The 57,671-nt window shown below is 73.3% G+C and carries 36 protein-coding genes and 1 pseudogene (1 of these 37 only partly in view); 20 read left to right on the top strand and 17 right to left on the bottom strand.

Features of this window, described 5'->3' with window-relative positions:
- Nucleotides 1-1,035, bottom strand: partial view of an ATP-binding protein gene (locus tag AB0H12_RS21945; protein WP_499624721.1) — the start only. Its footprint begins 2,055 nt before the window's first position; 1,035 of the gene's 3,090 nt are visible here — the first part of the coding sequence; it begins with the start codon at nucleotides 1,033-1,035; its stop codon lies beyond the left edge, outside the window.
- A 54-nt stretch (nucleotides 1,036-1,089) separates the two neighbouring features.
- On the opposite strand from AB0H12_RS21945, the gene AB0H12_RS21940 reads away from it, so the two are divergent.
- From AB0H12_RS21940 to AB0H12_RS21925, 4 genes are all read left to right on the top strand, one after another.
- Nucleotides 1,090-2,769, top strand: a complete 1,680-nt coding sequence (locus AB0H12_RS21940; protein ID WP_499624720.1) for an FAD-dependent oxidoreductase — start codon at nucleotides 1,090-1,092, stop codon at nucleotides 2,767-2,769.
- Nucleotides 2,769-4,214 (top strand): ATP-binding protein, encoded by a 1,446-nt coding sequence (locus AB0H12_RS21935; protein WP_499624962.1) that lies wholly within the window; start codon nucleotides 2,769-2,771, stop codon nucleotides 4,212-4,214. The genes AB0H12_RS21940 and AB0H12_RS21935 overlap by 1 nt, the downstream gene beginning before the upstream one ends.
- A gap of 251 nt (nucleotides 4,215-4,465) precedes the next feature.
- Complete coding sequence (gene rph / locus AB0H12_RS21930; protein ID WP_499624719.1) at nucleotides 4,466-7,066, top strand: rifamycin-inactivating phosphotransferase; 2,601 nt, start codon at nucleotides 4,466-4,468, stop codon at nucleotides 7,064-7,066.
- Between the two features lie 181 nt (nucleotides 7,067-7,247).
- On the top strand, nucleotides 7,248-7,646 hold the full coding sequence (locus AB0H12_RS21925) for a hypothetical protein (protein WP_499624718.1): 399 nt from the start codon (nucleotides 7,248-7,250) through the stop codon (nucleotides 7,644-7,646).
- Between the two features lie 124 nt (nucleotides 7,647-7,770).
- On the opposite strand, the gene AB0H12_RS21920 is transcribed toward AB0H12_RS21925, so the two are convergent.
- Both AB0H12_RS21920 and AB0H12_RS21915 read right to left on the bottom strand, forming a co-directional pair.
- On the bottom strand, nucleotides 7,771-9,282 hold the full coding sequence (locus tag AB0H12_RS21920; protein WP_499624717.1) for an RICIN domain-containing protein: 1,512 nt from the start codon (nucleotides 9,280-9,282) through the stop codon (nucleotides 7,771-7,773).
- A 99-nt stretch (nucleotides 9,283-9,381) separates the two neighbouring features.
- On the bottom strand, nucleotides 9,382-10,692 hold the full coding sequence (locus AB0H12_RS21915) for an RICIN domain-containing protein (RefSeq protein ID WP_499624716.1): 1,311 nt from the start codon (nucleotides 10,690-10,692) through the stop codon (nucleotides 9,382-9,384).
- A 490-nt stretch (nucleotides 10,693-11,182) separates the two neighbouring features.
- Here AB0H12_RS21915 and AB0H12_RS21910 point away from each other — a divergent pair, with 490 nt between their 5' ends.
- The 3 genes and pseudogenes from AB0H12_RS21910 (at nucleotide 11,183) to AB0H12_RS21900 (ending at nucleotide 14,754) form a co-directional block, all read left to right on the top strand.
- Nucleotides 11,183-12,199 carry an outer membrane protein assembly factor BamB family protein gene (locus AB0H12_RS21910; RefSeq protein WP_499624715.1) on the top strand — a complete coding sequence of 339 codons (1,017 nt, stop codon included), beginning with the start codon at nucleotides 11,183-11,185 and terminating at the stop codon, nucleotides 12,197-12,199.
- 196 nt (nucleotides 12,200-12,395) lie between these two features.
- A pseudogene (locus AB0H12_RS21905) lies at nucleotides 12,396-13,960 on the top strand (molybdopterin-dependent oxidoreductase).
- Between the two features lie 140 nt (nucleotides 13,961-14,100).
- On the top strand, nucleotides 14,101-14,754 hold the full coding sequence (locus tag AB0H12_RS21900) for a fasciclin domain-containing protein (protein ID WP_499624714.1): 654 nt from the start codon (nucleotides 14,101-14,103) through the stop codon (nucleotides 14,752-14,754).
- Between the two features lie 122 nt (nucleotides 14,755-14,876).
- Here the strand turns inward: AB0H12_RS21900 and AB0H12_RS21895 are convergent, their stop codons facing one another.
- Together AB0H12_RS21895 and AB0H12_RS21890 are read right to left on the bottom strand one after the other, a co-directional pair.
- A complete protein-coding gene (locus AB0H12_RS21895; RefSeq protein WP_499624713.1) occupies nucleotides 14,877-15,449 on the bottom strand; it encodes an LOG family protein in 573 nt (190 codons plus the stop codon).
- Nucleotides 15,450-15,466: 17 nt separating this feature from the next.
- Nucleotides 15,467-16,762, bottom strand: coding sequence for a Zn-dependent hydrolase (locus AB0H12_RS21890; protein ID WP_499624712.1), 1,296 nt, complete (start codon nucleotides 16,760-16,762; stop codon nucleotides 15,467-15,469).
- A gap of 208 nt (nucleotides 16,763-16,970) precedes the next feature.
- On the opposite strand from AB0H12_RS21890, the gene AB0H12_RS21885 reads away from it, so the two are divergent.
- The 5 genes from AB0H12_RS21885 to AB0H12_RS21865 are packed head-to-tail and all read left to right on the top strand — an operon-like array spanning nucleotide 16,971 to nucleotide 22,043.
- A complete protein-coding gene (locus AB0H12_RS21885) occupies nucleotides 16,971-17,168 on the top strand; it encodes an MbtH family protein (RefSeq protein ID WP_499624711.1) in 198 nt (65 codons plus the stop codon).
- A gap of 3 nt (nucleotides 17,169-17,171) precedes the next feature.
- Entirely contained in the window at nucleotides 17,172-18,209 is a 1,038-nt protein-coding gene (locus tag AB0H12_RS21880; protein ID WP_499624710.1) for a cysteine synthase family protein, read from the top strand.
- Nucleotides 18,209-19,762: an argininosuccinate lyase gene (locus AB0H12_RS21875; protein WP_499624709.1), complete on the top strand. Its 1,554-nt coding sequence runs from the start codon at nucleotides 18,209-18,211 to the stop codon at nucleotides 19,760-19,762. The genes AB0H12_RS21880 and AB0H12_RS21875 overlap by 1 nt, the downstream gene beginning before the upstream one ends.
- Complete coding sequence (locus AB0H12_RS21870; protein WP_499624708.1) at nucleotides 19,759-20,961, top strand: ATP-grasp domain-containing protein; 1,203 nt, start codon at nucleotides 19,759-19,761, stop codon at nucleotides 20,959-20,961. The genes AB0H12_RS21875 and AB0H12_RS21870 overlap by 4 nt, the downstream gene beginning before the upstream one ends.
- 14 nt (nucleotides 20,962-20,975) lie before the next feature.
- Nucleotides 20,976-22,043, top strand: a complete 1,068-nt coding sequence (locus AB0H12_RS21865) for a GntG family PLP-dependent aldolase (protein ID WP_499624707.1) — start codon at nucleotides 20,976-20,978, stop codon at nucleotides 22,041-22,043.
- 111 nt (nucleotides 22,044-22,154) lie between these two features.
- On the opposite strand, the gene AB0H12_RS21860 is transcribed toward AB0H12_RS21865, so the two are convergent.
- From AB0H12_RS21860 to AB0H12_RS21835, 6 genes are all read right to left on the bottom strand, one after another.
- On the bottom strand, nucleotides 22,155-23,378 hold the full coding sequence (locus AB0H12_RS21860; protein ID WP_499624706.1) for an MFS transporter: 1,224 nt from the start codon (nucleotides 23,376-23,378) through the stop codon (nucleotides 22,155-22,157).
- Complete coding sequence (locus tag AB0H12_RS21855; RefSeq protein ID WP_499624705.1) at nucleotides 23,371-32,277, bottom strand: non-ribosomal peptide synthetase; 8,907 nt, start codon at nucleotides 32,275-32,277, stop codon at nucleotides 23,371-23,373. The genes AB0H12_RS21860 and AB0H12_RS21855 overlap by 8 nt, the downstream gene beginning before the upstream one ends.
- 26 nt (nucleotides 32,278-32,303) lie before the next feature.
- The gene (locus AB0H12_RS21850) at nucleotides 32,304-35,537 is read right to left on the bottom strand and encodes an amino acid adenylation domain-containing protein (RefSeq protein WP_499624704.1); all 3,234 of its coding nucleotides are present in this window, start codon (nucleotides 35,535-35,537) and stop codon (nucleotides 32,304-32,306) included.
- Nucleotides 35,537-37,918, bottom strand: a complete 2,382-nt coding sequence (locus AB0H12_RS21845) for a lantibiotic dehydratase (protein ID WP_499624703.1) — start codon at nucleotides 37,916-37,918, stop codon at nucleotides 35,537-35,539. Before AB0H12_RS21845 ends, AB0H12_RS21850 begins: the two co-directional genes overlap by 1 nt.
- A complete protein-coding gene (locus AB0H12_RS21840) occupies nucleotides 37,915-40,167 on the bottom strand; it encodes a lantibiotic dehydratase (protein WP_499624702.1) in 2,253 nt (750 codons plus the stop codon). Before AB0H12_RS21840 ends, AB0H12_RS21845 begins: the two co-directional genes overlap by 4 nt.
- A gap of 81 nt (nucleotides 40,168-40,248) precedes the next feature.
- Nucleotides 40,249-40,479, bottom strand: coding sequence for a phosphopantetheine-binding protein (locus AB0H12_RS21835; RefSeq protein ID WP_230572445.1), 231 nt, complete (start codon nucleotides 40,477-40,479; stop codon nucleotides 40,249-40,251).
- Nucleotides 40,480-40,667: 188 nt separating this feature from the next.
- Here AB0H12_RS21835 and AB0H12_RS21830 point away from each other — a divergent pair, with 188 nt between their 5' ends.
- From AB0H12_RS21830 to AB0H12_RS21815, 4 genes are all read left to right on the top strand, one after another.
- On the top strand, nucleotides 40,668-42,785 hold the full coding sequence (locus AB0H12_RS21830) for an AfsR/SARP family transcriptional regulator (protein ID WP_499624701.1): 2,118 nt from the start codon (nucleotides 40,668-40,670) through the stop codon (nucleotides 42,783-42,785).
- A gap of 86 nt (nucleotides 42,786-42,871) precedes the next feature.
- Entirely contained in the window at nucleotides 42,872-43,483 is a 612-nt protein-coding gene (locus AB0H12_RS21825) for an LOG family protein (protein WP_499624700.1), read from the top strand.
- 64 nt (nucleotides 43,484-43,547) lie between these two features.
- Entirely contained in the window at nucleotides 43,548-44,513 is a 966-nt protein-coding gene (locus AB0H12_RS21820; RefSeq protein ID WP_499624699.1) for a GHMP family kinase ATP-binding protein, read from the top strand.
- Between the two features lie 152 nt (nucleotides 44,514-44,665).
- Nucleotides 44,666-44,884: a hypothetical protein gene (locus tag AB0H12_RS21815; protein WP_499624698.1), complete on the top strand. Its 219-nt coding sequence runs from the start codon at nucleotides 44,666-44,668 to the stop codon at nucleotides 44,882-44,884.
- A gap of 6 nt (nucleotides 44,885-44,890) precedes the next feature.
- Here the strand turns inward: AB0H12_RS21815 and AB0H12_RS21810 are convergent, their stop codons facing one another.
- The 5 genes from AB0H12_RS21810 to AB0H12_RS21790 all read right to left on the bottom strand — a co-directional run bounded on the left by AB0H12_RS21810 (nucleotide 44,891) and on the right by AB0H12_RS21790 (nucleotide 51,085).
- Complete coding sequence (locus AB0H12_RS21810; protein ID WP_499624697.1) at nucleotides 44,891-47,860, bottom strand: AfsR/SARP family transcriptional regulator; 2,970 nt, start codon at nucleotides 47,858-47,860, stop codon at nucleotides 44,891-44,893.
- Nucleotides 47,861-48,019: 159 nt separating this feature from the next.
- Entirely contained in the window at nucleotides 48,020-48,373 is a 354-nt protein-coding gene (locus AB0H12_RS21805) for a nuclear transport factor 2 family protein (RefSeq protein WP_499624696.1), read from the bottom strand.
- A 115-nt stretch (nucleotides 48,374-48,488) separates the two neighbouring features.
- Nucleotides 48,489-48,812 carry a hypothetical protein gene (locus tag AB0H12_RS21800; protein WP_499624695.1) on the bottom strand — a complete coding sequence of 108 codons (324 nt, stop codon included), beginning with the start codon at nucleotides 48,810-48,812 and terminating at the stop codon, nucleotides 48,489-48,491.
- A 143-nt stretch (nucleotides 48,813-48,955) separates the two neighbouring features.
- Nucleotides 48,956-49,807: a trypsin-like serine protease gene (locus AB0H12_RS21795; RefSeq protein WP_499624694.1), complete on the bottom strand. Its 852-nt coding sequence runs from the start codon at nucleotides 49,805-49,807 to the stop codon at nucleotides 48,956-48,958.
- A 159-nt stretch (nucleotides 49,808-49,966) separates the two neighbouring features.
- Nucleotides 49,967-51,085, bottom strand: coding sequence for a hypothetical protein (locus AB0H12_RS21790; protein WP_499624693.1), 1,119 nt, complete (start codon nucleotides 51,083-51,085; stop codon nucleotides 49,967-49,969).
- 243 nt (nucleotides 51,086-51,328) lie between these two features.
- Between AB0H12_RS21790 and AB0H12_RS21785 the strand changes: the two genes are divergently transcribed.
- Nucleotides 51,329-53,266: a glycoside hydrolase family 31 protein gene (locus AB0H12_RS21785; protein WP_499624692.1), complete on the top strand. Its 1,938-nt coding sequence runs from the start codon at nucleotides 51,329-51,331 to the stop codon at nucleotides 53,264-53,266.
- Between the two features lie 165 nt (nucleotides 53,267-53,431).
- On the opposite strand, the gene AB0H12_RS21780 is transcribed toward AB0H12_RS21785, so the two are convergent.
- Complete coding sequence (locus tag AB0H12_RS21780; protein WP_499624691.1) at nucleotides 53,432-54,463, bottom strand: LacI family DNA-binding transcriptional regulator; 1,032 nt, start codon at nucleotides 54,461-54,463, stop codon at nucleotides 53,432-53,434.
- Nucleotides 54,464-54,688: 225 nt separating this feature from the next.
- Between AB0H12_RS21780 and AB0H12_RS21775 the strand changes: the two genes are divergently transcribed.
- Genes AB0H12_RS21775 through AB0H12_RS21765 form a run of 3 tightly spaced genes read left to right on the top strand, consistent with a single transcriptional unit; the run spans nucleotide 54,689 to nucleotide 57,552 of the window.
- Nucleotides 54,689-55,741 carry a sugar ABC transporter substrate-binding protein gene (locus AB0H12_RS21775; RefSeq protein WP_499624690.1) on the top strand — a complete coding sequence of 351 codons (1,053 nt, stop codon included), beginning with the start codon at nucleotides 54,689-54,691 and terminating at the stop codon, nucleotides 55,739-55,741.
- 3 nt (nucleotides 55,742-55,744) lie between these two features.
- Nucleotides 55,745-56,782, top strand: coding sequence for an ABC transporter permease (locus AB0H12_RS21770; protein ID WP_499624689.1), 1,038 nt, complete (start codon nucleotides 55,745-55,747; stop codon nucleotides 56,780-56,782).
- A complete protein-coding gene (locus tag AB0H12_RS21765) occupies nucleotides 56,779-57,552 on the top strand; it encodes an ATP-binding cassette domain-containing protein (protein ID WP_499624688.1) in 774 nt (257 codons plus the stop codon). The genes AB0H12_RS21770 and AB0H12_RS21765 overlap by 4 nt, the downstream gene beginning before the upstream one ends.
- Nucleotides 57,553-57,671: the final 119 nt, after the last annotated feature.

Genomic DNA, 57,671 nt, shown 5'->3' with positions numbered 1-57,671 from the left:
GGTCTTGCCGATGCCCGCCTCGCCGACGATCGCCGCGAACCGGCCGCCGGTCCGGCTCGACGCGGTGAGGAGGTCGGTGAGGAGGGCGAGTTCGGCCCTGCGACCGACCAGCCGGTCCGGCGACCTGGGACCGGTGGTGTCGGCAGGTGGCGCACGGTGGTGGTCGGGCGTGTCGGTGGGTGGCGTGGTGTGGCGGTGCTCGGGCGGTGTGGTGCGGCGGAGGCCGGGTCTGCCGGTGGGCGCGGTCTGCGGGGAGGTGCCCGCGTCGACCGGTGGCACGGAGTGGGCCAGGACCCGGCGGTGCAGGTCGCGCAGGGCCTCACCCGGTTCGACGCCGTGCTCGTCGACCAGGAGCCGGCGGCCCTCGTCGTACACGGCCAGCGCGTCGGTCTGCCTGCCCGCCCGGTAGAGCGCGAGCATCAGCTGCGCGCGGGCGTTCTCCCGGTTCGGGTGGGCGGCCACGAACTGGCGCAGGTCCGGCAGCACGGCCTGGTGCCGACCGGCGGCGACGGCGGCGGTGAAGAGGCCTTCGCCGGCCGCGGTCCGCGCCTCCGTGAGCCGTGCCGCGTCCGGTCGCACGGCGGTGAGGTCGGCGGCGGCCACCTCGCCCCGCCAGAGGGCGAGCGCGTCGGCGAAGTGGCGCCCGGCCGCCTCCCACTCGCCGTCGGCGAGCGCCCGCGAGCCCTGCCCGGCGAGCGCGGTGAAGCGGACGGCGTCCACGGCGTCCGGTGGCACGCGCAGCTCGTAGCCACCGGCGTGACCGCGCAACAGCTCGGCGGGCGCACGCCGTCCCCGCTCCGGTTCGAGCGCACGGCGCAGCACCGCCACGTAGGACCGCAGGGTGACCTGCGCGCCGGCCGGTGGCTGCCCGTCCCACAGCGCGTCGACCAGCCACTCGGCGCTGACGAACCGGTTGGCGCGCAACACCAGCAGCGTCAGCAGGTCACGCTGCCTCGGCCCGCCGAGCGCCGGCGGCTCGCCGTCGCGTTCCACCGTCAACGGCCCCAGGACCCCGAACCGCACGGTGCCGGACACCCGCAGAGGGTAACCGCGATGGGCGGCCGGTCCGGTGGGAACGACAATGTGGACATGACGACACCTCAGGTCGCGAGGCCCTCGATCCTCACCGTGGACGACGACCCGGGCGTGTCCCGGTCCGTGGCGCGCGACCTGCGCCGCAAGTACGGCGAGAGCTACCGGATCGTGCGGGCCGAGTCCGGTGCGCAGGCGCTCGACGCGGTGCGCGAGATCAAGTTGCGCGGCGAGGAGGTGGCGGTGCTGCTGGCCGACTACCGGATGCCCGGCATGAGCGGCATCGAGTTCCTGGAGGCCGCGATGGACCTCTTCCCCGCGGCACGGCGGGTGCTGCTGACCGCGTACGCCGACACCGACGCGGCGATCCGCGCCATCAACGTCGTCGACCTCGACCACTACCTGCTCAAGCCGTGGGACCCGCCGGAGGAGAAGCTGTACCCCGTGCTGGACGAGCTGCTGCGCGCCTGGTCGGCCGCCGATCGCGGGCCGGCCCGGCAGGTCCGGGTCGTCGGGCACCGCTGGTCGTCGCGGTCCTACGAGGTGCGCGACTTCCTGGCCCGCAACGCCGTCCCGTTCCGCTGGCACGCGGTCGACGACGGCGACCCCGAGACCGGGCGGCTGCTCACCGCGTGCGGTGAGGACGGCGCGCGGCTGCCGGTGGTCGTCACCGCGGACGGCGAGACCCTGGTCGAGCCGTCGGACGCGGAGCTGGCCGCCCGGGTCGGCCTGACCACGCGGCCGTCCACCGACTTCTACGACCTGATCGTGGTCGGCGGCGGTCCTGCCGGGCTGGGCGCGGCGGTCTACGGCGGCTCGGAAGGGCTGCGCACGGTGCTGGTCGAGCGGCGCGCCACCGGCGGTCAGGCGGGCACCAGCAGCCGGATCGAGAACTACCTCGGCTTCCCCGACGGCGTGTCCGGCGAGCAGCTCACCGACCGCGCCCGCCGGCAGGCGCTGAAGTTCGACGTCGAGGTGCTGACCGCGTGCGACGTGGTCGGCCTGGAGGCACGCGGCGCGGCACGCGTGGTGCGGCTGGGCGACGGCACCGAGCTGGCCGCGCACACCGTCATCCTCGCCACCGGCGTGTCCTACCGGATGCTGGACGCGCCCGGGCTCGGCGCCCTGACCGGCCGGGGCGTGTTCTACGGCGCGGCCACCACCGAGGGGCCGAGCTGCGCGGGCCAGGACGTCTACCTCGTCGGCGGCGCCAACTCGGCGGGCCAGGCGTCGCTCTACTTCGCCGCGCACGCCCGCCGCGTGGTGCTGGTCGTGCGCGGCGACTCGTTGGCCCGGTCGATGTCGCACTACCTCGTCGAACAGCTCGCCCGGGTCGCCAACGTCGAGGTGCGCACGTGCACCGAGGTCGTCGGCGGCACGGGGGAGGAGCACCTGGAGACGCTGACGTTGCGGCACAACAAGACCGGCGAGACGACGACCGTGCCCGCGTCCTGGTTGTTCGCGTTCATCGGCGCCGCCCCGCACACCGACTGGCTCACCGGCACGCTGGCCCGTGACGAGCGCGGGTTCGTGCTCGCCGGACCGGACCTGGTCACCGACGGCCGCCCACCCGAGGGCTGGGGCCTCGACCGGCCGCCCTACCACCTGGAGACCAGCCTGCCGGGCGTGTTCGTCGCCGGCGACGTGCGCGCGGACTCGGTGAAGCGGGTCGCGTCGGCGGTCGGCGACGGCGCGATGGCCGTGTCGCTGGTCCACCGCTACCTGGAGAGGTCGTGATGGAGAACCTGACGGTCGACGACCTGCGCGGGCTGTTCCTGTTCGAGCACCTGTCGGAGGAGCAGCTGGCGTGGCTCGTCGCGCACGGCCAGGTGGAGACGCACGCGGCGGGCTCCCAGGTGCTGCGCGAGGGACAGGCGGCGACGTGCTTCTTCGTGCTGCTGGACGGCACGGTCGCGCTCAGCCGCGTCATCGGCGGCCAGCGCGTGGAGACCAACCGGACCGACCACCGCGGCGCGTACTTCGGGGCGACCCAGGCGTACCTCGGCTCCGACGTCGAAGCCAAGACGGTCTACCAGATGACCGCCGACGCGGTGACCGACGTGCGGCTCTACCAGCTGCCCGCGCACGACTTCGGCGCGATGTTCCGCTCGTGGTTCCCGATGGCCATGCACCTGCTGGAAGGCCTCTTCTTCGGCATGCGCAACACCGAGCGGATCGTCAGCCAGCGGGAACGGCTGCTCGCGCTGGGTTCGCTGTCGGCCGGGCTGACGCACGAGCTGAACAACCCGGCCGCCGCGGCGGTGCGGGCCACCGGGGCGTTGCGCGAACGGGTCGCCGGGATGCGGCACAAGCTGGCGCTGCTGGCGAACGGCTCGCTCGACCCGGCCACCCTGCCGGTGCTGGTGAAGCTGCAGGAGAGCGCGGTCGAGCAGGTGGCGAAGGCGCCGAAGCTCGGTCCGATGGAGACCGCCGACCTGGAGGACGAGGTCGCGGACTGGCTGGACGCGCACGGTGTGCCGGGCGGATGGGACCTGGCTCCGGTGCTGGTCGCGGGCGGGCTGGACGTCGAGTGGCTCGACCGGGCGGCGGCGCTGTGCCCGCAGACCGCCACCGAGGCGGCCGTGCGCTGGCTGGCCTACACGGTGGAGACCGAGACGTTGATGAACGAGATCGAGGACGCCACCACCAGGGTGTCCACGCTGCTCGGCGCGGCCAAGCAGTACTCGCAGGTCGACCGGGCGCCGTTCCAGGTCGTCGACGTGCACGAGCTGCTCGACTCCACGCTCGTGATGCTCAGCGGCAAGTTCGGCGACGGCGTGCGCGTGGTCAAGGACTACGACCGCTCCCTGCCGCCGCTGCCCGCGTACCCGGCCGAGCTCAACCAGGTGTGGACGAACCTGGTCGACAACGCGGTGGCCGCCATGGCCGGCGACGGCACGCTGACCGTGCGCACGTACCGCGCCGGCGAGGACGTGGTGGTGGAGGTCGGCGACACCGGCGCGGGCATCCCGGACGAGGTGAAGAGGCGCATCTTCGAGCCGTTCTTCACCACCAAGGCCGTGGGTGAGGGCACCGGGCTCGGTCTGGACATCTCGTGGCGGATCGTGGTCGACCGCCACCACGGCGACATCCGGGTGGAGTCCGCGCCCGGCGACACCCGCTTCCGCGTCCACCTGCCGTTGACCGCGCCGTCGGCGGGGAACGCGGAGGTCGGCGCCTGAGGTTCCGGCCGTCGGGGCCGCTGTCCGGCCACCGGGCGGCGGCAAGGGGGTTGCCCACTCCTCGCCATTGTCAACATATAGCCGATCGGGGGTCTTGCGGCAAGGCCCCGGTCGTGCCGCAGAATCTCCGGCCGAAGCCAGAACCTGCGGAAATGGTGTGCCGGTAGAACGCTGTGACCACCGGCGGACGAACCCACAGGGTCGGCACTGCGAACCGGCGAGGCCCGATGGGGCGAACGGAAGGTGGACGGATGGGCGACTACGTGCTCGATCTCCGGGAGGTCGACCAGACGCAGGTCGCCGTCGTCGGCGGCAAGGGCGCGCACCTGGGAGAGCTCTCGCGGATCGACGGCGTCCGCGTGCCGCCCGGTTTCTGCGTGACGACGGACGCCTACCGGCGGACCGTGCGGGACGCGCCGTCACTCGGCGAGCTGCTGGACGGGCTGTCGCGCCTGAACCCGGACGACCGGGAGGCGATCCGCACGCGCAGCGCGGAGATCCGGCAGACCATCGAGGGGATCGTCGTCCCGGACGGTGTGGCGGCGGCGATCACCGGTGCGCTCGCCCGCGTCGGCGAACGGGCCGCCTGCGCGGTGCGGTCGAGCGCGACGGCGGAAGACCTGCCGGGCGCCTCCTTCGCGGGCCAGCAGGACACGTACCTGAACGTGGTGGGGCCGGCGGCGATCCTCCGGCACATCAGCCGGTGCTGGGCCTCGCTGTTCACCGAACGGGCCGTGACCTACCGGCTGCGCAACGGCTTCGACCACCGCAAGGTCCACATGGCCGTGGTCGTGCAGCGGATGGTCCTCCCGCACGCGTCCGGAGTCCTGTTCACGGCCGATCCCGTGACGTCCAACCGGAAGGTCGCCACCGTGGAGGCCACCTTCGGCCTCGGCGAGGCCCTGGTCTCCGGCCTGGTGAACGCGGACGCCTACCAGGTGCGGGACGACGAGGTCATCGCCAAGGCGGTCGCCGCCAAGGAGATCGCCGTCGAAGCCTCGCCGGACGGCGGGACGCGGGAGCAGCCGATCGAGCCCGCGCGGCGGGAGCAGCCCGCGCTGACGGACGCCCAGGTCGTGCGGCTGGTGCGGCTCGGCCGGCGGGTCGAGGCGCACTTCGGCCGTCCCCAGGACATCGAGTGGTGCCTGGTCGACGACGGCTTCCACGTCGTCCAGAGCCGGCCGATCACCACGCTGTTCCCCATCCCGGAGGTCGACGACCGGGAGAACCACGTCTACGTCTCCGTCGGTCACCAGCAGATGATGACCGACGCCATGAAGCCCTTGGGGCTCTCCGTGTGGCAGTTGACGACCACCCGGCCCATGGCCGAGGCCGGCGGGAGGTTGTTCGTCGACGCCACCCGGCTGCTGGCCTCGCCCGCGAGCCGCGCCGGGTTGCTCGAGGTGGTGGGGAAGTCCGATCCGCTGATCGAGGACGCGCTGCGGACCGTCATCGAACGCGACGGCTTCCTCCCGTCGTTCCCGGACGACGGTCCCGCCCAGTCGATCCCCGGCGCCGAGCCGGTCGCGATCGAGGCCGATCCGGCCCTCGTGACGGAGCTGGTCGAGCGGGGTGAGGCGTCCGTCGCCGCGGTCGAGCGCGAGATCAGGACGAAGTCCGGCTCGGAGCTGCTGGACTTCATCCTGGCGGACTTCGAGGAGCTGAGGCGGGTCCTGTTCGACCCGCGCGGCATCAAGCCGATCATGGCGGCGATGCGGGCGACGTGGTGGCTCAACGAGCACCTGCACGAGTGGCTGGGCGAGAAGGACGCGGCCGACGCGCTCTCGCAGTCCGTGCCCCACAACGTCACCTCGGAGATGGGGCTGGCGCTCCTCGACGTCGCGGACGTGATCCGCCCGCACCCGGGAGTCGTCGCCTTCCTGCGCGACGCGGCGCACGAGGACTTCCTCGACGGGCTGGTCGAGCTCGACGGCGGCCGGGAGGCGCGTGACGCCATCGTGGCCTACCTCGACAAGTACGGCATGCGCTGCGTCGGCGAGATCGACATCACCAGGCCGCGGTGGAGCGAACGGCCCACCATGCTGCTGCCCCTGCTGCTGTCCAACGTCAAGAACCTCGAGCCCGGCGCCGGCGGGCGGCGCTTCGAGCAAGGGCGGCAGGACGCGTGGCAGAAGGAACAGGAGGTGCTGGAGCGCTTGCGGGCGCTGCCGGACGGGAAGCGGAAGGCCGAGGAGACCAAGCGGAACATCGATCTCGTCCGGACGTTCGCCGGGTACCGCGAGTACCCGAAGTACGGGATGATCCGCCGCTACTTCGTCTACAAGCAGGCGTTGCTGGCCGAGGCCGAGCGCCTGGTGCGGGACGGCGTGCTCCGGGAGGCGGAGGACATCTTCTTCCTGAGGTTCCAGGAACTCCAGGAAGTAGTGCGGGCGAACCAGGTCGACCACGAACTCGTCAGCCGGCGCAAGGACGCGTTCAGGTCGCACCAAGCGCTCACGCCACCGCGCGTGCTCACTTCGGACGGTGAGACGCTCAACGGTGCGTACCGGCGCGACGACCTGCCCGCCGGCGCGCTGGTCGGCCTGGCGGTGTCCGCCGGGATCGTCGAAGGGCGGGCCAGGGTCATCCTGGACATGGCGGAGGCCGACGTCGAGCCGGGCGACATCCTGGTCACGACGCACACGGACCCCAGTTGGTCGCCCCTGTTCGTCGCGATCGCGGGCCTGGTGACGGAGGTCGGCGGCCTGATGACCCACGGCGCGGTGATCGCGCGGGAGTACGGCCTGCCGGCCGTCGTCGGGGTGGAGCGCGCCACCCGCGTGATCCAGGACGGGCAGCGGATCCGGGTGGACGGGACCGACGGGCACGTCGAGATCCTCACGACGACGTGACGAACCGGGCCTGGCACGGCACCGGTCGGTGTTTCGCGCGCCCGGGGTGAAATGCGGCAAGGCCAATGTGGTCCCGCCGTCTCGTGCCCGTCTTGTTCGTGTCCGTGAATCGGGCGGGTGACGCCGGGAGTCGTGTCGTGCCCGCGCAATCAAGCGGCGTCGTTCATGACCGTGAATTTTGTTGCCTGTCGCGCGCGGTTGCGGAATGCTCGCTGAGGGCTTTCCCTGGTATGAGTCGCCATCACTGATTTCGTCCGCCGCCGCGACGGGCTTCGCGTCGCAGAACGGCGGGAACACCGGTGGCCAGGGCGGGGCGACGGTCCGGGCCACTACCGGCACCCAGATCCACCAGGTGTTGTGCGGTCGGGCCGGCAGCAGCACCCCGATCGTCATCGAGGTCTCCAGCGCGATCAACCACGGCAACACCGCCAAGGTCTCGGGCTCCAGCTGCGAGACCGCCGCCGGCGTGGTCGAGCTCAAGCGGATCAGCAACGTCGCGATCATCGGCGTCGGCGGCGGCGCCGTGTTCGACCGGCGTCCGGCGGCGAGTCCGAGGGCTACGACGGCCTCTTCGACATGAAGGACAACACCCAGTACGTGACCCTGTCCTGCGCGCCTTCAGCCCGCCGGGCACGTCCCCGGCGTCGAGCACGAGCTCGACGCCGGGGACGTGGGGCCGCACCGCGGTCACGTCGGGACGACGATCAGACGGACGTGCGGGACCACTGCTGGTTGGTGCCGGTGTTGCACGTGTACTGCTTGATGATCACGCCGTCCGCGGTCGACGCGGCCGGGACGTCCACGCACTTGCCGCTGTGCCGTGCCCGGAGTTGGAAGTAGTCGCCGTTGGCGACCATCTGGAACTGCTGGTTGTTGCCGGTGCCGCAGGTGTACTGGGCGAGCTCGGCGCCGTCGGCGGTCGAGGCGCTCAGCACGTCGAGGCACTTCCCGCTGTGGCGGTTGACGATGCGCCAGTAGCCGCTGCCCGCGTCCTGGAATTGCCACTGCTGCCACGCGTTGCCGGCGTAGGTGTACTGGCCGACGCGTGCGCTGTTGTCGGTGGTCGCCTGTTGCAGGCCCATGGCCTTGCCGCTGTGGCGGACGGTGATCCGGTAGGCCGTGGGCGGCGGAGTCGTGGTGTTGTCGCCCCAGGCGTACCGGATCCGGTCGGCGCCGGAGGTGTTGCGGATGGTCAGGTTGAGGTTCGTGCCGCTGCCGCTCAGGGCGTACATCGAGTACCAGTCGTAACCGAGGTTGTCCTTGTACTTGCCACCGAGCGCGGGCCAGTAGGTGCCGCCCATCTGGTTGTCCCGCATGACCTGGGCCATGGCACGGATGTGGCGCACGAAGTTGTCGGTGCTGTTCGCGTCGCCGTAGTTCAGGCCGGTGGACATCGGCGCGCCGAACTCGGTCGCGACCGCGCGGGAGGCGCAGTTGCCCAGGCGCGTCTGGATGTGGCTGCGGAACTGGTCGTAGGTCATCGAGCCGTAGAAGAAGGCGTAGTGGTGGAAGGACAGCAGCGTCGAGTTGAAGCGGCTGTCGTTGCAGATGTCCCGCAGGTCCTGGCTGAAGCCGGTGCCGCCGATGAGCACCCGTCCGGGCACCGCCGAGGTGTGGTAGCTGAGCCAGTTCGCCGCGACGTTGCGCCAGTCCGCCGACGAGTAGCCGTGCGGCTCGTTCATCGGCTCGAAGTAGACGTTGCTGTTCGAGCCGTAGGTGTTGGTCACGCTGGACCACATCGTGTTCCACGCGGCCAGGTTGGTGATCCTGCCGCCGGAGGCGGCGCCGTCCTCCCAGTAGGCGAGGATGACCTTGAACCCGCGCTCGGTGGCGGCGTCGATGGCGCCGCGGTAAGCGTTCCACCAGGTCGTGTTGGCCACCGTGTGGGTGTTGATCGGCAGCCGGACGGTGTTGACCCCCATGGTGGCGGCCATGTCGTCGTAGAGGGCGTTGGCCTTGGCCCGCACGGTCGCGTTGCTGTCGGACTGGCTCAGGCCCTGCACGACGAGCGTGCCGGTGCTGAAGTTGTCACCCATCACGGCCCAGTTCATGCCGCGGAACTGGCTGGTGGCGGCGTTGGCCGTGGGTGTGGTCACGACCAGGCCGGTCGCCGCGGTGAGCGTGGTCACCGCGAGGGCGACCAGCGACCGGCGCAACGACCGGGTGCTCCGGGACGGTCCTGACGAGTGGCCGTCAGACGCCGTGGTCAATCTCATGAGATGTCCAATCACTAGATCTGCTGCACAGCGGTCCGACAGGTGCGATGCCCATGCCGCGGGCGTCCCACCTGCGTCACTAGGGTGGCTCGGTTCGGCTCAGACCTGGGTGCGGCTCCACTGCTGGTTGGTTCCGCTGCCGCAGGTGTGCTGCTGGATGTCGGCGCCGTCGCCGGTGCCGGAGGCGGCGACGTCGAGGCACTTGCCGCTGTGCCGCGCGACGATTCGGAAGGAGCTCCCGGTGGCCTGCCACTGCCATTGCTGGTTGGCGCCGCTGCCGCAGGTGTACTGGATGACGTTGGCCCCGTCGGCGGTGGAGCCGCTCGCCACGTCCAGGCACTTGCCGCTGTTCTGGTTGACGATGCGGAAGTAGCCGCCGCCGGCGTCCTGGAACTGCCACTTCTGGTTGCCGCCGCCGTTCCAGGTCCACTGCTTGACCTCGGCGTTGTCCGCGGTGGAGGCCGACACGACGTCCATCACCTTGCCGCTGTTGCGGTTGGTCACGCGGTGGGCCGGCGCCGTGCCGGGCACGTCGGCCACCGGCAGGATCGTGCCGTGGCGGCACCCGGGGCAGGTGATCTGGCTCAGGCCCGACCAGGAGTCCAGGTTCGAGCTGGTGGCCGTCCAGATGCCGCCGTTGGTGTACTTGTCGATCCAGATGCGCCAGGAGCCGTCGCTCATCCGCAGCACGGCCGGACCCTCGTAGCCCGAGCTCCACAACTGGCCGCGGTTGCCCCACCCGCCGGTGAGGCTCGTGCTGGTCCAGTGCTCGATGTACTTGGAGGTCTCGTTCTTGGTGAACGCGTGGTAGGTGCTGCCGGACTTCACCACGTAGGTGTCGATGTAGTTGTAGCCGAGGCCGCCCATCTGCACCGGCCCGCTCCAGGAGGTCAGCGCGCTGTTCTGGGCGGTGAAGACGTAGGGGCGGAAGCAGTTGGAGCACGTCGTCTGGGAGATGCTCACGATGATCCGAACGGTGCCGCCCTCGACGTAGAACTCGGGGGCCCACGTGAACCGCGTGTTGGCGACGCCGGAGTTGACGCTGGTCACGTGCGTCCAGTTGACCAGGTCCGGGCTGGAGGCGATGTTGAAGTGTGTTGAGTTCGTGGTCCACGACTGGACGGTGTGCGCGACGTAGTAGAGCCCGTTGTGCTGGATGACGCTGGGATCGCGCAGCACGCCGGACGGGCCGCGGTAGTCGGTGTCGGCCAGCACGCTGAAGTTCTTGCCGTCTGCCGAGGAGTAGACCCACAACTCCTGGTCAGCGGCGGCGTCACCCTTGAACGTGGTGTAGACGTAGCCGGGTGCGGCCTGTGCGGGTGGTGCGACGGCCACCGCCGTGGCGGCGACGGTGAGTGCCACGAGACCGAGTCGGGCCAGCCGGCGCCCGGCCTTCGGCTGTCTGTTCACGGATGATCTCCTCGCAGGTGAAGTGCCGGCGACCGTCGGCCTGGGACGGGGCGACCGCCGGGCAGGGCGCTGTGGTTGCCGGTCGGGCTGTCGCGCGGCTGCGGTCAGCGACGGGAGTCGCGCTGCGCCGGGGTCGCCGGGCGGCCCCGGGAACCCGAGGCTCGGGGCGGGTGCGCGCGGCACTGGGCGGTCGACATCGTCGTCTCCACTCGTGTGTCCGCCGACGTCGTCGGCGCAGGCGGCGGCTCTGCCCGGGATGCGGTGCGGCGGCCCTGTGGCGAGGGCGCCGGTTGGCGGTGTGACGGGCGCCACCGTTCGGTGTGAACGCTAACAGGACTCTGCCTACTCACTCAAGAGTGAACTGTGGGTTACAGGAATCAACAACGTGCCGGTTGTCGGACCGGCGGACGTCCAGGCCGGACGTCCACGGCGAAGACGGCGTCGGGGAAACGAGTGGCGGGGCACCCGCGACGCGTGGTGGGCTTCGACGGTGGTGGAGATCAGGTGGGAGCGGCCTCTTCACCAGGCCGGTTCCGGCGCCGACGTCGCTGTGGGTTCCGGCAGGCTGGTGGTCCACGAGCGGAACACGAGGCTGGTCTGCCTCGATCCGGAGGACGGGTCCGCGCGGTGGGACGTTCGGACCGGCAGGTGGTTGCGGGCGATGCCCGTGGCCGGGCAACGCGTGCTGGTGCTGCCGCAGGACGGCGAGTTGGCGTGCCTGGACCTCGCCACGGGGGAGGACGTCTGGAGGGTCGCTCTCCGTCGCTGGACCGGGCACCTCGTGGTCGATGGAGACCTGGTGCTCGTGGGCGGCTGGCGTGGGTACACCCCGTTGCGCGCGTTGGACATCGCCACGGGCCGGACCCTGTGGGAGACCGAGCACGACGTGCGCACGGTGTGGCCGGCCGCGGGAGGCGGTGGGTTCCTGATCGGTGAGCCCGGCGGTTCCCGGGTGCGGTTGATCGGGCGCCGTGACGGGCGGGAACTGCGCACCTGGTCGTTGCCGCACCCGCTCGCCGACTACGACCACGAGGTGGCTTTCACGGCGGTCGGGAATGATCGCTTCCTCGTCCGGTGCGGTGACGACGCCGTGGTGCGGGTCGCGCCCTCGGCGGGGACCGCGAGCGAACTGGTCCTGGCCGGGAGCCCACTCGTGTCCGTGGCGCCGCAGCACGTCGGTGGTCTGCTCTGGCTGAGGGAACGCGGGACCGGGTTCACCGTGGCAGATCCTCACGACGGCCGTGCGCTGTGGAGGACCGCCGTGCGGCAAGCCGCGTTCGGGCAGGTCATCGCCGAGGACTGGGGAAGTGGTGGCGGGTTCCTGCTCGCCGATGCCGGCGGCTCCCTGTTGTTCGTCGACTCCCGCGGTCGGGTCGTCGAGCGCGTCAAGATCACCCAACGGGTCCGCGCCCTGCGTCGTCTCGGTCCGGGCCGCGTGCTGGTGATCACGAAGGGAACGCTGCTCTCCGCCGCGGTCGAGGGTGCCGCGAACTCGGCAGCGGGCTGATCACTATCGGGACCGATGCCTCTCAAGTCCCGTGATCCGCGCACGCCGTGGACCGTGACCAGACCGGCGTCGGCCACCCGCCCAACGGCTGACCATCCGCGGCTGATTCCGGTCGAGATGGGGCAATCCGAGGGGTCGTTCGCCGCGAACACCTCGTGCGAACGCAACCACGCGCAGGCGGAGGAACGATCCCAGGCTGCCGCTGTGGGCGGCGATCGCGGCGGGTCTGCTCGCGGTGGTGGCGGCGCTGGCCGCCGGGCACCTCGTCGCCGCGCTCGTCGACCCGTTCGCCTCGCCGTTCCCGGCCGTGGGCGACACCGCGATCGACCTGACGCCGCACCCGGTGAAGGACTTCGCGATCCGCACGTTCGGCGAAAACGACAAGCTCGTCCTGCTGGCGGGCATGGCGTTCGTCATCGCGGGTGCGGCGGTCGTCGCCGGACTGCTGTCCCGTGGCAGCCCGCTGCCGGGAACGATCCTGGCGGGCGGGCTCGGCGTGGTCGGCATCGCGGCGGTGCTCGCCCGCCCCACGCTGGGCGCGACCGCCGTGCTCGCGCCGTTGACCAGCCTGGTCGTCGGTGTCCTGGTCTTCCGGTGGCTGCACCGGCTCGCCCGTCACCCGGCGGGCGAGCCTCCCGAGGACGCCACTGCGGACGGTGTCGGCACGCGTTCGGTGGACTGGCAGGTGCCCGGTCTGGGACGCCGCCGGTTCCTGGTCACCTCCACCGCCGTCGTGGCCGCGGCCGGGGCGACCGCCGCCGCGGGGCAGCTCATCGGCGGCCGGGTCGACGTGGAGGCCTCCCGCCGCTCCATCCGGCTCACCCCCGACGTGACCGCACCGCCGATCCCGGAGGGGGCGGACTTCGCCGGGGACGGAACACCGACCTTCATCACGCCGAACGCGGACTTCTACCGGGTGGACACCGCGTTGTCCGTGCCCAGGGTGCGGGCGCAGGACTGGCGCATGCGCGTGCACGGCATGGTCGACCGCGAGCTCGTCCTCACCTACGACGACCTGCTGACCAGGCCGCTGGTGGAGAAGACGATCAGCCTCTGCTGCGTGTCCAACGACGTCGGCGGGCCCTACATCTCCACCACCACCTTCATCGGCGTGTCCTGAGCGACGTCCTCGCCGAGGCGGGCATCCGACCGGGCTCGGACCAGCTCGCGACGCGCAGCGTGGACGGCTGGACCTGCGGCACCCCCGTCGAGGACGTCATGAGGCGCGGCAGCGACGCATTGTTGGCCCTCGGCATGAACGGCGAACCGCTCCCGGCCGAGCACGGCTTCCCCGTGCGCATGGTCGTGCCCGGTCTGTACGGGTTCGTCTCGGCGACCAAGTGGCTGGTCGACGCCGAACTCACCACCTTCGCCGACTTCGACGCCTACCGGGTCGAGCGCGACTGGGCACGCCGCGCCCCGATCAAGACCATGTCCCGCGTCGACCGGCCCAAGGCCTTCGAGCGGGTGCCCGCGGGCAGGTTCGTCGCCGCCGGGGTCGCCTGGGCCCAGCACAGGGGCGTCGACAAGGTCGAGGTCCGAGTCGACGGCGGCCCCTGGCAGGCGACGACCCTGAGCACGGAGGTCACCGTCGACACCTGGCGGATGTGGCGCGCTGAGCTCGACCTGCCCGCCGGCTCCCACACGCTGGAAGTGCGGGCCACCGACCGCACCGGCTGCACCCAGACCGGTGAACGGGCCGAACCGATCCCGGACGGCGCCGCCGGATGGCACACGATCGTGTTCACCGCCCGACCGTGACCCGTCCGAACACGACCGGCGCGAAGAACTCCCGACTTTTTTCTTCGGCTCGACCGATCCGGAGCCCTGACGGCGCCGAATCACCCATGACAAGCCGGGGAGCACCGTCCTGGCAACCGTCCTCAAAGGAGCGAACTCCCATGCGCAGCACCCGGCCCGCGTCCGCGATCGGCGTTCTCACCGCGGCCCTGATCGCCCTGACCGCCTGCGGCAGCGGCGACCAGGCAGCCTCCGACACCACGACCTCGGCCGCCGCCACGACCACTACCACCACGACCACCGGCAAGGCGATGAGCGACGGCGTCACCACGACCAGCGACGTGTTCGGCGCCGCCTGCGCCAACCTGCCGAAGGACACCGAGGGTTCGCTCGACGGCATGGTCGACGACCCGGTGGCCACCGCCGCGAGCAACAACCCGCTGCTCACCAAGCTCGTGGCCGCCGTCAAGGCCGCCGGTCTCGTCGACACCCTCAACAAGGCGGACGCCGGGTACACCGTGTTCGCGCCCTACGACCCCGCCTTCGACGCCCTCGGTGCGGACGCGCTCAACGCCGTGCTCGCCGACAAGCCCAAGCTGACCGGCATCCTGACCTACCACGTCGTGCCGCAGCGCATGGACAAGGACGGCGTCCTGTCCTCCGCCAGCCTGCCCACCGTCCAGGGCGGCACCCTCGAGGTGGAGGGCTCCGGCGACAACGTCACGGTCAACGGCGCCAAGGTGCTGTGCGGCAACATCCCGACCGCCAACGCCACCGTCTTCGTCATCGACGAGGTCATGATGCCCACCTCGTAGCGCCTTCGCCCGTCCTCAGAGGACTGCGACCGCCCGCCCGGTGGCCGCAGTCCTCTGAGGCCACGACCGCGACGGCCCGGAGCCCGGTCGGATCCGGGGTCCGGGCCGTTCGGCGGGGGTGGTCAGCCGGCGGCGAGTTCGGCGACCCGTCGCGCGCCGCACAGGTCCAGCGCTTCCTGCGCCGTCGAGGCGAGCCGCACCAGGCCGCGTTCCCCGCCGGAGATGAAGCCCTCGCGGGAACTGCGGTCCAGCAGCGCGCCCAGCGGGCGGTAGTAGCCGTCCACGTCCAGCAGCACCACGGGCTTGTCGTGCAGGCCGATCTTGACCCAGGTCAGCGCCTCGAACAGCTCGTCGAAGGTGCCGAAACCGCCGGGCAGGACGATGAACGCGTCCGCCAGCCGGTACATCAGGGACTTGCGCTCGTGCATGGTCTCCACGAGGTGGATCTCGTCGATGTCGGTCTTCACCGGGTCGTGCCGGGTCAGGTGGTGCGGGATGACGCCGGTGACGTGGGCGCCCGCGGTGAGCGCGCCGTCGGCCACCGCGCCCATCAGCCCGCCCGCGCTGCCGCCGTACACCAGGCCGATGCCGCGCCTGCCCAGCTCGGCGCCCAGGTCGGCCGCACGGGCCAGGTAGGCGCCGCCGCGACCGGGGTTGGCGCCGCAGAACACCGCGATCCTCTGTGGACTGGTCATGGTCTCCTCCTCGTGGCTCATGGCCGCGCCACCCCGAGCACGGTGCGCAGCAGCGTGTCCGCGCCCGCGACCAGGTGGGTGTCGTCGGTGTCTTCGTGGGGTGCGTGGCTGATCCCGTCCCGGCTCGGCACGAAGATCATCCCGATCGGCGCGAGGGCCGCGACCACCTGCGCGTCGTGGCCCGCCCCGCTGTCCAGGGCGGCGTGCCGCAGGCCGAGGCCCTCGGCGGCGTCGGCGATGGCGCGGCTCAGCGCGCCGTCGGTGGCGACCGGCTGGGTGATCCGGGCGGGCAGCACCTCGATCTCGGTGTCGGTCGCCTCGGCGAGCTGGGCCAGCTCGGTGGTGATCGCCAGTTCGGCGGCGCGCAGCCGGTCCGCGCGGCCGTCGCGGATCTCGGCGGTGAGCCGCGCGGTGCCGGGGATCACGTTGGTGGTGCCCGGGTCCACGCTGATCCGGCCCACGGTGGACACCCGGCACAGGTCGCGGGTGCGGGCCAGCTTCTCGATGGCCAGCACCGCCCGCGCGGCCACGGTCAGCGCGTCGCGGCGGGCCCACATCGGCGTGGTGCCGGCGTGGTCCTGGTCGCCGCGCACGGTGATGTCCAGGATGGTGCGGCCGGTGATGGCCTGCACCACGCCGATGGGGACGCCCGCCTGCTCCAGCACGGGGCCCTGCTCGATGTGCAGCTCCAGGTAGCCCGCGACGGAACCGGCGGGCCACGCCGCGTCCGCGATGGCGTCCAGGTCGCCGCCGGCGGCGCGCAGGGCGTCCGGCAGCGCCACGCCGTTCGCGGTCATCCGCCGGGCGTGGTCGGTGTCCACCCGGCCGACCAGGCCGAGGGAACCGAAGAACGGGTAGGGGAAGAACGCTCCCTCCTCGTTGGTGAACGCCACCGCGACCGGCTCGTAGGCCAGCTCGACGTCGTGCGCGGCCAGCACGCGCAGCACCTCGCACGCGGCCATCACGCCGTAGGTGCCGTCCAGCCGGCCGCCGTCGACCACGGTGTCGATGTGCGAGCCCATGAGCAGCACCGGCCGGTCCGGGCGGACCGCGCCGGGCCGCCGGACGACGAGGTTGCCCGCCTCGTCGGTGCGGGCCACCAGCCCGTCGCGGCGGCACTGCTCGGCGAGGTGGGCGCGGGCCGCGGTCTCCTCGGGGGTGAGCCCGAGCCGGGTGATCCCCCGCCCCGGCCGGGCGCCGATGCGGGAGATCGCGGCCAACCGGCGCAGCAGCAGCGCACCGTCGACGTGCAACTCGTCATCGGGCCACGGCCACGCGGCCGGGCGCACTGATCCTTCGGCGGGAATGCTCATGGGACTTCGACCTGCCTTCGACGGGGGCCGGACCGGCTGGGTGACACCGTCGCCGGATCCACGGGATTGCCACCACTCAACCGCCCGGTCCTATCGAACCGGCATCGGTGGCCGATCGACGCCGGCCGGGCGATAGCGGCGGGATAGGACCGCGGTAAACCGCCGTCGGAACCTGGTGTCCCCGGCACGACGGCGAGAGGCGGAGACCGTGTCCGACAGCGAGGCGACCTTCAAGGTCGTGGTGAACCACGAGGAGCAGTACTCGATCTGGCCGGCCGGTCGGGACGTCCCGGCCGGCTGGCGCGACGGCGGCGCGGCGGGCACCCGCGAGGAGTGCCTGGGGCACATCGAGCGGGTGTGGACCGACATGCGCCCGCTCAGCCTGCGCACGCGGTCCGGTGGCTGAGCCGTGCCCGCGTTCGGCGACGTGGTCGAGGCGTACCGCATCCCCGTGGTGGTGCGCCTGACGGACAACCTCTACGCGTTGGCCTACCGGCTGATGAAGATGGTGCCCGCGCGGCACATCATGCGGCAGGCGGCCGACCAGGGCCTGCTGGAGGCGGGCGCGACGGTCGTGGAGACCACCTCCGGCACGTTCGGGCTCGCGCTGGCCATGGAGTGCGCGATCACCGACCGGCCGCTGGTGCTGGTCAGCGACCCGGTGATCGACGCGCCCCTGCAACGCAGGCTGGAAGACCTCGGCGCGACCGTGGACATCGTCCGCGAACGCGCGCCCGGCGGCGGCTACCAGGCGACTCGGCTGGCCAGGGTGGCGGAGCTGATGGCCGCGCTGCCGTCGGCGTTCTGCCCCGAGCAGTACACCAACCCGGCCAACCCGGCGTCCTACGCGCTGGTGGCCGACCTGCTCGCCGACCAGCTCGGCCAGGTGGACTGCCTGGTCGGCCCGGTCGGGTCGGGCGGCTCGATGTGCGGCACGGCGAGCGCGCTGCGCGAGGCGTACCCGGACCTGCGGGCCATCGGCGTGGACACCCACCGCAGCGTGCTGTTCGGCCAGCCCGACGGGCTGCGGGCGCTGCGCGGGCTGGGCAACAGCCTGGTGCCCGCGAACCTGGACCACCGGCAGTTCGACGAGGTGCACTGGGTCGACGCGGGCCGTGCCTACGCCGCCACCAGGGACCTGCACCGCAGGCACGCCCTGTTCATGGGGCCGACCAGCGGCGCGTCCTACCTGGCCGGCGCGTGGTGGGCGGCGCGCAACCCGGACGCGCTGACCGTCGTGGTGCTGCCCGACGAGGGGTTCCGCTACCTCGACACGGTGTACGACGACGCGTGGCTGACGGCGGGCGGCTGGTCCGCCGACGCTCCCGGCGGCCGGCCGGTGACCGTGGGCACGGCCGCGGACGGGGTGGACGGCTGGTCCCGACTGCTGTGGGGACGACGTTCGCTGGCCGAGGTCGTCGGCGCGGACCTGGCGGGAGTGGCGTGATGGACGTGCCACTGGCCGTCGCGCCACCGCCCTCCGCGGTGGACACCGGGCGGGTGGACACCGGACGGGTGGTCGGCCGGCTCGGCGCGCGCAGCTCGCGCATCGTGTTCGGCGCCACCGCGGACGCCGGGATCGACGCCGAACTGCCCTGGGTCAGCACGATCGACCAGGCGCACCTGCTCATGCTCGCCGCCCGCGGGCTGATCGCGCCGGCGTCAGCCGCCGCGCTGCTGGTCGAGATCGACCGGCTGCGCGGCGACGGGTTCGCGCCGCTGCGCGGACGGCCCGCGGCGCGCGGGGCGTACCTGCTGTACGAGGAGCACCTGATCGGGCTGCTCGGCCCCGCCGTCGGCGGCGTCCTGCACACCGGGCGCTCGCGCAACGACCTGAAGGCCACGGTGCACCAGTTGCGGGCCCGTGAGCAGGTGGCCGCGGTGCTGAGCGGGTTGCTGCGGCTCCAGGCCGTGCTGCTGGCCGCCGCACGGCGGCACCGGACCACGGTGATGCCCGCGTTCAGCCAGTACCAGCCCGCCGTGCCGGTCAGCTACGGCTGGTACCTGCTGGGCATCGCGGAGGCGCTGGACGAGGACATCACCGGCGTGTGGCACGCCGCCCGGTCGCTGCGCCGGTGCCCGCTGGGCGCGGCGGCGGGCGCGGGCACCGACGTGCCGGTCGACCCGGCGCACACCGCGCGGCTGCTCGGGTTCGACGAGCCGGTGGAGCACGCGGGCTACTCCGTCGCCTCCCGCGACGGGCTGGTCCGGCTGCTGTCGGCGGGCGCGCTGGCCGGGCTGACGCTGTCCCGGCTGGCCGCCGACCTCCAGCTGTGGAGCACGCCCGAGTTCGGCCTGGTCGACTTCCCCGACAGCCTGGTCGGCTCCAGCTCCGCCATGCCGCAGAAGCGCAACCCGTTCCTGCTGGAGCACATCAAGGGCGGCGCCGGCGCGCTGATCGGCGCGTGGACGGCGGCGGCGAGCGTCACGCGCGCGGTGCCGTTCGGCAACTCGGTGGAGGCGACCACGGACGCAGTCGCGCCGATCTGGCCCGCGCTCGGGCAGCTCGTCGACGTGCTCGGGCTCGCGCTGTCCGTCGTGGCCGGCGCGCGGCCGAGGGCGGACGCGATGCTCGCCGACGCCGATCGCGGCGGCACGGTGGCGACCGCGCTGGCCAACCGCCTGGTCGCCGCCGGGGTGCCGTTCCGGGTCGCGCACCGCGCGGTCGGCCGGCTGATCACCGGGCTGGCGGGCGGCGGTCCGGTGTCCGGGTCCGCGATGGTGGCGGCCTCGGCCGACCTGGACCGGGTCCTGCGCGACGAGGGCTTCCCGGTGGACCTGGGCGCGGTGCTCACCGGGTTGGACCCCGCCGCGGTGTGCGCGGCGACCGACTTCGGCGGCGGGCCCGGCCCGCGCTCGTTCGACCGGGCCCACGCGCGGCTGCTGGCCGACTGGCGGGACCGGGTGCGGGACGCGCGGGGCTGGGCGGCCCGGGTGCGGGCCGCGGCCGACGAGCGGTCGGCCGCGGTGCGCGCGTTGGTCGCCGGGGAGGGGCGGTGAGCGCGGGTCGGTTGGCGCTGGTGGAGAGCAACACCACCGGCACCGGCCGCGACTTCGCGGTGGCCGCCGGACGGCTCGGCCTGCGCCCGGTGCTGCTCACCAAGGGGGAGCGGCACTACCCGTACGCGGCCGAGCTGGACCTGGACGTGCTGCTGGTGGACACCGGCTCACCCGACGCCGTGCGGACCGCGTGCGCGGCGTTGCCGGGGTTGCGCGGTGTCACCAGCAGCAGCGAGTACTTCATCGGCGTGGCGGCTGCCGTGGCCCGGGACCTGGGGCTGCCCGGCGTCGACCCGGACGGGATCGCCGTCTGCCGCGACAAGGTGGCCGCCCGGGAGCGGTTGAGCCACCTCGGTGCGCCGGACTTCGCCGGGTGCCGGACGCCCGCCGAAGCGGTCGCGGCGGCCCGCGCGTTCGGCCCGGTGGTGGTCAAACCGGGCCGCGGTTCGGGCTCGTGCGGTGTCCGCGCGTGCGCCGATCCCGAGGAGGCCGGGCGCTGGGCCGCCCGGCTGTTCGCCGACGGCGCGGCGGAGGTGCTGGTGGAGCGGGAGATCACCGGTCCCGAGTTCTCGGTGGAGGTGGTGGCCGGCGAGCTCGTCGGCGTGACCGCCAAGCACCTCGGGCCGAAGCCGCACTTCGTCGAGCACGGGCACGACTTCCCCGCGCCCGTGCCCCGGTCGACGACGGTCGCGCTGGGCTCGGCCGCGCTGGCGGCGCTGGACGCGTGCGGCCTGCCGGACGGCACCGCGCACGTCGAGTTCCGCTGGGCGGGCGGCCGACCGTGGCTGATCGAGGTCAACCCGCGGCTGGCGGGCGGCCTCATCCCGCGCCTCGTGCGGCACGCGTCGGGACGGGACCTGGTCGCGGAGGTGGTCGCCCACGCCGCCGGCCTGACACCGCCGTCCGCGTCGGCGCCCACGGCCCCGGCTCACGCCTCGATCCGCTTCCTGGTGCCGCCCGCGGGCATGGTGACCTCGGTGTCCGGTGTGGACGACGCGCGCCGCGCTCCGGGCGTGACCGAAGCCGTGTGCACGGCGACACCGGGGGAGCGGCTGACCCCCGACCACAGCTTCACCGACCGCCGTGGCCACGTCATCGCCGTGGGCGCGACGGCGGCGCAGGCCATCGCGCGGGCGGAATCGGCGCACGCGCGCATCCGGATCGCGACCGCACCGATCACGGTGCCGGCCACCCGTTGAGGAGAGGACGCGCCATGCCGAGTTCGATCGTGGAGCTGCGCAGCGACACCTTCACCACCCCGACCCCGGCGATGCTGGCCGCGATGGTCGGCGCGCCGCTGGGCGACGACGTCTACGGCGAGGACCCGACCGTGGCCCGGCTGGAGGAGCGGTCGGCGGACCTGCTCGGCAAGCAGGCCGCCTGCCTGCTGCCCAGCGGCACCATGGCCAACCTCGCCGCGATCATGGCCCACGCGCCGCGCGGCACGGGTGTGCTGGCCGCCCGGGACTCGGACATCTACGCCTACGAGGCCCACGGCGTCTCCGTGCTCGGCGGGCTCGCGCTGCACCCGGTCGAGACCGACGAGCACGGCCGTCCGCGGCCGGACTCCCTGCTCGCCGCGCTGCCGGAGGACGCCGACGACCCGCAGTTCGCGGTGCCGGCGGTGGTGTGCGTGGAGAACACGGCCAACCGGGCGGGCGGGGTCGCGCTGACCGCCGCGGAACTGGCGACCGTCGCCGACTTCGCCACCGCGCACGGGATGAAGTTCCACCTGGACGGCGCGCGGATCTTCAACGCCGCCGTCGCGCTCGGCGTGAAGCCGGCGGAGCTGGTCCGGCGGGCCGACTCGGTGCAGTTCTGCCTGTCCAAGGGGCTGTCGGCGCCGATCGGGTCGGTGGTGGTGGGCTCGGCGGACTTCGTGGCCGCCGTCCGCAGGCTCCGCAAGATGCTCGGCGGCGGGATGCGGCAGGCGGGCGTGCTCGCGGCGGCCGGCCTGGTCGCGCTCGACACCGGGATCGACCGGCTGGCCGAGGACCACGCCAATGCCCGTGCGCTGGCCGAGGGCCTGGCCGCCGTGCCCGACGTCGAGGTCGACCCGGTCCGGGTGCGCACCAACATGGTCCGGTTCCGGCTGCTCGGGGCGTCGCTGCCGCACGCCGCGCTCATCGAGCTGGCCGCGCGGGACGGCGTCCGACTGGCCGAGCTGGGTCGTGGCACGCTCCGCGCCGTCACCCACCGCGGTGTGGACGCCGCCGACGTGTCGCGCGCGGTGTCCACCATCGCGGCGATCGTGCGGGAGCACTCGCCCGTCGCGGTCTGACCGCGCACCCGCGAAGAGGCCGGTGGTCCGCGGACCACCGGCCTCTTCGCTGTCGTGTTGTCGGGTGCGAGCCGCCGGCCGCCGTGCGCCACCGAGTCGGCCCGCTGCCCGTCAGCCCTTCGTGCCCACCGGCACGGGCGGTTCGCCGACCACCACCGGCGCCTGCCGCGCCGACGCCCGCAGGGTGAGGGCGGCCCCCGCCAGCAGGAGCACCGCGCCCACCGCGAACAGCAGTTGGTAGCCCAGCACGGTGAGCAGGCCGCTGCCCAGCGCGACCGACAGCGCCAACGGCGCGGACACCGCCAGGTCGGCCGCGGAGAACACCCGGCCCTGGAGGTTCTTCGGCGTGTTCGTCTGCAGGTAGGTGATCAGACCCACGCCCGCCAGCGGCAGGCAGACCCCGGCGACCGCCATCGACACCAGCACCACCGGCAGCGACGGCACGGCCAGCAGCACCAGGCTCGCCGCGTACCCGGCGAGGCCGAGCCGCACCAGCCGCAGCTCGCCGAGGCGTCGGTTGAGCCGGCCCGCGAACGGCCCGATCAGCACCGCCGCCGCGCCCTGCACCACGCCCGTGATGCCGACGAACGCCGGGTCGAGGCCGAGCCCGTCGCCGATGGCCGAGAAGATGCCCGACTCGCCGAACCCGTACGCCAGCGCGGCCACCCCGAACCCGAGCACCAGCCAGCGCATCACGCGGTGGTCGGCCACGTACCGGACGCCCTGCGCGATGTCCGCCCCGAACGCCCGGCCGCTGGGCTCCGGCCGCTCCTCCCGCACCCGCATCCGCAACAGGAACGCCACCGCGGCGAGGAAGGTCAGCGCGTCCAGCACGATCACCGCGGGCGCGCCGAGCCAGACGAACAGCCCAGCCCCGACCAGGGGCGCGACGATCCGCAGCGCCTCCCTGGTCGAGCGCAGCAACCCGTTGGCCTCGGCCAGCCGGTCGGCGGGCAGCACGTCGGCGATCAGCGCGGACTGCGCCGACCCGATCACCTTGTTCACCACGCCGTAGGCGAACATCACCACGTAGACGAGCCACACGTCCTCGGCGCCGTCCACCAGCAGCAGCGGCAGCACCACCGCCGCGCCCACCAGGTTCGCCGCCACCAGGAGCCGGGACCGGCGCACCCGGTCCACCACCGCGCCGAGCACGGGCGCGGCCAGCGCGGCGGCGGAGAAGAAGAACATCACCAGCCCGGCCTCCGCCGAACTGCCGGTCAGCGTCTTCACCCAGATGGCGAGCGCCAGCCACAGCGCCGAGTCGCCGAGCCCGGACAACGACTGGCCGACCAGGTAGAGCCGGACCACGCGGTCGCGCAGCACGCTAGTCATGGATGATCTCCAAGTCCGCGACGCCCATCTCGGCGTGCACCTCGCGCAGGAACTCGCGTCCCACGTCGCCGTTGGTCATGACCACCAGACCCGCCTCCGTCTCCCAGTCGAACGTGGTCAAGCACTTGTAGCCCGGCGTCTCGCCGCCGTGCCCGATGCGGGTACGGCCGCCGAGGCGGAACACGAACACGCCGAGCCCGTAGCCGGAACCCATGCCCGGCGTGCCCATCTGCCCGCCGAGCGCGGCCGGCAGCAGCGACGACCGGCCGTGCGCGGCCCGGTGCACCTCGAGCGTGATCCGGGCCAGGTCGGTCGCGGTGGTCCACAACCCGGCCGCCGCGTGTTCGGGCAGCACCCGCCACCCGCGGGGGTACGCCTCGCCGGTCGCCCGGTGCCCGGTGGCCACGTCGGCCCGGCCGGCCACGAACTCCGCCCCGTAGCCGCTGGCGCGCAGCCCGAGCGGGGCGAGCACCAGGTCGCGGGCCGCCACGGCGAACGACGTGCCGGCGACGTCCTCGACGAGCTGCTGGAGCACGGTGTAGTGGCTGCCCGAGTAGCGGTACCGCTCGCCGGGCGGCAGCTCGGCGCGCACCGCGGGCGTGGTGACCCGCGCGGAACCGGACAGCACCTCCGAGAGCGGCGGCACCGGACCGTCCGGCGGGTAGCCCGAGTAGTCGTGGAACGTCAGCCCACCGGTGTGGTCGAGCAGTTGCCGCACGGTCACCGGCGACCCGACCCGCCAGCCGCGCAGGTACGCGTCGGCCGGTGCGTCCAGCTCGACCAGCCCCGCGTCGACCAGCCGGAGCGCGGTCAGCGCGGCGACCTGCTTGCTCGCCGAACCCGCCTGGAACACCGTGCCGGGCGTGACCGGGGCGGACTCGCCGCGACGCAGCACGCCGTGCGCGAACGCCCGCACCGGTTCGCCGCCGACCACCACGGCGGCGCTCAGGCCGGGCAGCGCCCGGCGGGCGGCGGGCACCAGCAGGACCGGCGCGCCCGGGAACACCCGGGTCGCCACCGGGTCGGCCGGGGGCGCCGGCAGGGCCGCCAGCAGCCGCAGGTGGTCGAGCACCGCGTCGGCGAGGCGGCGCACGGTCGTCCCGTCGTGCCGGGCGGTGGAGGACTTCCACGTCACGTGCAGGCCGTCCGCGTCCAGCGCGGCGTCCACTTCGAGCAGGTACGGCCGCACGCCCTCGGGCGAGCGCGCCACCCCGGTCGGCCCGTCGACCGGCCGCAGGAACTCGCGCGTCCCCCCGGTGTGCCGACCGTGGTAGTTCAGCACGAGCTGCGCGGCCTGGCGCCCGCCGGACAGCCCGTAGCCGATGCCGTGGTCGGGCACGCCGCGCAACTGCTCGGCGACCACGGCCAGGTCGGTCGCGGCGTCGCCCGTCAGCTCCACCAGCACCGGCTGCACGGCGGTGAACCAGCCGACCGTGCGGGACAGGTCCACGTCGGCGAACAGCGGCTCACGGCCGTGGCGCTCGACGTCGACCAGGGCGGTCCGCCGTCCCGTCCAGTCGGCCAGTGCGCGGGACACCGAGGCCAGCAGCAGGTCTTCCACCCGGTGCGGCGAGCCGGTCACCAGCCCGGCAGGCACGCTGGTGGTGAACTCGACCGCAGATCCCTCGGTGTGGTCGCCGGCCACGTGGTCGACCGGCAGGCCGGCGGCGGCGGCGAAGTCCAGCCCTCGCCAGTACGCGGCCTCGCCCGCGAACTCGTCGCCGGTGGCGTGCGCGGCCAGCTTGGACGCCCAGTGCTGCACCGACGTGGTCTTGGCCGGCAGGGCGGCCGGTTCGCCGTCGCGCAGCCGCCGGTAGGCGGTGGTGAGGTCGTCGAGCAGGATGCCCCACGACACGGTGTCCACGGCCAGGTGGTGGATCACCAGCAGCAGCCGGTCACCGCCCTCCCCGCGGCACAGCACCGCCCGCAGCAGCGGACCGTCGGCGAGGCTCAGCCCGCGGTGGGCCTCGTCCGCCGCGTCGGCCAGCCCGTCGTCGGCGACCACCCGCACCTCGGGTGCGTCGGTCACGTCGGCGAGCCGCTGCTCCCAGCCGTGCTCACCGCGGGTGAGCCGCAGCCGCAGCGCGTCGTGGTGCCCGACGAGCACCGCCAGCGCGGACCGCAGCACGTCGGGGTCGAGGCGTTCGTCGGCGGCCAGCAGGGCGCTCTGGTTGTAGTGGTCGTGCGGCCAGTCCAGTTCGGTGAACCAGCGCTGGACCGGGGTCGGCGCCACCGGCCCGGTGATCACGCCCTGGTCCGCGTGCACCGCCACGGCGGCCCGCGCGTCCAGGTCGTCCACGGCGAGGCCGGCGATCGTCGGGTGGTCCATCAGGCGGCGCGGGCTGATCGGGATCCCCGCCTGCCGCGCCCGGGACACGATCCGGATCGCCAACACCGAGTCGCCGCCGAGGTCGAACAGGTTGTCGTGCACGCCGACCCGGTCCACGCCGAGCACGTCGGCCCAGATGTCGGCCATCGTCTGCTCCCGGCCGCTGCGCGGCGGCAGGAACCCGGCGGGCGCGGTCGTCACCACGGCGGGCGCGGTGTCCGGCGCGCTCGGGGCGAGCAGGGCGGGCAACTCGCCCAAGGTCCGCTCGTCCTCGGCGACCAGGGCCCGCAGCACCGCCAGGCAGTCCTCGGCGAACCGCCGGGCCGTTCCCGCGCGGTACCGGTCGCGCTGGTGGTTGAGCTGGAGTTGCAGGCCGTCGCGCAGGATGGCGTCCAGCACCAGCGGGTAGCCGGTGTCGAGGGCCTCGGTGGACGCGATCGCGGCCACGTCGGACGGCAGGGCCTGCGTGCCGTAGCGCTCGTTGTGGAACACCACGATGCTGTCGAACAGCCGCCGTGCCCGGTCGGCGAAGCCGGCCTGCCTGCGGACCTCGGTCATCGTGCAGTGCTCGTGCTCGCGCAGCTCCACCAACTGCTCGTGCACGCCGCGCAGCCAGCCGCCGACCGGGACCGCGCCGTCCAGGCGTACCCGCAGCGGCAGGGTGTTCATCACCATGCCGACCACGTCCTGCACCTCGGGCGCGGACCGCCCGGTCACGGTGGAGCCGAACAGCACGTCGGACCGGCCGCTGTGGTGGCCCAGCACCAACGCCCACGCGGCGTGCACCAGCGCGCCCGCAGTGACGCGGTGGCGCCGGGTCGTCCGGTGCACGGCGGCCACGAGGTCCGCCGGCGCGTCGACGACCACGATGCCGTTGCCGGTCCGGCTGTCCCCGGCCTGCTCGTCCTCGACCGGACCCGCGTCGACCGGATCGGCCGCGGGCAGCGGGGTCGGCTCGGTGAACCCGGCGAGCACGCCCGCCCAGTGCCGGGCGTCGGCGTCGCGGTCACGGCCGGCGAGCCAGGCCAGGTAGTCGCGGTACGGCGTCGGTTCGGGCAGCTCCGGTGGCGCGCCGCTGTCCCGCAGCGCCCGGTACGCCGCGTGCGCCTCGCGGAACACCGCGGTCGCGCTCCAGCCGTCCAGCACGATGTGGTGCGTGCGCCACAGCAGTTCCGCGCTGCGGTCGCCGGTGCGGATGAGGGTGAGCCGCATCGGCGGTGCCGCGGACAGGTCGAACGGCGTGCGCTGCTGCGCGGTCATCAGCTCGCGGAGGCGGTCAGGGCGAACGGCTGCGGGCAGGCCGCGCCAGTCGAGCACGGACAATTGCACGTCCTCGGCGCGCAGCACCACCTGGTGCGGCTCGGCCAGGCCCTGCCAGACGAACGCGGTGCGCAGCGCGGCGTGCCGTCGCGCGACCAGTCGCCAGGCCTGTTCCCAGCGCGCCGCGTCCGGGTCCTCGTCCAGGTGGAAGCCGAACACCTGCACGTACGCGCTGTCCTCGCCGATGGAGTGCACCAGGATGCCGGTCTGGAGGGCGGACAGCGGGTAGGCGTCGGCCACCGCGTCGGCGCCGAAGCGGGCGTGCAGCAGCGCCATCACGTCGCCGTCGGGTCCGGTCGTGTCGGCTCGGGCCGCTCCGGTGGCGCCCGCGCTCGTCACGGAGGCCAGCGCGGCGATCGTCGGGTGGCTGAACACGTGACCGGGCCGCAGCAGGAGACCGGCGTCCCGGGCCCGCGCCACGACCTGCATGGCGAGGATGGAGTCGCCGCCCCACTCCACGAAGTCGTCGTGCGGCCCGATGCCGGGCACGCCGAGCACGTCGGCCCAGATCGCGGTGAGGATGCGCTCCGCTTCGGCGGACCTCGGTCCGACCGGCGCCCGTGCCGGCTCGACCCGGGTCGCCACGACCGGTGCGGCGGACGACGCGAGCACCTCGTCCGGCGACGCCCCGGCCACCAGCCGGGCCAGCACCTCGCGGTACTCGGCGAGCAACGCCGCGCTGTCCGCCGCGGTCACCCGCTCCGGGTCGGCGAACAGCGACACCTCGACCGCGTCGCGGTCCGCGACGTCGAGCACCAGCGGGTGACCGGACCGGCCGTGGTCGTGCGCGACCTCGCTCAGCACCGCGCCCGACAGCTCCACCCGCCCGGTGGGGACGTTGTCGAACACCACGATGCTGTCGAACAACGACCGCCCGGCGGGCACGCCGCTGTGCCGCCGCACGTCGCCCGGCACGCTGTGCTCGAACGGCCGCAGCGCCCACTGCTCGGCGCGCAGCCGGTGCAGCCAGTCGCCGGTGGTCTCGCCGAGGGCGAACCGCACGCGGGTCGGCACGGTGTTCATCAGCATGCCGACCGCGCGGTCCAGGTCGGGCAGGTCCGCCGACCGCCCGGCGACCACCGTGCCGAACACGACGTCGCGCCGACCGCTCGCGCGGGCCAGCACCAGACCCCACGCGCCCTGCATCAACCCGCCGAGCGTGCCGCGGTGGCGACGGGCCAGCGCGCGCAGCGCCGCACTGTCCTCATCGGACAGCACGACCCGGTCTTCGCGCGGCGACGGCCGCTTCGTGGTCGCGGGTTCGGGTCCGACCGCCGGGATCGGCGTCGGTTCGGTGAAGCCCGCCAGGGCGTCGCGCCAGTAAGCGGCCTCTTCGGCCCGGTCGCGGCCGGCCAGCCAGGCGAGGTGGGGCAACGAGTCCACCGGTTCGGGCAGCTCGGGCGCCGGCGCGCCGACGGAGAACGCGCGGTAGAGGGCGACCAGCTCGCCCAGCACGATCGGCATGCTCCAGCCGTCCAGCAGGGCGTGGTGCAGCACCCACACCACGTGGTGCGCGTGCTCGGCCACGCGGACCAGGTGCACCCGCACCGGCGGCCGGTCCTCGGCGAACCCGCGCGACCGCTCGGCGCGCAGCAGCCCGGCGAGCCGTTCGGCCGGTGGTTCGGGGTGCGGGTCCCGCCAGTCGTGGCGCTCCACCGCGAGCACCGCGTGCGGGTGCACCACCTGCACGGGGTGCGGCAGGTCGCGCCAGTGCAGCGAGGTCCGCAGCGCGGCGTGCCGATCGGCCACCGCCCGCCACGCCCGCGCCATCGCGTCGTGGTCGAGGTCGCCGTCGAAGGTGAGCACGAACTGCTCCAGGTAGTCGCCGGACTCGGGGTCGGCCACCGCGCTGAGCAGCATCCCGGCCTGCAACGGCGACAACCGGTGCACCGCGCCGAGCTCGGCCAGCGCCGCCGCGCCGGGCACCGGGTCCAGCCCGGTCGGCGCCGCACCACCCGCCGGAACGTTCTCGTCCACCGCGCGGTCGGCTCCCGACACATCACCGGGGTCGATCGCGCGCGCCAGTTCGGCGATCGTCTGGTGGCGGAACAGCGCGCCCACCGACATCGCCAGGCCGGCCCGCCGCGCCCGGGCCGCGACCCGGATCGCGAGCACCGAATCGCCGCCCACCTCGAAGAAGTTCTCCCGCACGCCGACCGACCGGCCGAGCACCTCGCGCCACACAGCGGCCAGCAGGTGCTCCACGGGAGTGCGCGCCGCGTCGTCCCCGGCGCGGGTCGCGGCGGCTGAACCCGGCGCGGGCAGCGCGGTGCGGTCCACCTTGCCCGCACTGGTCAACGGCATCCGGTCGAGCACGACGAACACCGACGGCACCATGTAGTCCGGCAGCACCTCGGCCAGGAACGCGCGCAGCTCGGCCGGCGTCGGGGGAGCGGTCCGGTCCGCCGCGACCAGGTAGCCGACCAGCCGCTTGTGGCCACCAGCCCCGGTGACCGCCGCGGCCACCGCGTCCACCACGCCGGGGTGCAGGCCCAACCGCGCCTCGACCTCGCCCAGCTCGATGCGGTAGCCGCGCACCTTCACCTGGAAGTCGGTGCGCCCCAGGAAGTCCAGCTCGCCGTCCGGGCGGTAGCGGGCCAGGTCGCCGGTGCGGTACAGCCGGTCGCCGGGCGCGCCGAAGGGGTCGGGCACGAACTTCTCCGCGGTCAGCGCGGCCCGGTGCAGGTAACCGCGGGCCACGCCGATGCCGCCTATGTACAGCTCGCCGACCACGCCGACCGGCATCGGGTTCAGGCCGCTGTCCAGCACGTACATCCGGATGTTGTCGATGGGCCTGCCGATGGGCACCGACCGCGACGGGTCGAAGTCGTCCTCGATCACGTGCACCGAGCAGCCGACGACGGTCTCGGTCGGGCCGTACTCGTTGATGATCCGGGCGTTCGGCGCGACCTGCCGCCAGCCCGCCACGGTCTCCGGCCGGACCTCGTCCGCGCCGACCACGAACGTGCGCACGGACCGCACCGAACCCGGGTCGAGCATCCCGCGCAGCACGTCCAGGTGCCCGGGGGTGATCTTGAGCAGGCTAAAGTCGCCCGGCTCGGCCAGCACTCCGGCCAACGTCTCCAGGCTGCGGTCCGGCGGCAGCAGCGTCACGCACCGGCCGCCGACCAGCGGCAGCCAGAAGTTCGGTACCGACAGGTCGAACGCGATGGAGCCGAGCATCGGCGCGCCCCGCTCGCCCTCCAGGCCGTAGCCGGTGATCGCCCAGTGCAGGTAGTTGACCACGCCGACGTGCGGCACCAGCACGCCCTTGGGCTTGCCCGTCGAGCCGGACGTGTACATGACGTAGAGCAGGTTCCCGGCGTCGGACAGCGGCTGCGGCGCGCTGCGCGGTCGGGCGTCGATCTCCGGCCAGTCCTCGTCCACCAGCACGTACCGGCCGGCGAACGCCGCCGGGACGGCCGACCGCAGCGCGGCCGTGGTGACCACGATCGGCGCGGCGGTGTCGGTGAGGATCCACTCCAGCCGGGCGCTGGGCAGGGCGGCGTCCAGCGGCACGTAGGCCGCACCCGCCTTCAGGATGCCCAGCAGCGCCACGAACATCTCGGTCGAGTGGCCGACGCACGCCGCCACCAGGGACTCCCGGCCGACGCCCATCGCCCGCAGGTGGTGCGCGAGCTGGTTGGCCCGCTCGTCCAGCTCCCGGTACGTCACGGCGCCGCCGTCCACGGCGCGGACCGCCACCCGGTCGGGCTCCTCCCGGGCCCACCGCTCGAACAGCCCGTGCACGGTGGCGTCGTCGGGGAACACCGCCTCGGTGTCGTTCCACCCCCGCACGGCGCGGTCGCGCTCGGCCGGGGTGAGCACGTCCAGGTCGGCGAGCGGGCGGTCGGGCGTCGAGACGGCGCGGCCGATCAGCTCGGTCAGGTGGTCGAGCAGCCGCCGCGCGGTCGCGTCCTCGTACAGGCCCCGCGCGTAGGTCAGGACCAGCTCGACGCAGTCCGGCCTGGTGATCGCGAACAGGGTCAGGTCGACCTTGGCGTGGCCGTCGTCCACCGGGACCGGCTCGACCACCAACCCGGCGAACCGCCACGGCGTCGCGCCCGCCTCGAACGCCTGGAACAGCACCTGGAACACCGGGTTGTGCTCGGCGCTGCGCTCCACCCGCAGGTCGGCGACCACCTGGTCGAACGGCACGTCGGAGTGGGCCAGCGCGTCGAGCACCGAGCGGTTCACCCGGCGCGCCGACTCGGCCGCGGTCGGGTCGCCGGTCAGGTCGACCGGGATGGCCACGGTGTTGGCGAACAACCCGACCAGCGGCTCGGTCTGCGGCGTCGGCCGGCCCGCGACCAGGGAGCCGATCGCGAACCTCGGCTGCCCGGTGTAGCGGTGCAGCAGGCCGGCGAACAGCGCCAGCACCGTGCTGAACACGGTCGTGCCCGAGGCGGCGGCGAGCCGGTGCACGCCCGCGGAGGTCTCGGCGGAGAGCCGGGCTCGGATCGTGGCGCCGCGGTGGTCGGCGACGTCGCGGGCCCGGTCGGTCGGCAGCTCCAGCACGGGCGCGGCTCCGTCCAGCGCGGCGCGCCAGTGGTCGAGCTGGCGGCGGCCCAGCGGCCCGGCCACCCGTTCGGCCTGCCACCGCCCGTAGTCCGAGTAACGGACGTCCAGCTCGAGGAGCGAGGGCGTGCCGCCGGTGTGGAACGCCTTGTAGAGCGCGGTCAGCTCGCGGGCCAGGATGCCTCCGGACCACTCGTCCACCAGCAGGTGGTGCGCCCGGATCACCAGCAGGTGCTCCTCGTCGTCCCCGGAGACCGGCACCAGCACCGCGCCGAACAGCGGCCCGGCGGCCAGGTCGAACGGGACGCGGGCGAGCGCCGCGGCCAGGGCGAGCGCGCCGTCGCGGTCGTGCGGCTCCTCGACCCGCAGCAGGTCCGCCGACACGTCGCCGAGCACCTGCACCGGACCGTCCTCGCCCTCCGGGTAGGCGCTGCGCAGCACCTCGTGCCGGTGCACCAGGGCGGCGAACGCGGCGGCCAACGCGCTTCGGTCCACCGCACCGCGCAGCCACAGGGACCATTGGACGCCGTACACGGCGTTGTCGGTCAGGAGTTGGTTGGCGAGCCACATCCCGTGCTGCACCGGGGAGAGGGCGGTCGGCCCGTCACCGGTGAGCCGGCCGATCTCCGGCCGGTCCGGTGCGCCGGCCGACGCACGGCCGCGCAACCGCTGCTCGATCAACCGCTGCTTCGCCGTGCTCATCGCGCCCGGCCGCACTGCTTCGGTGGTCATCGTGGTTCCCGTCGGGTCTCGTGCGGTCAGGAGGTCAGGAGTCGTTCCGCGTCGTGGTCGCTCAACGCGTCCACGTCGGCGAGCACCAGGTCGGTGACCCGCTCGGCCACCGCCGCGACGGTGCGCCGCTCGAACAGCAGCACCGGCGACAGCGCCACGCCGAACGCGCGGCTCATCGCGTTGGTCACCCGGATCGCGAGCAGCGAGTGCCCGCCGAGCGCGAAGAAGTCGTCGGTCGCGCCCACCCTCGGCCGGCCCAGCGCCTCGGCCCACAGCTCGGCCACGGCGAGCTCGGCGGAGTCACGCGGCTCGACGAATTCCGCCGCCGGCACGTCGGCCTGCTCGGGCACGGGCAGCGCCCGCCGGTCGAGCTTCCCGTTGGGCAGCAACGGGAGGGCGTCCAGCACCACCAGAGCGCCGGGCACCGCGTACCCCGTGAGCCGGTCGGCGGCGAACGCGCGCAGCTCGGCCGTGCCCGGGGCGGCGCCGGGCACGGGCACCACGTAGCCGACCACGGTCGGACCGGCGGCGGTGGCGCGCACGGCGGCCACGGCGTCGGCGATCCCGGGGTGCTCGCGCAGCACGGCCTCGATCTCGCCCAGCTCGATGCGCACACCGCGCACCTTCACCTGGTCGTCGGCGCGGCCGAGGAACTCCGCGGACCCGTCGGGCCGCAGCCGGCCCACGTCGCCGGTGCGGTAGAGCCGTTCCCCGGGTCGCTCGACGTGCGGCACGAACGACTCGGCGGTGCGCCGCGGGTCGTGCAGGTAGCCCCGGGCCAGCCCGACACCGCCCAGGTACAGCTCGCCGGGCACGCCGACCGGCACCGGCCGCAGGTGCTCGTCCAGGACGTGCACCTCGTTGTTGTCCAGCGGCACGCCGAGCGACACGGCGCCGGCGGCGGCGTCCGGGCCCACGTCGTCGGGGCCGCAGACGTGGAAGGTCGAGTCGATCGACACCTCGGTGGCGCCCCAGGTGTTGTCCAGGCTGATCGACCGGCCCGCCGCGGCCGTGACGTCGAGGAACCGGCGCACCAGGTCCGGTCGCAGCGCCTCGCCGCTGGACAGCACGCTGCGCAGCGACGGCCAGCCGGCGAGGTCGGCCGGGGTGACCGCCTCGACGAAGAACTCCAGCATGCTCGGCACGAACTGGACGTGCGCCGCGTCGTGCCGGACGCCGGCGGCCACGATCGCCCGCGGGTCGCGGTGCAGCCCCGGGCCGAGCAACGCCACCACACCGCCGGTCAGCAGCGGCCAGAACACCTCCACGGCGGCGTCGTCGAAGGTCAGCGTCGTCTTGTGCAGCACCGTCCCGCCGGGCCGCAGGCCGTGCCTGCGCTGCATCCACAGCATCCGGTTGACCCAGCCCTCGTGGGTGCTGGCCACGCGCTTCGGCTCGCCGGTCGACCCGGACGTGCAGTACACCGAGCACAGGTCGAGCGGGTGCACCTCGGGCAGCGCGACGTCCGGACCGGGGTCGACCAGCTCGTCCGGGGCCGCCGTCGGCACGCCCGCGTGGGGCAGGCCGCGGTCCGACAGGCACAGCCGGGCGCGGGCGCCGGTGAGCAGCTTGGCCACCCTGGCCGGCGGCGTGTCCGTCTCCAGGGGCAGGAACGACGCACCGGCCTTGAGCACGCCCAGCAGCGCGGGCACCAGGTCCGCCGTGCGGTCCATGCGCACGCCCACCACGTCGTCCACCCGCACGCCGCGGGCGACCAGCGCCCGCCCGATCACGTCGGACCGGTCGGCCAGCTCCCGGTAGGACAGCCGCTCGCCGTCCGCCGTGACCACGGCCGTGGCGTCGGGGGTGCGGGCGGCCTGGTCGGTGAACAGCTCGTGCAGGGTGCGGGCGGGGAAGGGCACGGGCGCGGGCACGGTGACCGCGCGCAGCCCGGCCACCTCGTCGGACGAGGACAGCGCGGCCTCGTCGATGCGCTGCTCCGGTCGTTCCGCCAGGTCCGCCAGCAAGGTGTCGAGCTGACGGGCCCAGCGCCGCACGGTGTCCGCCCGGTAGAGCGCGGCGTCACCGGTCACGCGGCAGTCGATCCGGCCGTCGGCCCACGTGGTGAAGGCGATCTCGACGTCGTAGCGCGCCGTCTTCCCGGCCACCGGCACCGCGCCTGTCGTCAGACCGGCAAGCTCGGGCAGCCGCACCGCGCCGGGCTGGATGTCCACCAGCACGCCGAACAGCGGGGTGCGCGACAGGTCCCGCTCCGGCGCCAGCTCCTCCACGAGCAGGTCGAACGGCACGTGCCGGTGGGCGTAGGCCTCGATCATCCGGCGGCGGACCCGCCCGACCAGCTCGGCGAACGGCGGGTTGCCGGTCAGGTCGTTGCGCAGCACCAACATGGCCAGGAACGGCCCGATCAGGTTCTTGCGCACGGCCTGGTCGCGTTCGGCGAGCGAGGTGCCGGTGACCACGTCGCCGCGCCCCGACACCCGGTGGCAGAACACCTGGGCGGCGGCCAGCAGGACCGAGAACAGGGTCGCCCGCCGGGAGCGCGCCACCCCGGCGAGCGCCTCGGCGGCCTGCGGGGACAGGGTGAACGAGGCCGTCGTGCCGCGACCCGAGCGGCGGGCGGGCCGCGCCCGGTCCGGTGGCAGCTCGAACGCGGGCGCGTCCGCCAGCTCGGCCCGCCAGAACGCCAGGCCGCGGACCAGCCGGTCACCGACGGCGAGCTGGTCGTCGGCGGCCAGCGCGACCTCGCGGAACTGGGCGGGCGGCGCGGGCAGCTCCGGGACGGCGCCCGCGCGGTGCGCGTCGTACAGCGCGGCCAGCTCGTCCTGGAACACCGCCGCCGACCAGCCGTCGAACGCGATGTGGTGCACGCTCACGCACAGCACGTGCTCCTCGGCGGCGAGCCGGAACAGCCGGGCCCGGATCGGCAACCCGCCCGCCAGGTCGAACGGGACGCGCAGTTCGGCGTCCACGGCCGGGCCGAGCTCGGCGCCCTCGGGCAGCGCGGTCACCGCCAGGTCGAACGCGCCCACCGGCCGGACGACCGCGACCGGCTCGTCGTCCACCGTGACCACGGAGGTGCGCAGGACCTCGTGGCGGGCGGTGATCCCGGTCAGCGCCGCGCGGAGCGCGGGCACGTCCAGCGGCCCGGAGAACCTCAGCACCAGCGGCACCAGGAGCTCCTCGCCGCTGGGGTCGAGCTGGTGGGTGAACCACAGGCGCCGCTGGTTGCGGGGCAGCGCGCCCGCCGCCGGGCCGGTCGTCGGGCCGGTCGTCGGGTCGGCGATCACGGGGTCGGCCATCACGGTCCCTCCGTCCGGAATCGGTCGCCGTCGGTGGAAGGCCCGCCGCCGGTCAGGTCGAACGCGGCCAGCCGCAGCTCGGACGTGTAGCGGTGGCCCGCGCCGTCGCGCAGCCACAGCCCGTTGTGCCGGGGCAGCATCTCGGAAACGGTCAGCACCGAACCCGTCTCCGCCGCCCGCCGGGCGAACTTCGCCAGCAGGTTCACGTAGACCGGGCTGTCGAAGTCGATGTAGACCGGCTTGGCGCCCTTCACCGGCGTGACGAAGACCTGCTCGGGCAGGCCCAGCTCGCGCCGCCACCGCCGGGCCAGCACGAACCGCAGCGCCTCGTCCTTGCACTTGGCGAACGGCACCGACGTGCTCGGCACCCGCCACTTCTCCCGGCTGAGCACCACCTTGTCGACGGTGACGCGCGGCGTGTGCGGGCGGTCGTCGAACAGGCTGAACCGGTCGATCACCGCGTCCATCAGGATCTCGGAGAACGCGTCCAGCACGTCGAACACCTCGCCGGTGGGCAGGCGCAGCGCCAGTCCGCCCGCCACCCGCACCACCGCCACGTCGCGCGCGGCGACCAGGCCGGGCCGGTCGGCGTGCACGGTGTGGTGCGTGGTCTCCAGCAGGAAGTCGCGGTCCCGCACGAACCCGGGGTGCGTGCGGATCGACAGGCGCGGCAGGCTGCCCTTGGGCAGCACCGGCAGCAGCCTCGGCCGGGGGAACTCCTCGTCGGTCTGCGCGAGCAGCGCGGGCAGGTCGGGGTGCTGGCTGACCAGGCAGTTGCTGCGCTGGGCGTTGATCGCCATGTGCGCCTCGCCGAGCACCAGCTCGAACTCGCCGCGGTTGATCGCGTCGCCGTCCCGCGCGGCCACCATGAGGTCCGGGCTGAAGTGCCGGGCGGCCGACCACCCCGGCCCGGTGGCGGCGAACGCCGCGCCCACGGCGGGCAGCAGGTCGGCGGACGTCCGGCGCACCCGCCGTTCGCCCTCGGGCAGCCGCAGCACCTCGGCCCACCGGCGGCGGAACTCCGCGGCGGTCGCGTCGGCCGCGCGGTTGATCGCCGAGCGCAGCGGCACCAGCGACTTCACCCAGAACGAGGCGAAGTCGACCGGTGCGGCGGTGTCGAACGACCGGTGCACCTCGTCCAGCGCGGGCCGCACGCCCGCGGAGACCTCGGCGCAGAACCACCGCGCGCTGTCCGCCAGCAGCCGCACCGGCTCGGCCGCGGCCAGCAGGGTCGTGCCGATGGTCAGGTCGGCGTCCCGGCGGGAGTCGGCGTAGACCAGCGTCCGACCGCCGTAGGCCTGGCCCGCGTTGCGGGTGGACGGCCCGGAGGTCAGCTCGGTGAACGTGGCGTCCAGGTCGAGCAGGGCGGCGGTGACCTCGTCGGCCGGCGCGTCGACCTTGGCCTGCAACTCGGCCCGCCCGGCGTCCAGCCGGTCCAGCAGCCGTGCGGCGGACTCCCGCAGCGCGTCGTCGGACACGCCCTCGACGAACGCCCGCAGCTCGCGCAGGGGCCACTTGGACACCGGCACGTCCAGCTTCCAGCTCACCCAGCGGCGCTTGGCGAACCCGTCCAGCACCGCGACCACGGAGTCCACGGTGGACGGCTCGGCGAGCAGGGCGGGCAGGTCGCGGACCCGGGTCCGCCCGTCGCACAGGCGCAGGACGGACGCCTCGGCGGCGCTCACCGCGACCGGCTTGCCGCCGGGCGGCAACACCACGTCCCCGTCCAGCTTGAGGAAGGCGTTGCGCCGCGGGCGCAGCCAGTTCCGCAGGCCGGGCAGCGCCTGCACCACGTCGGCGAGCCGGTCGATCGCCCACGGCTCGAAGTAGACCTCCATGCTGCGGGTCAGACCGGGCCCGGGCCGCAACCGGGTGTCCGGATCGCCGACCGCCGTCGCCCACAGCACCGGACCGAAGAACCCGATCGAGTCGTTCTTCACGCAGTAGCGCTGCCAGTAGGAGGCGATCAGCTCCTCCCGGGCGCGGTGCTTGGCGTTGCGCGGCTCCACGTCGGCCCGCCAGCGCAGCAGCGGCGCGAGCGCGCCGTCGATCAGGCGGTGGTTCTGCCAGGCCACGGCGCGGCGGAAGTCGCCGTCGGCGGCCACCCGCTGCAACTCGACCCCGCCGGCGCGGGCGGCGGTGTCGAACGCGGCGCGGTACCCGTTCCACCGCGGGTCGTCCGGCGCGGCGTCGGCCAGGTCGTCGGCGCGGTCGAGCAGCGCGGGCGCCCGCAGCCGCAGCACGCCGTCGGCGGGGAAACCCGCGCCGCGCGCGATCACGTGCGGCGACCAGCGCCAGCCGCCGCCGAGCGTCAGGTGGTCCGGCCGGGCGAGCGGGACGTCGTCCGCGATCGCGCCCGGAGCCGGCAGCACTGTGGTCACGGGGCCTCCTGTCCATCGGGCGCGCCGAGCCGGTCGACCATCGCGAAGCGCAGCTCGGACGTGCAGCGGTCGCCGTTCTGGTCCACCAGCCACAGGTGGTCCAGGTCGGGCAGCAGTTCGGTGAAGCCGAGGAGCTGGTCCGGTGCGGCGCCGCGCAGCATCTTGGCCAGCACGTTCACCAGCACCGGGCTGTCGAAGTCGACGTACACCGGCTTGTCGGTGGAGCCTGCCTTGGCGAACACCCGCGGCGGCAGGCCGGCGGCCTCCCGCCAGGCGCGGGCCGCGACGAACCGGCGTGCCTCGTCCTTCTCGGACGCGAACGGCACCTCGGCCGCCCGGAAGCGCCACGTCTCGCGCTGCACCACGGCGCGGTCCACGACCACCCTCGGCACGTGCGCGTGCCCGGCGAACAGGCTGTGCGCGTTGAGCACCACGTCCATCAGGACCTCGGAGAACACGTCGAGCAGGTCGTGCCGCGTGCCGTCCGGCAGCACCGCGACCAGGCCGTCGTGGCCCTCGTGCACGGTGATCGCGCTGCTGGGGAGCAGTCCCGGCCGGTCGGCGGGGACGGTGTGGTGGTGGAACTCGACCAGCCGGTCGGCGTCGCGGGTGAGCGCGGACTGGGTGCGGGTGGACCGGCGGACCGGGCCGCTGCGCGGTGGGGCGGGCAGCAGCCGCGGCTGCGGGAAGTCCGCGTCGACGTGCCGCAGCAGGTCGGCCGGCTCCGGGTGCTGGGTGACGAAGCAGTTGCTGCGCTGGCTGTTCATCGCCAGGTGGATCTCGCCGACCACCACCTGGAAGTCGCCGCGGCGCACCGCGTCCAGGTCGGTCGCCGAGATCATCAGGTCGGGGGAGAGGTAGCGCGCGGCGCTCCAGCCCGGTCCCGGCACGTCGAACGCGGCGCGCACCGCGGGCAGCAGGTCGGCGTGCGAGCGGCGCACCTCGGTCGCGCCGGGCGGCGGGCGGAGGACGGAGGCCCAGCGCGCGGCGTACTCGACGCGGGCCGCGTCCACCGCCGCGGTCACGTCGCGGCGCAGAGGACCCAGGGCCGCCGCCCACAGGTCCGACAGGGCGCACGGCCCGCCGACTCGGCGATAGACCTCCAGCAACGTGGCGCGTGCCGCGTCGGCGGCCTGCGCGCACAACCACCGGCAGCCACGGGCCAGCAGCTCCAGCGGCTCGACCGCGGCCATCAGGTCCTGGCCGAACACGGCGTCCACGTCGCGGGCGCAATCCTGGTACATCAGCGTCCGACCGCCGTAGGCCTGCCCGCCGTGACGTCGCCCGTCCGCGCCGGTCAGCTCGTGGAACACCCGGTCGGCCGCGGTCAGCGCCTCGGTCAACGCGGTCGCGTCGCCCGCCCGTGCGACGGCCTCCCGGCACGCCTCCAGCCGGTCCAGCGGAGCCAGGCAGGCGTTGCGGAGCTCTTCGTCCTCCACCCGCTCCAGCACCGCGCGCAGCGCTCGTTCGGGGAACGGCGTCACCGGCAGGTCGATCTTCCAGGTGATCCACCGGCGACGGGCGAAGTCGGCCAGCACCTCGGCGACCTCGGCACCGCCGAGGTCGCGGGCCCGAGCGACCCCGTCGCAGGCGCGCAGCACCCGTGCCTGCAGGGGGTCCAGGTCGACCGGAGCGCCCATGGGCAGCTCGACCCGATCGCCGACCAGCCGCAGGTAGGGCATCCGCCGGGGCGCGAGCCAGGACCGCAGGCCCGAGGTGGCGCCGACGACCTCGGCCAGCCGGTCGACCGCCCAGCTCTCGAAGAACACGGTGGACCGGCGCACCAGCCGGTCGCCGACGACGACCTCGCTGTGCGGGCGATCGTCCCACCGGGCCCAGCCGACCGGTCCGAAGAAGCCGATCGAGTCGTTCTTCAGGCAGTAGCGCTGCCAGTAGGAGGCGATCAGCTCCTCGCGCTGCCGGTTCTTGGAGTTGCGGGCCTCGGTGGCCGGGCGGCGCAGGAACGGTTCGACGGCCAGCGGGAGCAGGCTGTGGTTCTGCCAGGTCACCGCGTGCTGGAACAACGGGGACGCGGCGATGTCGCGCAGCCGTTGCCCCATCGCGGTGGTGGCGGCCTCGAACTGCTCGCGGAACCGCTGCCACGCGACGGGGTCGTCCCCGGCGGCGGCCACGTCGTCGGCTTGCCCGCCCAGCTCGGCGTCGGCCAGGTCGAGCACGCCGGAAGCGGCGAACCCGGCCCCGCGCACGATCAGCTCCGGCCACCACCGGAAGCCGTCGGTGACCGGCACCGCCCGTGGTGCCTCGGGTCGTGGTGCCGCGAGTGGTGGGGCCGGCGGGCGCCGGCCCGTGACGATGGAGGTCATCGGCGCTTACCCGAGGTCCGCGACGGCACCGGCGCAGCTGGCCGGCGTCGGGTACATGAAGATGACCACGGGGTCCAGGTCGAGGCCGACGTCCTCGCCGATCCGCTGGATCGCGTCGATCGCCAGCAGGGAATCACCACCGGCCTCGAAGAAATCGGTGTCCTCGCCGAGCTCGCTGTTCTTCAGCACGTCCCGGAAGACCTCCAGGACGGTTGTGCCGATCGTTTCGACGGACATCCCGCCACCTCCTGCATAGGGTCCCACCTGGCATCTTGATGAGCGGAACGCTAAGAAGGCGGCTTATCGCCGTGCTATCGCGAGGGCAACGGGGCGACCGTTAAGTCCGCGATAGCGGCGGGATAAAAAGGGCGACGAAGGTCAGTCCGCAAGCAGCTCGGTGAAATCGGACCCGGGGGTTCGCAGACATGATTTTCCGGATTCTCGGCCCGCTGGACGCGGACGGCCTGGCGTTCCCGCCGCGTCAGCGGGCGGTGCTGGCCATGCTGCTGTTGCAGGCCAACCGGGTGGTCGCGGTGGACCGGCTGGTGGACGCCGTGTGGGACACCAGGCCGCCGTCCACGGCGCGTGAGCAGATCCAGATCTGCGTCTCCGCGATCCGGCGGGCGCTGCACGGCGCGGGACTGCCGGACGTCGTGGTCCGCCAGAGCCCCGGCTACCTGATCCGCTGCCGGGAGGACCAGCTCGACCTCCTGGCGTTCGACGCGCTGGTGGCCCGCGCCCGCCGCGCCTCGGCCGGTGACGATCCCCGGGGCGCCGTCGCGCACTACCGGGAGGCGCTGGCGCTGTGGCGCGGAAGGCCGCTGGACGGCGTGAACGGCGCGCTGGCCGACGCGGCCCGGACCGCGCTCGCCGATCGGCGGATCTCGGTGGTGGAGGAGCACGTCGACGTCCAACTACCGCTCGGCCCGCGGCCGGACCTGATCGGGGAACTGGCGGAACTGGTGGCCGCCAACCCGTTCCGGGAGCGGCTGCGCGCGCAGATGATGGCGGCGCTGCACGCGGCCGGCCGGCGGGCCGAGGCGCTGGAGGTCTACCAGGACGGCCGCCGGCTGCTGATCGACGAGCTCGGCCTGGACCCGGGGGAGGAGCTGTCACGGGTCCAACGGGCGATCCTCGCCGGCACCAGCCCTGCCGTCCACCCCGACTCCACCCCCGGCCCGACCACCCACACCGCCGCCGCCGCGACTTCCGATCGCAGCTCCCCCTCCCGCTTCAACCCGAGCCCCCGCCCGGGCTCGGGTTTCCGAGCCGACTCGGCCTCCCGCTCGGGCTTCGGCTCGGGCTCGGACCCCCTCTCCAGCGCGGGTGCCCGTCCGAACTCCGCCTCTGGCTGGATGCCCGGCCGTGATCCCGGTTCTCGCCCCGGCCCCGGCACCGGTCCCATCGCCGCAACCCGCCGTGCCGTGCCGCACCTGCTGCCGCCGACCAGCCGGGACTTCACCGGCCGCACCGACCTCCTCACCCGCGTCCGCGACCTGCTCGCCCCGCCCACCACCGACCCGGGCACCCGCGTGGTGGCCGTCGGCGGTCGGGCGTGGAGTGGCAAGACGGCGCTCGCCGTGCACGCGGCCCACGGGTTGCGCGAGGACTACCCCGACGGCCAGCTGTTCGTCCGGCTCCACGGCGCGGGCGCCGACCCGGTCGACCCGGCCCACGCGCTCGCCCGCTTCCTGCGCGCCCTGGGCGTGCCCGATCCGGCGATCCCCCCGAGCACCGACGAGCGCACCGATCTCTACCGCGACCTGATCGCCGACCGCCGGGTGCTGGTCGTGCTGGACGACGCGGCGGACGAACGGCAGGTCACACCGCTGCTCCCGGGCAGCCCGACCTGCGCCGTCATCGTCACCAGCAGGCGCGGGCTGACGACGCTCGTCGGCGCCTGGCACGTCACGACCGGCCCGCTGACCGTCGGAGAAGGCGCACGCCTCGTCACCGCCGTGATCGGGGCGGAGCGCGCGGGAGCGCAGCAGGACGACGTCCTGCGGTTGGCCGAGGAGTGCCGCGGCGACCCGCTCGCGCTGCGCCTGGCCGGCGCGCGCCTGGCGGCCCGTCCGCACTGGCCCGTCGCCACCCAGACCGCCCGGCTCACCGCCGGCGACGGCTGGCGCGAGCTCGCCCGGGACGTCGAAGACCCGTTGACCGCGCCGCACGCCCGCCTGAGCCCGGTGGCCCGCCGCCTGCTGCGCCGGGTCGGCCTGCTCGGACCCGGGCCGGTCGAGTTCCCCGGCACGCTGTGCGCCCGGTTCCTGGAAACCCACCCCGACGAGGCCGACGACGCGCTCGCCGAACTGGTCGACGCCGGCCTGTTCGAGCTGGAACGCGCCCCCGACGGCGGCCTGACCTGCCACGTCGGCGGCCTGGTCGTGGCGTTCGCGCGACAACGGCCGGCCGGGCACGCCCGGCCGCGGCGGGTGCACGCACCCCGCCCCAAGCCGGACCGGACGACGGGCGTGGTGCTCGCCCTTCCCTCCGCGCGCGCCTCCGAGCCGCGCGAACTGCGCACCGCGACCTCGGGCCGGTGACCGCCGTGCCCGGCGATAGGACATCGATGGCGGCGACGTCTTGGCTTCGGCGGGACGGCAGCCCACAGGAGAGGACGGTGATGGCGATGCCGGATCGAGCCGGTGTTGCGGTCCTGACGGCCGAGGTGCTGGACCTGCCCCTGCGCCCACCGGTGCGCCGGGTCGGGGTGCTCTGCGGCACGGGGGAGGGCGCGGGCGGGCAGTACCTCGCCTTCGCCGCCGAGCTGGGCGCGCGGTTCGGCGGCGTCGGGCTGGGGGTGGTGTGCGGCGGCGCCCCGGTCGGCGTGCTCGGCCGGTTGGTGAACACCGCGCACGCCGCGGGCAGTCCGGTGAACAACGTGGTGCCGCTGTCCCAGTTGCGCGGCGGCGTGCCGAAGGTGGGCGGCACGGTGCTGCAGGCCGTGCGCACCGCGGACGAGCGGATCAAGCTGGTGCACCGGCTCGCCGACGGCTTCGTCGTGCTGCCGGGCGGCGTGGACGTCCTGCGCGAGCTCGCCGAGCTGATGGCGCTGGAACAGGCGCGCGGCCTGGCCCGGCCGATCGTGCTGGTCAACCGGCGGGGGTTCTTCGACCCGCTGGTGGCTCTGCTGGCGCACGCGGAGGCGGACGACTTCGCCACCAGGGCCCAGGTGAGGATGCTCGACGTGGCCGACACCGCCGACGACGTGCTGCGCCTGCTCGGCAGGCCCACGTCGTGACCGACTTCGACGGGGCACGACCGACCGACATGACGACGAACCGAGCACAGGGTGGTGATGGGTCGTGACCGAGGGGATGACGGCGACGCGGAGGGGCACGTCGGTCGAGGTGCGGCACGGCACCGGGGTGTCCTTCGGCACCTTCGGCGAGCTGTTGCAGGGCGCGCTGCCGGGGTCGGGTGAGGACTTCCTGGTGACCTTGCCGATCGCCCGCTGGTCCACCGCGCGGATCACGCTGTTCCCGGACTCGTCCGAGCTGCGCGTGTCGCCCGAGCACAAGCGGAAGTCCGCGTTCGTCGCGCGGTCGGCCCTGGACCGGTTCGGCGCGGGCGGGTTCGGCGGCACGCTGGAGATCACCAGCGACCTGCCCGAGGGCAAGGGCATGGCCAGTTCCTCCGCCGACCTCGTCGCCACCGTGCGGGCGGTCGGCGACGCGCTGGGACGCGTCGTGGGGCCGCGGGAGACCGAACTGCTGCTGCGCGGGGTCGAGCCGACCGATGGCCTGATGCACCCTGGCATCGTCGCGTTCCACCACCGCCGGGTGGCGCTGTGCCGGGCGCTGGGCGCGCCACCTCCGCTGACCGTGATCGGCGTGGACGAGGGCGGCCAGGTGGACACCGTGGACTTCAACACGACCCGCCCGGCCATCACCGCCGCCGAGCGCCGCGAGTACGGCGTGCTGCTCGACGACGTCGGCGCGGCACTGGCGCGGGGCGACTTGGCGGCGGTCGGCCGGGTGGCCACCCGCAGCGCCGAGCTGAACCAGCGCCGCTGCCACAAGCGCCTGCTCGACCCGTTGATCGCGATCAGCCGGGACGCGGACGCCCTCGGCGTGGTCGTCGCGCACAGCGGGACGATGGTCGGCGTGCTGGTGTCGCGCACCGACCCGGACCACGACGCGAAAGTCGACGGGATTCGCGCGGCCTGCCGGGAACTGGGCGCCCCGGTATCGGTGGATCACACCACGGGAACAGTGCCTGCCACGCCCCACAACACATTCGTCAAAAAGGTGGCAACTACGGCCGCCTAGCTGAATGCGCAGGTCAAAGTGGGTCTTAGCGGCTTCTGGGTGATCTCTATTCGGCCGCGATAATGCTTCCATCGCGGCACGATAAGGCCGCGATGGTGAGCATTCCTAACGTCGGTTCCAGCAGCAGGAACCGACCAGGAAGAGGCCCCGAGATGAACATCACCAAGACCTTCGCCACCGCCACCGCGATCGCCGCGATCGTGCTCTTCCCGGTCCTCGGCGCCACCGCCGCCCACGCCGACGACACGCCCTGGGGCCCGACGACGGCGACCGCCTCCGACGACACCCCCTGGGGCCCGATGTCCGACGACACCCCCTGGGGCCCGACCTCCGACGACACGCCGTGGGGTCCGACGCAGACCGCGGTGTGATCCGGTTCAGCCCGCCCCGAGCGCCGCCAACGCCTGAGCGGCACGCTCCCGGGACGCGGTCATGTTCCGCTCGGCGAACACCGCGATCGCCCGGTCCAGCAGGTCGGCGGCCTGCACCCGGTCACCCCGGCCGGCCAGCACCAGCGCCAGCTCCGTTGACGTCTCCGCCGCGCCGGCGTGGTCCATCGCCCGCTCGTGCACCTCCAGCGCCCGGCGCAGCAGCTCCTCGGCCCCCACGCCGTCACCCAGCGCCAGCTTCACCTCCGACAGCAGGCGGAGCACCCGCACCTCGCCCACGATGTCGTGCAACTCCCGGACACCGTCCAGCAGCTCGGTCAACGCCGCCTCGGCCTCCCGGTGCTCCCCGCGCCGCACCGTCAAGTCGCACAGCCGGTAGCGGACCTGCACCTCGACCCGCCGGTTGCCGACCTCCCGGCAGATGCCCAGCGCCTCGCGCAGCCGAGCTCCCGCCGACTCCTCCGCCCCGTTGCGCACGTCGATCTGCGCCAGCTGCGTCAGCACGTACGCCTGCCCCACCGGGTCTCCCGCCCGCCGGAACCCGTCCAGAGCGGCCAGGTACTCCGGCTCCGCCCGTTCCGCGTCGCCGCGCCGGTGGTGCGCCAGCGCCAGGTTGCGCCGCACCATCGCCACACCCAGGACCTCGTCGAGCTCCTCGAACAGCGCCAGCGCCGGGTCCAGCAGGTCGACCACGTCGTAGCCGCCGCGCGACCAGCTCAGGCGCAGCGACGCGAGCGAGCACAGCAACGCCGCCTCGCCACGCCGGTCACCGGCCGCGCGCACCACCGCCAGCGCCCGCTCGTGCGTGCGCTCCCAGTCGTCGAAGTAGCAGCGCGCCTCGAACAACGTCACCAACGTGACCGCGAGGTCCCAGCACATCTCGACCAGGTCGCCGCCCGCGGCCAGGTCGACCGCCGAGCACAGGTTGCGGTGCTCCGCCTCCAACCACGCCACCGGGTCGGCCAGCAACCGGTCCACTGAGGACCGCGGCAGCCGACGGCGCGGCGCACCGCCGTGCAGCACGGTGAAGTCACCGCCGTAGATGCGCGCGTGCGCCTCCTCGGCCAGCGCGAGCCAACCGCCCGACACCCGTTCCAACGCGTCCTGGGGCGCGTCCTCCGCGGCGTGCCGCTCCAACTGCTCACGGGCGTAGAGCCGGATCAGGTCGTGGAACTTGTAGCGCGGGCTGCCGTCGAGGTCGATGGCCACGATCTCCAGCATCTGCGCGTCGACCAGCAGCTCCAACAGGTCCGCCGCCCGGTACAGGTCCGCGTCCAGCAGCGCCGCGGCCACCCACGTGGGGAAGCTCAGGCCGTCGAGCAGGCCCAGCAGGCGCAGCAACCGCCGCGCGTCCGGGCCGAGGCCGTCGTAGGTGAGCGCGAGGCTCGCCCGCACCACCATCTCGCCGTGCGCCAGCTCGTCGAGCCGGCGGCGTTCGTCGGACAACCGCTCCAGCATCCACGCCAACGACCACTGGCGGCGGGCGGCCAGCCGCGCGGCCACGATCCGCAGCGCCAGCGGCAAGCCGCCGACCAGCCGGATCAGCGCGTTCGCCGCGGCGGGCTCGGCGTCCACCCGCTCCGGGCCGATCACCGTGGCCAGCATGTCCATCGCCTCGTCGTGGTCGAGCACGTCGACCTCGAGCACCCGCGCGCCGGGCAGACCGGTCAGCCTGGCCCGGCTGGTCACGATCATCGCGCACGTGCCGCTGCCCGGCAGCAACGCCTGCACGTGGCCCTCGGCCGCCGCGTCGTCCAGCACGATCAACACCCGCTTGCGGGCCACGAGCTGGCGGTACATCTCCGCCCGCTCGTCCGCGGCGTCCGGGATCGAGGACCCCGGGATGCCCAACGCGCGCAGGAACCGCCCCAGCACGTCGGCCGCCGTGGCGGGCGCGGCCCGGGTGCCCGCGAGGTCGCAGTACAGCTGACCGTCGGGGAAGTGCTCGTCAACCAGGCGGTGCGCGATGTGCACGGCCAACGCGCTCTTGCCCACGCCCGGCTTGCCCACCAGCGCCAGCACCCGCGTCGCGCGTTGCGGGCCGGTCAGCAGCTCCTCGGCCCGCGCGATCAGCCGGGCGCGGCCGGTGAAGTCGCCCATGTCCGCCGGTAGTTGGAGGGGCGCGGTGGTCTCCGGCGCGCGTTGTGGCGGAGCCTCGGGCTCGGGCGCCGCGACCAGCAGCCCGGGGTCGCCGGCGAGGATGGCGCCCTCCAACCGGCGCAGCTCGTCGCCCGGTTCCAGGCCGAGCTCATCCACCAGCAGGTCGCGCGCGACCCGGTACACCTCCAACGCCTCGGCCTGCCGCCCGGACCGGTGCAGCGCGAGCATGAGCTGGCCGCGCAGGCGTTCCCGCAGCGGGTGCTGCGCGACCAGGGCGCTGATCTCGCCGACCAGGTGGTGGTGGCGGCCCGCGGCCAGCTCCAGGTCCAGGGACATCTCCAAGGCGGCGAGCCGGTCCTCGTCCAGCTTGGCCGCCCGGGCGTTCAGCGCGCGGCTGGTGGTGCCGCCCAACGCGGGCCCGCGCCACAGCCCGAGGGCCTGGCGCAACAACGTCGACGCCGCCACCCGGTCACCGACCCGGATCGCCTCCTCGGCGTCGGCGGTCAGCCGGGCGAACAGGTGCAGGTCCAGCTCCCCGTCGGCGACCCGCAGCGAGTAGCCGGGCGGCTTGGTGGCGATGGCCTCGCCGCGCCCGGCCCGGATCAGGGTGCCGCGCAGCGCCGACACGCAGATCTGCACCTGCGTGCGCGCGGTCGCGGGCGGCGCGTCGTTCCAGATCGCGTCGACCAACGTGTCGACGCCGACGACCCGATTGGCCTCCAGCAGCAGGATGGCGAGCACCACCTGCTGCCGTCCCGGCGGGATCTTCACGTCACCGTCGGCACCGCTGGAGACGTGCAGGGGCCCGAGGACGCGGTAGACCAAACCGGTTTCCGGTAATCGCGCTGGCAACCCCACTGCTGCTCCCCAAGTCGACCGCGTGATCACGGTAACTCGGGGTGAGCACCGGTGTCACCGTCGTGCTCGAAGCTACCCGGCCCGCTCGTCCGACAGGACCAACGGGCCTTCGGCAGTCGGTCCCACCGGCGGCGACGCGCCGCCACCACCCCCGGCCCGCTACCCTGGCGCGACGAAGAAGTAGGTCTTCTGGAACCGCAACAAGCCGTGCTCGGACAACGCGAAGACGTCCGCGAAGCCCACCTCCCGCCCCGTCGCCCGGTACGTCAGCCGCCCGGTCACGGTGACCCGGTCGTCGACGCCGAAGACCTCCTCCACCACGTGGTTGCCGACGCTGAGCCCCGCGTGCCCGGACTCGACGTGCGCGCGCAACACCCGGTCACCGGGCCGGACGATCCGCGCGTCGGCCGCGAACAGCGAGCCGTACCCGTCGAGGTCGCCCTGGTCGAGGTAGAGGTAGCTGAGCCGGACGTGGTCGATCCCCATCGCCGTGACCCCGGCATCCGCGCTCATCGGCGACCCCCTCTCTGGTTGTGCCATCAGGACCAACCTGCCCGCCGCCGCTTACCCCGCCCTATTGCCCGGCTATCGGTCACATCCCTGATCCGACCTCCAGGCCGGGTCGACGTCAGCCCTCCTCCTCGCCTGCCGGTTCCTTGTCTGTCGTGCCGACCGCCCCGACCAGGGAGTCCGTGTCCAGCCACAGGTAGAGAGGCTTCTCCTGGCGCAAGGTGTCGACCACTTCGGGGAACCTGCTGAGCGGGAAGTGGATTTCCGGCCCGTACGCCAGCAGCACGTTCGGCGGCGGAGGGGTGCCGTCCTTGAAGAAGAGGATTCTCCCGATCAGGCCGACGGTGCCCGTGATGAAGCAGGCGATGTCGGCCTCGTACTGGGAGTTGTTGCTGGAGTGGACGATCGAGTAGGAATCGAAGGGTTTCTTGATGATCGCCATGCTGGCCTCCGGCGTCGCGAAACCGCGCAATCGCGAGATGGGGTGGCCAGGTTACGCCGATTGCGCGCACGCGAGGATCCACCAGTCGTGGGCGGATCGCACGATGTCCCGCCCACGAGTGGTGGAGCCGCGTCTTTCGGGTGTTACGGGAGGGCGACGAAGGGCGCGAGGAAGGAACGGGCGGAAGGCGTGTCGAGGCGGTACGTGACGTTGGTGGCGTAGCACGGGGCGTCGCCCGTGATCGTGGTCGCCACCAGGACGCGCTTGCCGTCGATGGTGGCGAAGTTCGGACCGCCGGAGTCGCCGTAGCACGCGCCGCCGTTGCCCTGCGCCTCGATCATCGACAGCCGCAGCCAGGTGTTGTTGAGCGCGTTGAAGCCGAGCGGGGCCTTCATCCGCACGCCGCCGCCGGGGTGGGTGTGGCCGCCGGGGCCGTTCTGGGCTTCTTCCGTGCCGTAGCCGACGACGGTGTACTCGGTGGCGTCGAGCGCCCTCGGGCCCATCGCGTCGAGCTTGCCCGCGGTCGGCAGGGTGGCGGGCTTGAAGTTCCAGCGCGCCGCCACCTGCCTGGCGGGCAGTTCGACCACCGCGATGTCGTGCGAATCGGCGGAGTTGCCCGGGTAGGCCGGGTCGCCGTGGGCCACGCCCTGCACACCGACCGACGCCGCCTTCTGCGCCGGGGTGCCCGTCGCGGCGTCGAGCGCGGACTGCACGTCCTGGAGCAGCGAGACGTAGAACTTGACGTTCGACGGCCAACCGTCGACGCAGTGGGCCGCGGTGAGGAACGTGTCGGCGTCGACCATCGTGCCGCTGCACACCCAGTCGACGCGGTCCGGCGTGGCGGGGTTGTCGTCGTTGTCCCAGGTCGCGACCAGGGCGCCGACCTCGGTGCGCTCCGGGGCGGGTACGGCGTTGTAGGTGTTGATCGCGGAAGCGGGCCAGGCGGTCACGGCGGCCAGGGCGACGACTGCCGCGGCCACGGTTGCTGTGCGCATGTGCACTCCTTGCTGCGAGCGGCGTAGTGCCGGAATTCAACCCCTTTCACTGCCCGGATGACACCGAACCGCAGTGGTTCACAGATGCCAGGGAACCAGCGCGCCTGGCCTGCGGGTCCGTTGGGCCCTGGCGAGGTCAACCGCTCCGGCGGCGACAGGTCAGCCGGTCACGGTCCACCGCACGGCCTTGAGCGTCGCGTCGGCGGTCGTGCTCTCGCCGACGATCGTGCCGCGCTCGTTCAAGGCCACCGGCAGGCTGCGCGTGCCGCCGAGCGAGCCGAGGTAGACGACCTTCCCGTCCCGCCACAGGAACCCGCGGGGTGAGCCGGCGCTGCCCGTCCAGCCGATCACGTCACCCCGGTCGTTGACCGCGACCGCCTCGGACCGACCGGGCACGTTCAGCGTCACGGACCCGCCGCCGGCCCGCCACAGCGTCGCCCGCCGCGTGCCGCTCGCGTCCGTGGTCCACCCGACGACGTCACCGCGCTCGTTGATCGCCTGCGGGCTGTTCGCCACCCCGCCGGACGTCGACAGCACGGTCACCTGGTCGCCCGCCCAGCGCAACGCCTTGGTGTCCCGGTTGCCGACGACCACCCCGGCTTCGTTGATCGCCTCCACCGAGTAGGTGCTCGACCCCGGCACGGTCGGCAACGGCCTGCACGTCGTGGCGTCCGGGCAGAGGAACGCGTGGAGGTCGGTGCCGAACATGGGCGCTTTGGAGCCCGCGACCACGCCGGCGTCGTTGACTGCGCTCGTCCACAGGTGTGGCCCGGTCACGGGCAACGACGTGTGCTTGCCGTCCCGCCACACGACCGCCTTCTCCTGGTGGTACCCCGACGGCGAGGTGGAGTACGTCATCGGCACCACGCCCGTGTTGCCGATCGCCGATGCGATCACCACGCCGGCGCCGCTGGGCGTGAGGTCGGTGACCGTGCCGTCCTGCCAGATCCGGGCCCGCTGGACGAAGGGGCCGGTGAGGCTGACACCTTCCTCGATGAGCACCTGGCCGACCTGGTTGAGCCCGGACGGTCTGCCGAGCCCGAGGTCGGTGGCCGCGGCGCCGCTCGCGGTCCACCGCACGGCACGCGGTTTGCCGTTGCCCTCCGCGACGCCGACGACCTGCCCGAGGTCGTTGACGGCGATCGCGCGGTGGGTGGGGTAGCCGGGCAGGCCGGGCAGTTCGGTGATGGAGGCGCTCGCCTGCGCGGTGGGCGCGGCCACCAGGGGCAGGACGACGGCGAGGGCGAGAACTCCTGCGGTCGTGCGTGACTTGGGCATGGTCGCTCCATTGCGAGATGTCCGCTGAATCGATCCAAACGGTAGTCGCGGGCGCACGGAGCCGGCGTCGTCCGGACAGCGGAATCCACCGTCTCGAACGCGATGCCGTGCTGAGGACCCCCTTGCCGACCCCAGTGCGGTCTCGTAGCCTGCCGACTGTCGAAGCGCTTCGACACACACCGGCTGCATCCGACGGCAGGAAGCCGCCACCACGGCGCATTCTTCGGAAGGGAACGACGTCTCATGGCGGAGGCCTTGGAGTGGAGCACGTCCGACGTGGTCGTGCGGGTGGAGCCGTGGGGTGTCGACAGCCTGCGGGTGCGGGTGGCGCGCGACAGCCTGCGGGACGAGCTGCCCGGCGCGCTGCTCACCCCGAAGCCGCAGGCGAGCAGCCCGGTCGTCGAGGAGCGCCGCATCGTCAACGGCGGGATCACCGCCGAGCTGGACGACCGGGGGCACCTCCGGTTCCTCTCCTCCGCCGACGGCGCCGAGCTGCTGGCCGAGGCGCCGCCCTACATCTGGTGGCCCGGCCCGCGGCACTTCACCACCGAAGGGCTCGAGCAGCGCTTCCGCGGCTACCCGGGCGAACGGTTCTACGGCCTGGGCCAGCACGGGCACGGCAGGCTCGACCAGAAGGGCTGCGTGATCGACCTCGTGCAGCGCAACGGCGAGGTCGCCATCCCGTTCCTGGTGTCCAGCCGCGGCTACGGCCTGCTGTGGCACAACCCGGCGATCGGGCGGGTCGAGCTCGGCATGGACGTGACCCGCTGGGTGGCGCGGGACTCGCAGCAGATCGACTACTGGATCACCGCGGGCGCCCGTCCCGCCGACATCCTCGCCCGCTACGCCGAGGCCACCGGGCACACGCCGATGATGCCGGAGTGGGCGGCCGGTTTCTGGCAGAGCAAGCTGCGCTACAAGACGCAGGACGAACTGCTGGCCGTCGCACGCGAGCACCACGGACGCGGGCTGCCGCTGAGCGTCATCGTCGCCGACTTCTTCCACTGGCCCGCCATGGGCTCCTGGAGGTTCGACCCGACCTCGTGGCCGGACCCGCGGGCGATGGTGCGGGAGCTGGAGGAGATGGGCGTGCGCCTGATGGTCTCCGTGTGGCCGACCATCGGCGCCGCCAGCGAGAACTACGAGCCCATGCGGCGCGCGGGTCTGCTGGTCGGCCGGGCAGGGGGCGGGCTCACGCGACAGCACTGGCCCGACGCGTCCGGGTACGCGGAACTGGCCTACGTCGACTCGACCAACCCCGCGGCCCGCCAGTACCTGTGGGACCAGGTCAGGCGCAACTACCTCGACCACGGCGTCAAGGTGTGGTGGCTGGACGCGTGCGAGCCCGACCTCGCGTCCGGTCTCGCCGAGGAGGCGGTCTACCACGCCGGTCCCGGCCGCGCCGTGACCAACCTCTACCCCCTCCTGCTCGCCCAGGGCTTCCACGACGGGATGCGCGAGGCGGGCGAGGACGACATCGTGCTGCTGATCCGGTCGGCGTGGGCGGGCAGCCAGCGGTACGGCGCGGCCGTGTGGTCCGGCGACATCGCCAGCACGTTCGACTCGCTCGCCGTGCAGGTCCGGGCCGGGCTGAACATGGCGATGAGCGGCATCCCGTGGTGGAACAGCGACATCGGCGGCTTCCTCGGCGGCGACCCGGACGACGAGGAGTTCCGCGAGCTGGTGATCCGCTGGTTCCAGTACGCGGTGTTCACCCCGTTGCTGCGCCTGCACGGCGACCGGGCGCCCAACCAGCCGTTCACCGCCGAGATGACCGGGGGGCCCAACGAGCTGTGGTCCTTCGGCGAGACGGCCTACCCGATCCTGCGCGACCAACTCCACCTGCGCGAACGGCTCAAGCCGTACGTCCTTGACCAGATGCGCGTCGCGCACGAGACCGGACTGCCCCCGATGCGGCCGCTGTTCGTCGACTTCCCCGACGACGAGCGGGCGTGGCAGGTCGAGGACCAGTTCATGTTCGGCCCCGACCTGCTGGTCGCACCCGTCACCGAGTACCGCGCACGCTCCAGGACCGTGTACCTGCCCTCCGGAACGGACTGGACCGACGCGTGGACCGGAGCACCGGCCATTGGCGGGACCGCTGTGGACACCGGCGCACCGCTCGACCGCATCCCGGTCTTCGTCCGACAAGGCACCTCGCCCATCCCGGACCACACCTGACCGCGCGGTGAGGCCGGGGTCGGCCGGCGGGCGCATTCGGTCCCGGCGGTGAGCGCGGCTGCCTCACGTTCCTCGGCGCCGCACCATGGTGAATCGAGGTGGGTCCGGTGACGGATTCATCAGGATGAAGCGGCTGTCAACGACCTGTTGCGCGTCCGTGTCCGATCACGGCGCCGGCGGGATCTCGCCCGAACCGCGCTGGACGAGGGTGGCCGGGATGACGGCGTGCGTCGGTGGGGACTGGTCGCCGTCGATGCGGGTGAAGATGAGTTCGGCGGCTTTGCGGCCGAGGGCGGGGACGTCCTGGCGCAGGACGGTGACGGCGGGTTCGAGCATGTCGGCGAGGGGGAAGTCGTCGAAGCCGATGAGCGCGATCCGGTGGTGCAGGTCGCGGGCGCGCAGGGTGCGCATCGCGCCGACGGTGACGAGGTTCTGCGCGGTGAACAGCGCGGTCGGCGGTTCGTCGAGGTCGAGCAGGGCGGCCGTGGCTGTCTCGGCGGCGTCGGGGCCGTGCAGGTCGGTGCGGATGAGTTGTTTGCGCAGGGTGAGGCCGGTGTGGGCGAGTCCTTCCAGGTAGCCGGTGTAGCGCTCCTGGCTGGTCCAGAGCGTCTGCCGGTCGCCGAGGAAGGCGATGCGCCGGTGGCCGCGTTCGGCGAGGTGGAGGACGGCTTCGCGGGAGCTGTCGCGGTTGGTGGTGGTGACGCTGTCGGTGCCGTCGAAGGTCGGTGGGCGGTCGACCAGGACCATGGGTGTGCCGCGTTCGCGTTCCTGCTGGAGTGCGTCCTGGTGGCCGCCGGCGGCCATGGCGACGATGCCGTCGACGCGGCGGGTGGCCAGGGACGTGAGCAGTTCGCGTTGCAGGGCCGGGTCGTCCTCGTTGCTGCCCGCCAGCACGAGCACGTCGTTCTGCCGGGCGCGGTCCTCGACGGCGCGCAGCAGGGCGGCGTCGAAGGGGTTGGACAGGTCCTCGAACAGCACGCCGATGGTAGCGCTGCGCTTGTCCGAGCGGCGCAGGCTGCTGGCGGTGAGGTTGGGGCGGTAGCCGAGGGTGCGGGCGGCGGCGCGGACGCGTTCGACGACGTCGGGACCGGCGCCGGGCAGGTCGTTGATGACCCGGGACACCGTCTTCGTGCTGACCTGGGCGAGTGCGGCGACGTCCTTCATGGTCGGCTCGCGCCGTGCACCCCGTGCGTCCATGGTCCTCTGCTCCATCCTGGGTAACGCTTGTGTAACGGCAGCTTGTCGTGACTTGGACCACGAAGCTAGCGTCAACGATGACTTAACGAAAGTCCCACTTCTTCGAACTGTCCTCATGGGACCGGAAGTGCGGCGTTTTCCACTGCTGCATGCGTAACGGGCGGCCACGACGGAACCACATCGGGTCCGGCGGCCGGTTACGTCAACGTTGACGTTGGAGGAGACATGACCGGACGGTCGCGAACGGGCGTCAGGCTCACGGCGCTGGTGTCGGCGTCCTTGCTGGCGCTGGTCACCGGGTGCGGGGACGGCGGCGGTGCGGCCGGCGGCGGCACGCTCGTCGGGTTGGTGACCAAGACGGACACGAACCCGTTCTTCGTGAAGATGAAGGAGGGCGCGCAGGCCGCCGCCGGCTCGACCGGCGCGACGGTGCAGTCGTTCGCGGGCAAGCAGGACGGCGACAACCAGTCGCAGGTCGACGCGATCGAGAACCTGATCGGCGCGGGCGCCAAGGGCATCCTGATCACGCCGAACGACTCCAAGGCGATCGTGCCCTCGGTGGACAAGGCGCGGCAGGCCGGGCTGCTGGTGATCGCGCTGGACACCCAGTTGGAGCCGGCCGACGCGGCGGACGCGACCTTCGCCACCGACAACTACCAGGCCGGGCTGCTGATCGGGCAGTGGGCCAAGGCGAAGTTCGAGGCCGAGGGCAAGCAGGCGAAGATCGCGCTGCTGGACCTCAACCCGAACCAGGTGTCCGTGGACGTGCAGCGTGACCAGGGCTTCCTGGAGGGCTTCGGCGTCGACGTGAAGGACAAGGCGAAGATCGGCGACGAGAGCGACCCGCGCATCGTGGGCCACGACGTGACCGACGGCGCCCCGGAGGGCGGCCGGACCGCGATGGAGAACCTGCTGCAGAAGGACCCGGGCGTCAACCTCGTCTACACGATCAACGAGCCGGCGGCGGCGGGCGCGTACGAGGCGTTGAAGGCGGCGGGCAAGGAGAAGGACGTCACGATCGTCTCGGTCGACGGCGGCTGCCCCGGCGTGGAGAACGTCAAGTCGGGCATCATCGGCGCCACCGCGCAGCAGTACCCGCTGAAGATGGCCCAGCTGGGCGTGGAGGCGATCGCGAAGTTCGCGAAGGACGGCACCAAGCCGCAGAACACCGCGGGCAAGGACTTCGTCGACACCGGCGTCACCCTGATCACCGACCAGCCCGCGTCCGGCGTGGAGTCGAAGGACTCCGCCTGGGGCCTGCAGAATTGCTGGGGCTGAGCCATGTCGACGACCCTGTCCACGGGCCACTCACCCGGCGGCAACCCACTGGGCGAGGACACCAGGCGCTCGCCCCTGGCCCGTCTGCAGCACCTGCTGCACTCACAGGCCACGATCGGGCCGGCCGTGGTGCTGCTGGTCGCCGTCGTGGTGTTCGCCGTGCTGTCGCCCCGCTTCCTCACGCCGGGCAACATCTCCCTGATCCTGCAACAGGTCGCGGTCATCGGCACGCTGGCCGTGGGCCAGACGATCGTCATCCTCACCGCCGGCATCGACCTGTCCTGCGGCGCGATCATGGTGCTGACCTCGATCGTGATGGCGAAGGTGGCGGCGGACACGGGGCTGCCGGGCCTGCCCGCGCTGCTGCTCGGCTTCCTCGTCGGCACGCTGTGCGGCCTGCTCAACGGCCTGCTGGTCACGCGGCTGAAGCTGCCGCCGTTCATCGTCACCCTCGGCACGCTCAACGTGTTCTTCGCGCTCAACCTCTGGTACTCCGAAAGCGCCACCATCCGCGGCACCGACATGCCCTCGTTGCTGCTGTGGACCGGCCAGACGATCAACATCGGCGGCACCCGCGTCACCTACGGCTCGATCATGATGGTGCTGCTGGTGGCCGCGATGGCGTTCGCGCTGAAGAACACCGCCTGGGGACGGCACGTCTACGCCACCGGCGACGACCTCGAAGCCTCCCGGCTGTCCGGCATCCGCACCGGCCGCGTGCTGCTCAGCGTGTACGCGGCGGCGGGTTTGGTGTACGCAATGGCGGCCTGGGTGCTGATCGGGCGGATCGCCTCGGCCAGCCCGCAGGCCGGCCAGATGGACAACCTCGACTCCATCACCGCCGTCGTCATCGGCGGGACCAGCCTGTTCGGCGGGCGCGGCGCCATCGTCGGCTCGCTGATCGGCGCGTTGATCGTCGGCGTGTTCCGCAACGGGCTGGCGCTGGCCGGGGTGGACGTGCTGTGGCAGACGCTGGCCGTCGGCGTGCTGATCATCGTCGCGGTCTCGCTGGACCAGTGGATCCGGAAGGTGAAGCCATGACCACACCGGTGTTGCAGGCCCGCGGCCTGGTCAAGCGCTACGGCCGGGTCACCGCCCTGTCCGGCGCCGACCTGGAGCTGCTGCCGGGCGAGATCCTGGCCGTCATCGGCGACAACGGAGCCGGCAAGTCCACCCTGATCAAAGCGCTGTCCGGCGCGGTCGTGCCGGACGATGGCGAGATCCTGGTCGACGGCAGGCAGGTGTCGTTCGCCTCGCCGATCGACGCACGGGACGCCGGCATCGAGACCGTGCACCAGTCGTTGGCCGTGTCGCCGTCGTTGGACATCGCCGCCAACCTGTTCCTGGGCCGCGAACGCCGCCGCAAGGGCGTGCTCGGCACGGTGTTCCGGATGCTCGACCGCAACGGCATGCGCGAGGAGGCGCGGCGACAGCTCGACGCGTTGGGGATCATGACCATCCAGAACCCCGGTCAGGCCGTCGAAACCCTGTCCGGCGGCCAACGGCAAGCCGTCGCGGTCGCCCGTGCCGCCGCGTTCGGCAGCCGCGTCGTCATCATGGACGAACCCACCGCCGCCCTCGGCGTCCGCGAGTCCCGCGCCGTGCTCGACCTCGTCCTCCAGGTCCGCGACCGCGGCCTGCCGGTCATCCTCATCAGCCACAACATGCCGCACGTCTTCGAGGTCGCCGACCGCATCCACATCCAACGCCTCGGCCGCCGCAAGGCCGTCGTGGACCCGAAGACCATCTCCATGTCCGACGCCGTCGCGATCATGACCGGCGCCATGGAGCCGCCCGACCAAGCCGCCTGACGCTGCCGTTCCCCGCGCGACGCCTCATCGGGCGTCGCGCGGGACGAGCACGCCTTCCTGGAGGTGTCGTGAGACGTCGTCGTCTCGTCAGCCTGTTGACCGCCGCCGTCCTGCTCGGG

It is taken from the genome of Actinosynnema sp. NPDC023794 (genome assembly GCF_040639675.1).
Taxonomy (GTDB): domain Bacteria; phylum Actinomycetota; class Actinomycetes; order Mycobacteriales; family Pseudonocardiaceae; genus Actinosynnema; species Actinosynnema luteola.
Note: the sequence above shows the minus strand (reverse complement) of the source record. Positions and strands in the feature narration are given on the sequence as shown.

Excerpts from the sequence above, each read along its gene's own strand:
- AB0H12_RS21855 (WP_499624705.1), bottom strand. The coding sequence starts at position 32,277 with ATGACCACCGAAGCAGTGCGGCCGGGCGCGATGAGCACGGCGAAGCAG.
- AB0H12_RS21815 (WP_499624698.1), top strand. The coding sequence starts at position 44,666 with ATGAACATCACCAAGACCTTCGCCACCGCCACCGCGATCGCCGCGATC.
- AB0H12_RS21825 (WP_499624700.1), top strand. The coding sequence starts at position 42,872 with ATGCCGGATCGAGCCGGTGTTGCGGTCCTGACGGCCGAGGTGCTGGAC.
- AB0H12_RS21780 (WP_499624691.1), bottom strand. The coding sequence starts at position 54,463 with ATGGACGCACGGGGTGCACGGCGCGAGCCGACCATGAAGGACGTCGCC.
- AB0H12_RS21800 (WP_499624695.1), bottom strand. The coding sequence starts at position 48,812 with ATGGCGATCATCAAGAAACCCTTCGATTCCTACTCGATCGTCCACTCC.
- AB0H12_RS21895 (WP_499624713.1), bottom strand. The coding sequence starts at position 15,449 with ATGACCAGTCCACAGAGGATCGCGGTGTTCTGCGGCGCCAACCCCGGT.
- AB0H12_RS21830 (WP_499624701.1), top strand. The coding sequence starts at position 40,668 with ATGATTTTCCGGATTCTCGGCCCGCTGGACGCGGACGGCCTGGCGTTC.
- AB0H12_RS21935 (WP_499624962.1), top strand. The coding sequence starts at position 2,769 with ATGGAGAACCTGACGGTCGACGACCTGCGCGGGCTGTTCCTGTTCGAG.
- AB0H12_RS21940 (WP_499624720.1), top strand. The coding sequence starts at position 1,090 with ATGACGACACCTCAGGTCGCGAGGCCCTCGATCCTCACCGTGGACGAC.
- AB0H12_RS21790 (WP_499624693.1), bottom strand. The coding sequence starts at position 51,085 with ATGCCCAAGTCACGCACGACCGCAGGAGTTCTCGCCCTCGCCGTCGTC.
- AB0H12_RS21900 (WP_499624714.1), top strand. The coding sequence starts at position 14,101 with ATGCGCAGCACCCGGCCCGCGTCCGCGATCGGCGTTCTCACCGCGGCC.
- AB0H12_RS21775 (WP_499624690.1), top strand. The coding sequence starts at position 54,689 with ATGACCGGACGGTCGCGAACGGGCGTCAGGCTCACGGCGCTGGTGTCG.
- AB0H12_RS21805 (WP_499624696.1), bottom strand. The coding sequence starts at position 48,373 with ATGAGCGCGGATGCCGGGGTCACGGCGATGGGGATCGACCACGTCCGG.
- AB0H12_RS21835 (WP_230572445.1), bottom strand. The coding sequence starts at position 40,479 with ATGTCCGTCGAAACGATCGGCACAACCGTCCTGGAGGTCTTCCGGGAC.
- AB0H12_RS21785 (WP_499624692.1), top strand. The coding sequence starts at position 51,329 with ATGGCGGAGGCCTTGGAGTGGAGCACGTCCGACGTGGTCGTGCGGGTG.
- AB0H12_RS21860 (WP_499624706.1), bottom strand. The coding sequence starts at position 23,378 with ATGACTAGCGTGCTGCGCGACCGCGTGGTCCGGCTCTACCTGGTCGGC.
- AB0H12_RS21920 (WP_499624717.1), bottom strand. The coding sequence starts at position 9,282 with ATGAGATTGACCACGGCGTCTGACGGCCACTCGTCAGGACCGTCCCGG.
- AB0H12_RS21765 (WP_499624688.1), top strand. The coding sequence starts at position 56,779 with ATGACCACACCGGTGTTGCAGGCCCGCGGCCTGGTCAAGCGCTACGGC.
- AB0H12_RS21865 (WP_499624707.1), top strand. The coding sequence starts at position 20,976 with ATGCCGAGTTCGATCGTGGAGCTGCGCAGCGACACCTTCACCACCCCG.
- AB0H12_RS21850 (WP_499624704.1), bottom strand. The coding sequence starts at position 35,537 with ATGGCCGACCCCGTGATCGCCGACCCGACGACCGGCCCGACGACCGGC.
- AB0H12_RS21770 (WP_499624689.1), top strand. The coding sequence starts at position 55,745 with ATGTCGACGACCCTGTCCACGGGCCACTCACCCGGCGGCAACCCACTG.
- rph (WP_499624719.1), top strand. The coding sequence starts at position 4,466 with ATGGGCGACTACGTGCTCGATCTCCGGGAGGTCGACCAGACGCAGGTC.
- AB0H12_RS21875 (WP_499624709.1), top strand. The coding sequence starts at position 18,209 with ATGGACGTGCCACTGGCCGTCGCGCCACCGCCCTCCGCGGTGGACACC.
- AB0H12_RS21890 (WP_499624712.1), bottom strand. The coding sequence starts at position 16,762 with ATGAGCATTCCCGCCGAAGGATCAGTGCGCCCGGCCGCGTGGCCGTGG.
- AB0H12_RS21795 (WP_499624694.1), bottom strand. The coding sequence starts at position 49,807 with ATGCGCACAGCAACCGTGGCCGCGGCAGTCGTCGCCCTGGCCGCCGTG.